Annotated in this window: 39 protein-coding genes and 1 pseudogene; 27 read left to right on the top strand and 13 right to left on the bottom strand. The window is 40.3% G+C overall.

The window, feature by feature from the left end; genetic code table 11:
* A pseudogene (locus FTU83_RS11490) lies at positions 1–117 on the top strand (transposase); the annotation flags it as partial.
* A 54-nt stretch (positions 118–171) separates the two neighbouring features.
* Here FTU83_RS11490 and FTU83_RS11485 read toward each other — a convergent pair.
* The 4 genes from FTU83_RS11485 to yccS all read right to left on the bottom strand — a co-directional run bounded on the left by FTU83_RS11485 (position 172) and on the right by yccS (position 6753).
* A complete protein-coding gene (locus tag FTU83_RS11485; protein ID WP_180106572.1) occupies positions 172–942 on the bottom strand; it encodes a YdcF family protein in 771 nt (256 codons plus the stop codon).
* Between the two features lie 105 nt (positions 943–1047).
* Positions 1048–3750: a sulfite reductase flavoprotein subunit alpha gene (locus tag FTU83_RS11480; RefSeq protein ID WP_180106570.1), complete on the bottom strand. Its 2703-nt coding sequence runs from the start codon at positions 3748–3750 to the stop codon at positions 1048–1050.
* Positions 3751–3938: 188 nt separating this feature from the next.
* Positions 3939–4499, bottom strand: a complete 561-nt coding sequence (locus FTU83_RS11475; RefSeq protein WP_078191438.1) for a YcxB family protein — start codon at positions 4497–4499, stop codon at positions 3939–3941.
* An 85-nt stretch (positions 4500–4584) separates the two neighbouring features.
* Complete coding sequence (gene yccS / locus FTU83_RS11470; RefSeq protein WP_180106568.1) at positions 4585–6753, bottom strand: YccS family putative transporter; 2169 nt, start codon at positions 6751–6753, stop codon at positions 4585–4587.
* Positions 6754–6888: 135 nt separating this feature from the next.
* Here yccS and FTU83_RS11465 point away from each other — a divergent pair, with 135 nt between their 5' ends.
* The 10 genes from FTU83_RS11465 to FTU83_RS11420 all read left to right on the top strand — a co-directional run bounded on the left by FTU83_RS11465 (position 6889) and on the right by FTU83_RS11420 (position 18917).
* Positions 6889–8091 (top strand): multidrug effflux MFS transporter, encoded by a 1203-nt coding sequence (locus tag FTU83_RS11465; RefSeq protein ID WP_180106566.1) that lies wholly within the window; start codon positions 6889–6891, stop codon positions 8089–8091.
* 645 nt (positions 8092–8736) lie between these two features.
* Positions 8737–10017, top strand: coding sequence for a DcaP family trimeric outer membrane transporter (locus FTU83_RS11460; protein WP_180106564.1), 1281 nt, complete (start codon positions 8737–8739; stop codon positions 10015–10017).
* A 633-nt stretch (positions 10018–10650) separates the two neighbouring features.
* Positions 10651–11892, top strand: coding sequence for a sodium/glutamate symporter (gene gltS / locus FTU83_RS11455; protein WP_168379287.1), 1242 nt, complete (start codon positions 10651–10653; stop codon positions 11890–11892).
* 59 nt (positions 11893–11951) lie between these two features.
* Positions 11952–13427 (top strand): sodium:alanine symporter family protein, encoded by a 1476-nt coding sequence (locus FTU83_RS11450; RefSeq protein WP_180025826.1) that lies wholly within the window; start codon positions 11952–11954, stop codon positions 13425–13427.
* Between the two features lie 242 nt (positions 13428–13669).
* Positions 13670–14662 (top strand): patatin-like phospholipase family protein, encoded by a 993-nt coding sequence (locus tag FTU83_RS11445; protein ID WP_180106562.1) that lies wholly within the window; start codon positions 13670–13672, stop codon positions 14660–14662.
* A gap of 386 nt (positions 14663–15048) precedes the next feature.
* On the top strand, positions 15049–15225 hold the full coding sequence (locus tag FTU83_RS11440; protein WP_171262670.1) for a hypothetical protein: 177 nt from the start codon (positions 15049–15051) through the stop codon (positions 15223–15225).
* Between the two features lie 281 nt (positions 15226–15506).
* Complete coding sequence (locus FTU83_RS11435; protein WP_078191431.1) at positions 15507–16028, top strand: acyl-CoA thioesterase; 522 nt, start codon at positions 15507–15509, stop codon at positions 16026–16028.
* Between the two features lie 197 nt (positions 16029–16225).
* Entirely contained in the window at positions 16226–16822 is a 597-nt protein-coding gene (locus FTU83_RS11430; RefSeq protein WP_180039723.1) for a TetR/AcrR family transcriptional regulator, read from the top strand.
* Entirely contained in the window at positions 16819–18024 is a 1206-nt protein-coding gene (locus FTU83_RS11425) for an MFS transporter (protein WP_180106560.1), read from the top strand. The genes FTU83_RS11430 and FTU83_RS11425 overlap by 4 nt, the downstream gene beginning before the upstream one ends.
* A complete protein-coding gene (locus FTU83_RS11420; RefSeq protein ID WP_078191428.1) occupies positions 18024–18917 on the top strand; it encodes a LysR substrate-binding domain-containing protein in 894 nt (297 codons plus the stop codon). Before FTU83_RS11425 ends, FTU83_RS11420 begins: the two co-directional genes overlap by 1 nt.
* 120 nt (positions 18918–19037) lie before the next feature.
* Here the strand turns inward: FTU83_RS11420 and FTU83_RS11415 are convergent, their stop codons facing one another.
* Positions 19038–19946, bottom strand: coding sequence for a DUF4349 domain-containing protein (locus FTU83_RS11415; RefSeq protein WP_180106558.1), 909 nt, complete (start codon positions 19944–19946; stop codon positions 19038–19040).
* A 215-nt stretch (positions 19947–20161) separates the two neighbouring features.
* Here FTU83_RS11415 and FTU83_RS11410 point away from each other — a divergent pair, with 215 nt between their 5' ends.
* Positions 20162–20770 carry a glutathione S-transferase family protein gene (locus FTU83_RS11410; protein WP_180106576.1) on the top strand — a complete coding sequence of 203 codons (609 nt, stop codon included), beginning with the start codon at positions 20162–20164 and terminating at the stop codon, positions 20768–20770.
* 176 nt (positions 20771–20946) lie between these two features.
* Here FTU83_RS11410 and FTU83_RS11405 read toward each other — a convergent pair whose 3' ends face one another.
* The 3 genes from FTU83_RS11405 to FTU83_RS11395 form a co-directional block, all read right to left on the bottom strand.
* Positions 20947–21627, bottom strand: a complete 681-nt coding sequence (locus FTU83_RS11405; protein WP_180106556.1) for a hypothetical protein — start codon at positions 21625–21627, stop codon at positions 20947–20949.
* A 121-nt stretch (positions 21628–21748) separates the two neighbouring features.
* On the bottom strand, positions 21749–23353 hold the full coding sequence (locus FTU83_RS11400; protein WP_180106554.1) for a bifunctional 3-(3-hydroxy-phenyl)propionate/3-hydroxycinnamic acid hydroxylase: 1605 nt from the start codon (positions 23351–23353) through the stop codon (positions 21749–21751).
* Positions 23354–23696: 343 nt separating this feature from the next.
* The gene (locus FTU83_RS11395) at positions 23697–23918 is read right to left on the bottom strand and encodes a hypothetical protein (RefSeq protein ID WP_180106552.1); all 222 of its coding nucleotides are present in this window, start codon (positions 23916–23918) and stop codon (positions 23697–23699) included.
* A gap of 569 nt (positions 23919–24487) precedes the next feature.
* Here FTU83_RS11395 and FTU83_RS11390 point away from each other — a divergent pair.
* The 5 genes from FTU83_RS11390 to FTU83_RS11370 all read left to right on the top strand — a co-directional run bounded on the left by FTU83_RS11390 (position 24488) and on the right by FTU83_RS11370 (position 29238).
* Positions 24488–25501, top strand: a complete 1014-nt coding sequence (locus FTU83_RS11390) for a GTP-binding protein (protein WP_180106550.1) — start codon at positions 24488–24490, stop codon at positions 25499–25501.
* Between the two features lie 65 nt (positions 25502–25566).
* Entirely contained in the window at positions 25567–26097 is a 531-nt protein-coding gene (locus FTU83_RS11385; RefSeq protein WP_180025820.1) for a YaeQ family protein, read from the top strand.
* A gap of 114 nt (positions 26098–26211) precedes the next feature.
* Positions 26212–26835: an MgtC/SapB family protein gene (locus FTU83_RS11380; RefSeq protein ID WP_180005309.1), complete on the top strand. Its 624-nt coding sequence runs from the start codon at positions 26212–26214 to the stop codon at positions 26833–26835.
* An 80-nt stretch (positions 26836–26915) separates the two neighbouring features.
* Positions 26916–27254 (top strand): FKBP-type peptidyl-prolyl cis-trans isomerase, encoded by a 339-nt coding sequence (locus tag FTU83_RS11375; RefSeq protein WP_180005310.1) that lies wholly within the window; start codon positions 26916–26918, stop codon positions 27252–27254.
* A 187-nt stretch (positions 27255–27441) separates the two neighbouring features.
* Positions 27442–29238: a diguanylate cyclase domain-containing protein gene (locus tag FTU83_RS11370; RefSeq protein WP_180106574.1), complete on the top strand. Its 1797-nt coding sequence runs from the start codon at positions 27442–27444 to the stop codon at positions 29236–29238.
* 102 nt (positions 29239–29340) lie between these two features.
* Here the strand turns inward: FTU83_RS11370 and FTU83_RS11365 are convergent, their stop codons facing one another.
* Positions 29341–29787: a GNAT family N-acetyltransferase gene (locus FTU83_RS11365; RefSeq protein ID WP_180106548.1), complete on the bottom strand. Its 447-nt coding sequence runs from the start codon at positions 29785–29787 to the stop codon at positions 29341–29343.
* Between the two features lie 435 nt (positions 29788–30222).
* Between FTU83_RS11365 and FTU83_RS11360 the strand changes: the two genes are divergently transcribed.
* On the top strand, positions 30223–30711 hold the full coding sequence (locus tag FTU83_RS11360) for a hypothetical protein (protein ID WP_168379275.1): 489 nt from the start codon (positions 30223–30225) through the stop codon (positions 30709–30711).
* Here FTU83_RS11360 and FTU83_RS11355 read toward each other — a convergent pair.
* Genes FTU83_RS11355 through FTU83_RS11345 form a run of 3 tightly spaced genes read right to left on the bottom strand, consistent with a single transcriptional unit; the run spans position 30693 to position 33037 of the window.
* On the bottom strand, positions 30693–31256 hold the full coding sequence (locus tag FTU83_RS11355; protein WP_180106546.1) for a TetR/AcrR family transcriptional regulator: 564 nt from the start codon (positions 31254–31256) through the stop codon (positions 30693–30695). The two genes, FTU83_RS11360 and FTU83_RS11355, sit on opposite strands and share 19 nt — an antisense overlap.
* Positions 31257–31306: 50 nt before the next feature.
* The gene (locus FTU83_RS11350; RefSeq protein WP_180106544.1) at positions 31307–32197 is read right to left on the bottom strand and encodes an alpha/beta fold hydrolase; all 891 of its coding nucleotides are present in this window, start codon (positions 32195–32197) and stop codon (positions 31307–31309) included.
* Between the two features lie 54 nt (positions 32198–32251).
* Positions 32252–33037, bottom strand: coding sequence for a crotonase/enoyl-CoA hydratase family protein (locus FTU83_RS11345; RefSeq protein ID WP_180106542.1), 786 nt, complete (start codon positions 33035–33037; stop codon positions 32252–32254).
* A 222-nt stretch (positions 33038–33259) separates the two neighbouring features.
* On the opposite strand from FTU83_RS11345, the gene pnuC reads away from it, so the two are divergent.
* The 4 genes from pnuC (at position 33260) to FTU83_RS11325 (ending at position 35466) form a co-directional block, all read left to right on the top strand.
* Complete coding sequence (gene pnuC, locus FTU83_RS11340) at positions 33260–33850, top strand: nicotinamide riboside transporter PnuC (RefSeq protein WP_180106540.1); 591 nt, start codon at positions 33260–33262, stop codon at positions 33848–33850.
* A gap of 263 nt (positions 33851–34113) precedes the next feature.
* Positions 34114–34413, top strand: a complete 300-nt coding sequence (locus tag FTU83_RS11335) for a hypothetical protein (RefSeq protein WP_180106538.1) — start codon at positions 34114–34116, stop codon at positions 34411–34413.
* Positions 34414–34634: 221 nt separating this feature from the next.
* On the top strand, positions 34635–34802 hold the full coding sequence (locus FTU83_RS11330) for a hypothetical protein (RefSeq protein ID WP_180106536.1): 168 nt from the start codon (positions 34635–34637) through the stop codon (positions 34800–34802).
* A gap of 166 nt (positions 34803–34968) precedes the next feature.
* Positions 34969–35466: a DUF2505 family protein gene (locus FTU83_RS11325; RefSeq protein WP_180005318.1), complete on the top strand. Its 498-nt coding sequence runs from the start codon at positions 34969–34971 to the stop codon at positions 35464–35466.
* A 53-nt stretch (positions 35467–35519) separates the two neighbouring features.
* Here FTU83_RS11325 and FTU83_RS11320 read toward each other — a convergent pair whose 3' ends face one another.
* Positions 35520–36800, bottom strand: coding sequence for an MFS transporter (locus FTU83_RS11320; RefSeq protein ID WP_168379268.1), 1281 nt, complete (start codon positions 36798–36800; stop codon positions 35520–35522).
* Between the two features lie 742 nt (positions 36801–37542).
* On the opposite strand from FTU83_RS11320, the gene def reads away from it, so the two are divergent.
* From def to FTU83_RS11295, 5 genes are all read left to right on the top strand, one after another.
* Positions 37543–38025: a peptide deformylase gene (def, locus tag FTU83_RS11315; protein ID WP_180106534.1), complete on the top strand. Its 483-nt coding sequence runs from the start codon at positions 37543–37545 to the stop codon at positions 38023–38025.
* Positions 38026–38218: 193 nt separating this feature from the next.
* Positions 38219–39430, top strand: a complete 1212-nt coding sequence (locus tag FTU83_RS11310) for a GGDEF domain-containing protein (protein WP_180106532.1) — start codon at positions 38219–38221, stop codon at positions 39428–39430.
* A gap of 17 nt (positions 39431–39447) precedes the next feature.
* Positions 39448–39900, top strand: a complete 453-nt coding sequence (locus FTU83_RS11305; protein WP_180106530.1) for a hypothetical protein — start codon at positions 39448–39450, stop codon at positions 39898–39900.
* A 64-nt stretch (positions 39901–39964) separates the two neighbouring features.
* Positions 39965–41242, top strand: coding sequence for a glutaminase (locus FTU83_RS11300; RefSeq protein ID WP_180106528.1), 1278 nt, complete (start codon positions 39965–39967; stop codon positions 41240–41242).
* A gap of 90 nt (positions 41243–41332) precedes the next feature.
* Positions 41333–42379: a molecular chaperone DnaJ gene (locus tag FTU83_RS11295; RefSeq protein ID WP_180106526.1), complete on the top strand. Its 1047-nt coding sequence runs from the start codon at positions 41333–41335 to the stop codon at positions 42377–42379.
* The last annotated feature ends 257 nt before the right edge of the window (positions 42380–42636 follow it).

Genomic DNA, 42636 nt, shown 5'->3' with positions numbered 1-42636 from the left:
TGGAAGCAGATGAAATATTATTGGCGAGATTTTCAAGTCATGACAGCTGATAAAATAGAGCAATGGGTGGAGAAAGTATCAAACCAATTCGGAAAAGAATACATGTTTACTTTTTAATGACAACTTACAGCATAAAAAAGCCCTTGTTTACTGATCAAACAAGGGCTTTTTTTAATATTCGTTAAGTACAAAACCGCTCAAAAAAGCAAAATATTCACGTAGCCAAGAGTTGTAGCGGATGTACAGCGGTGTAGGCGCTGCAATGGTATACACCTGTGTATAGCCTAACTTTCGTGCAATTGCTTTTGCACGTGGAAGGTGAAAGTCACTACTGGCAATTGCAATGGGGGCATCAAGAGAAATCTGATGTCGTTTTAAAATTATTTTACTGTTGATCAGATTGAGTTCTGTGCTGGTACTTCTGCTTTCTTCATATATGCGTGCGGCTGAAATGTCATAGTGTTGAAGTAAATAGCGCTTCATGACAGAAGATTCGGTCATTTTTTCATTAAAGCCTAAACCACCCGTCATGATCATAATAGTATTGGGCTGTTTCAAGGCATACGGTGCTGCGGCATCGAGACGCGCCTTTAAGGTCGGAGAGGGTTGACCATTTTCAATACCGCTACCCAAAACGATGATGGCTTGGACGGAAGTAAATGGCTTGGATTGCTGGCTATTGAAGTGTAAATACGCAAAAAACAGTAAAAGGCTCAATAGCCAAAGCCAAAACAACCACCATGCCGCACACCAGAGCCTTTTGAGTTTAGGGTATTGATCTAAAATATTGTGGATTTGGGTTGAAAATAGTCCGGATAAAATAAAAATACACCCAATGACTAAGGGTAAAAGGATGCCTAAATGAATTTTATCTAATGTAAGTAACCAAATGGCATCTACGCAGAGCAGCAAGCCTACACAAAGCAGTAGTATTCTTTTCATGCAAAAAATTAAAGCAGTATTCGTATTTGGCCTAAGTATAGCGTGAAAAAAAACCAGACACGAGGTCTGGTTTTTAGTTGGGACTATTTATGAGTAAACATCTTATTAGTAAACATCACGACGGTAACGCCCAGCTTGACGCAGTTCAGCCACGACATCTTCACCTAGTATATCAATCAGTGCGTGGTCAACGTCCGTTGCCATACCGTTGATACTACCGCAAACGTAGATCACGGCACCTTGTTCTACCCATGATTTTAATAAGGTCGCATGGTCACGTAGCTCATGATGCACATAGCGTTTCTCCGCTTGATCACGAGAGAAGGTGAGGTCTATGCGTTGAACTAAGCCTGTGTTTTGCCATGCTTCAATGATGTCTTGATAGAAGAAATCATGTGCGCGTTGACGCTCACCAAAAATCAGCCAGTTTTGCGTATAGTCTTGACGAACTCGTGCATGTAACAGGCTGAGTAAACCAGCAATACCGGTACCGTTACCAATACATATCACAGGACGATTATCTGCAATCAAATGGAATGATTCATTGGTACGAATACGCATTTGTAGTGTGCTATTGATCGCAGCATGTTGTGTTAACCAACCAGAGCCTAAACCAAGCTCACCATCCGCATTGGACTGCTGACGTACCACTAAGCGTAATACTTGCTGACTTGGAATACTGGCAATCGAGTATTCACGAGTTGGAAGCGGTGGAAGCTGTTCGAGCAAATGATCAAGATTGGCAAATGGTTCAACATCCGTATTTAGGTTACGATCCCATAATGCATCTTCAATGCGTTGCTGAGTAGAATCAACCACTTGCTGACTTTGAATTTGGTACTTTTGCATGAAGTTTGCAATACGTTCAGCACTATTACCTGGTTGAATCTCTGCAATATCACCCGCTTGCCAATTGGCTTCATGTTGCGGTTTTAACTCAATATTAAATGCAGGTGCACCTAAACTGTTCGGGTTGAGTAAATCACGTTTGGTCAATGTCCATGCATCAAAAGTTTTTTCAATTTGCATGTGCTGAAGTTCAAGTTTAGTCGCTTTGGCTAAAGCGCTATTCCATGCTTGAATGGCTTGGGTGTCGCCATTATTGACTTCAATCGTGTTAAACAGGGGCTTCGCAGCATTACTCTGCATCCAACGATGAATCGCATGACCAAAGCTACAGAAAGTATCAGGATATTCTTTAGAACCTAAAGCTAATACGGCAAACTGAACATGACTCAAATCGAGGCCTTGTGTCATCAGTTTATGTTCAAAGCTTGAAGCAAGGTCAGGTGCTTCGCCAGTGCCATAGGTACTTGCAACAAATAAAACCTGAGCGGCTTGCGTTAAGTCATCTGCTGAAAGTTGCTGAACAGCTTTCACTGTGACAGGCTGACGAGCCTCTTGTAAGCTTGTTGCTGTACGCCATGCCAATTGTTCAGACTGACCTGTTTGTGATGCATAGCAAATTAACCAAGGCTGTGCATTTGGGTCGATGGTAACTGGTGCTAAGCTTTGACGGGTTTGCTGTGTCAGTTTTTTCTGTTTACGACGTTTGAGATAGAGCATCCATCCTGTGACAAAGAACAGCGGCATCATGAGGGATGCAATAACCACAAAGAACTGATAAATCGGTCCGAAGAAACTACCGCGATGTACAGGCAACATGCTGGTCATGATTTTTTCATTTAGCTTTTTATCTTCGTATAACTCGATATCGGTAAGAGCATCCGTTTTGTAGTTATAAGTCGCTTTGTTGCGCGCACGTTCATGTTGAGGGACGGCATCCACAAAGTTAATTTCTAATTCACCATTGGCTTTTTTCGGAATATTAAAAGTGACACTTGAGTATTCACGACCAATATTTTGATTAAAGCCATTCCAACTTTGCGTAAGGGCAATATTCACTTGTTCTGGTTTTAGACCACGTTTTTCTCCGCGACCTTCAGCACCATGTTTATTTTCTTGAGCGCCGTGTTCAGAGGGACTCGACGTTGCAGGGTTTCTTTCAGAACGTGCTTGGTGTTCACCATGAGTTTGTTCTGCCTCAGTGGCTTGTTTTTCACCACCTTGCTTTGCACCCGCCTGTTCAGCAGGTTGTCCATTCGGTTTTGGACGTTCTTGTAACTGGGGCTGTGGACGTTCAACGCCCATGACTTTAAACATGCCATTACGCCACCAGTCATAAGACCAATACAAACCTGTACATGCCAAAATGAGATAGAAAATAATCACCCATGTGCCGACGACAGCATGTAGATCCCACAGGAAATTACGACCTTTGAGCTTTGGTTTAACTGCAAGCCATTGTTTAACAGAATGTCTCTTTGGCCAACGCAGATATAAACCACTCAATACAAAATAAATCAGCATCAGTGTACATGCGCCGGTAATTTGTTTACCAACAGGGCCAACAGTTAAATTACGGTGTAGTTGCTGTACAAACTGGAAGAATTTTTGACCTTTAATTTCAGGTAAAACTTCGGCTGTATAGGGGTTGACCATCATGTTATAGCCACGACGAGCACCTTCTTTGACAATATTCACGGTACTTGAGGCGGTAGCATCTGAGGTAATAGAGATGCTGTTAATTTTCATGTCAGGATCAGACTGACTAAAGTGCTGATAAAGCTCAGCAGGGGTTAGTTTAGGCTGTTGTTGAGCCTGAACCACATAACTGTCTTGATTGATTGATTTAAGTATTTGCTGTTCATAGGAATAAATGGCACCTGTAACCCCCATGAGCGAGAGTATTAAGCCGGCACTAATCCCCAAGAACCAGTGAATCTGGAAAAGGGTTTTCTTAAACATGATGGATTTAATATTGATAAAAGGTTGCTGAATTGCGACGAATTATAAACGATGATGTAGTAGAGAATGTGGAAAAAGTAAGTAATATTCATTCTCATTATTGTAATTATCAATGATTATTCGAAAATTAAACTGATAAAAAAACCTCCAAAAAGCGGAGGTTTTTTATACATAAATGTCTGTTTGGCTTAAATAGCTTTAGCAGGGCCTACAGTTTCATTTAAGTGTTTACGAATGGTCGAAAATGGAAACTTCTTGCTATCCATACGTTTAGGCAAGATGTATGCACCGTCTTGACCCTTCACTTTAAAGTTTAAAAGGATGAAGTCTTTAGTGTCATACCATTCATGAATGTCTTTCCAACCGACAGTCATCGTCCCCATGTTTGCGCCCATACGTTGCTGCATAGAGATCCCATGCGGCTGAACACCCATACGAATGCCTTTAATTTCTTGTACAGGGACTTCATTCAGTTTGCGTTTCGCATACCATTCGATACCGAATTTACGCACAAGGAAGTAAATCACAACACAGACAATAGCTACCCAGCAAAATACTGTTGAATAGTTCTTAATAAAGATGAGGCCCAAGAGTGCCAGTGCAAGAATTGCACCCATAATTAGCCATGCTTTTTTGCCAATTTTGAAGTTACTGCGAGACAGAACAAGTTGAGCATAACGTTGTTCTTCTTCAGAAATTTCATAAGCCACTGGCTCTAGCGTGTAGGCATATAAATTTTTTGCGGTCATAGTGAAAGTAACAGATTTAAAACTGTAAAAAGTTTAGCATTATTTATACCAATTCAGTGAGTATATTGTTCCAAAATCATCCAAATTATAGCGAAGCCAGTTCAGTCGATGCCTGATCATGCTCATGACTTAGATTTTGTTTCAATTGGCTAAATTGGTTCAACACGTTAAACATCAAAGAAAGCTGCTGTAGCACGATCAAGGATTTTTGATCTTCCTCACTGTTTTGTGACAAACGCTGACGGATTTCTTGCAACATATTTTGCGCCGTTAAGTCCGGTACTTCGTCTCGCAGTAATGCACCTTGAATGTCATCCGTGGCTTTATCCAGTAAATTTAAGACCTGTTGATCTTGAATTTTTTCACGATGCGCACCTAAGGCTGCGATATAACTAATAAAGGTATGATTGAGACACAAAAACTCAAAGGCCAAAGCTTTTTGAGTCGGATCGGTATCGGGTTCGGTGGCTAAAGTGGAAATCAGTGAAGCCACTTCTGCATCGGTATTATGGGCTGCACGACGGACCACACGATAATTCAACCCGTTATTACGACCAGATTTGTATTGTTCAACCACTTCGGCCAAATAATCACACTGCGCTTGAATCGAACGGCTGATGGTTCGAGGCAGGCGACGGAATTTCCAATCTGGGAAAATGAAACTCACACCAAACCATGCCAAGGCACAACCAATCAGTGTATCAATCATACGCGGCATAGCTGCGGCAAAACCCATGCCATCTAAGTTAAAGTTGATCAGCGCCAAAATCGTAATAAACGCAGTGGCTTGTGCATATTGCTTACTGCGTAATTCAAAAAACAGCACGCCACTTAAAATGAGCAGTAATAACTGACCTTCGACAGAAGGGACAAAATATAAAATTGAATAACCTAAAATAATCCCGACCAATGTGCCAATGATACGTAAATAGAGGCGGCGCTTGGTGGCGTTAAAGTTCGGCTGGCTGACAAACAGGGCAGTCAATAAAATCCAATAGCCATAACTGATATTGGTCACTTGGACAAAAATATAACCAATAAATAACACGGTCGATAAACGCACAGCATGACGGAACAGCACCGATTCAGGGCTCAAATGTTGTTTGAATCGAATGACGATGTCGTCCCAACCTTTTAAATCATCATCTTTTAAACGATTTTCAATCAGGGCTTGTCGGTCAATATAACGCTCGGTTTCGACATTACGTAATTGCGCATCGATGCCTTTTAGGTTTTGGTATAAAGCAAATAAAGAGTTGATCCAGACCTCATCGTATTTTTGCTCTTCACGCAGCTTTTCGAGTGACAGTTTTAGATTATGAAATGCATGCTTAAAACGTTGATTATGATGATAGGGTTTTCGCTGTAAGATGCTGATACTTAAATCTTTACAGGCTTTGCCTTGAATCGAAAGCACACGTTGAAAGCGAAATAAAATATCACTATGTTCAAAAATACGGGTCAATTTTTGATAATCAATATGCGCGGAATCGGCACGTTCATGAATGTCTTGCGCGACAAAATAATATTGTAGGCTACGACGTGTATCTTTTTGTCCACGGTCGCCTTTTAAACGCGTTAATAAGGCCGTTTTCATATCGTTGAAAATGCCAATTAATTTGCCATTTTCGAGCGACAGCTCAATCAAACTTTGCTGGTAACTTTCCGGTGTCATATCGACATCAAACAAGTTAGATTTTGCAAATAAGAAGTCACCTAGAGACGAATAGCTTTGCGCCAATTTGTCCTGAACTTGACGCACAGGAAACAGCAGAAAGCTCAAAGTCGAAAGCAGTCCGTACCACATCGCACCGATGACCAATAAACCTGCTTGTGTATACCAATTTTCAAAAAGTTCAACCCCAAGCATGGAATACACGGAGATCACCAAACAGCCATAAGAAATGGTGGCGTAGCGACGACCCAATGAACCCAAAAGAATCCAACCGATACAAGACACAATCAGGCCCAATGCAAATAAGATCGGATGCGGGAACAACAGATAAATGGATACCGCAGTAACAAAGAACCCAATATAAGTATAAATTTGATTGAGCACGCGGACTGAAAAGCGGTCATCGATATCACTTAGACCAGCGGCAACCACACCCAAGGTGAGGGGAATGGTCATCAATTGCTGATCTAAAAAATATGGGACAAAGGCTGTTCCTGCGAAGGCAATGACCATGCGCAAGTTATACATAAAGGTCGTGTTATAGGTTGCTTGTTTCAGTCGTGCGAGCCAGGCGTTCAAAATTTTTCCTTTGCTAAAGCGATGGGGCAGTAAGCAATGTGTATCGTGTGAATTTTCACATTGAAGCCAAGAAATAATACTATGTGCAGTGTAAACTTGTCTGCAAAACTTGCTTGCGATAAATGAATTATTCTTATGAAAAGCGTCGAATCACAAAAGGAATTTTCTCAACGCTGGATCGTCTTATTGGCGTTGCTGACTGCTTTGGGGCCACTTTCAATCGATATGTATTTGCCTGCTTTACCTCAAATGGCCGATGATTTTGGTGTCACAACCCAACAAGTGGCCAATAGTCTTCCTGCGTATTTCTTGGGTTTGGCGATTGGGCAGTTAATTTATGGGCCAGTCAGCGACCGTATTGGGCGTAAAACACCGCTATATTTCGGTTTGGTTTTATATATTTGTGCCAGTTTTCTGTGTGTCTTTGCCAATAGTGAATGGAGCTTGATCGCAGCTCGCGTTCTGCAAGCCTTGGGTGGTTGTGTCGGTGTGGTGATTGCCCGTGCGGCAATTCGTGATCGCTTAAGTATGCAAGCTTCTGCTCAAGCCTTTGCCAGTATGATGATCGTGACAACAATTGCACCGATCATTGCACCTACTTTAGGCGCATGGGTATTGCAGGTGTTTGAATGGCAATACATATTTGCGGTATTGGTACTTGTCGGTATTTTTTGTCTTTTCTGCGTACATTTTTTCTTTCAAGAAACCCTGCCTGTTGAGCGACGCTTAAAATTAAGTTTGAAACAAGTCTTAGGTTTATATGGTGCGATTTTACAGGACGAAACTTTCCGTAAACCGATGCTCACAGGCTGTTTTTCTGGCGCAATTTTATTTTGTTATATCAGTGGCTCATCTGCCATTTTAATGGATGGTTATGGTCTGAGCCAACAGCAATTTGCTTATGTATTTGGGGCGAATGCTTTAGGGATTATGGTGTTTTCAACCCTCAATAAGAAACTTGCAAATCGACTGGATGTTCGCCATCGTTTGCAATTGGGTAATGCACTCCAATTGTGTGGTGTGCTGATCTTATTGGCGGCAGGATTATTTTATCTTTCATCTATCATTGTTGTAATGTTGGGCATGTTCTTATGTGTTGCTTCAATCGGCTTCACTGGGCCAAATGCCATGGCATTGGCGATGTCTGAACAAGGCTCACGAGCTGGCACAGCCAGTGCAATCATGGGAAGTATGCAATTTGCCTGTGGTCTATTGGCCGGAGTGTTTTTGAACTTTTTAGTATGGTCAGCGCTGATCAATATGGCCCTGATTATGTTGCTATTTGTAGTTGTTGCAATGATTACTATGTGTAGTTTAAAAGCTTCAGCCATGGGTTGAACTGAATGCAGGTGATGACGTTTATAGCTAGTTTGACTTAAACGTCGGTCATCAACGTACGTGTCTTATTGATCAAATATCCGCGTCACTCATTATAAATGTTCATCATCCATAACTTTCAATGAGGGCGCTATTTTCCCATTATGAATTCTATTGCTGTTTACTCGAAACATATATCTAAGTAATCATGCATTTGAAAATAAAAAGAGAAACTGTAGATCGCTGTTGTCCCACCTTTATGAAATAGAGCAACTGATAAATAAGTATTATTTGCATTAAACACAGTGCTTTATGCTGGATCATTACATATCGAATGTCTCTATCGGCAATATGTCGGATTTTGTAGTTTTTATTACATACCCTTAAGGTATGAGTTTTTACTTTTGAGGTATGGGTGTTGAACTTTTTTGCCATCTGAATCGGCTAAGTCTGAATTTTAACTAAATATTTCAGTCTATTTTCAGTGATGGATTCAGCGTTTTTGCTTTTTGCTTTCAAGTATTTCGTTATTGGGGGCAACAAGTTGGGGCTTTAATGCGACTAAAGCACGGATATGCAGCTTGAAATTTGTCCGCTCAAATAGGCGAATAACAAAGCGCCCAGAGTTAGGGCATACAACAATGACAGGACAATAGAGAGCTTAGGATGAAAACTCAAACTGTATTCCACCCAATGAAAACCCTTGTTGTTGCCATGAGTTTGGCAACGGTCTCAATGGCTCATGCAGGCAGCAATACTTCTGAAATTGAACAATTACGTGCAGAAGTTGCAGAACTGAAAAGTTTGATTAAAGCGCAGCAGCAAGTTCAACAACAGCAACAAACAGAGATTCAGCAAGTTAAAGCGCGTCCTGTTGCACCACCACCGCCACCAGCTACTCCAGCTGCAAGCTTGAAATCTAAAACTGGTGCAGATGTAAGTCTTTATGGTTTTGTTCGTGGTGATGCGAACTACATCATCGAAGGTGCGGATAACGACTTCAACAACGTACATACCTCTAAAGAAGAAGCACGAGATAAACTTCGCGCAACTGCAAAAACCACACGTTTTGGTTTAGATTTTACAGCACCTGTCGGTGGTGATAATAAAGTGGGCGGTAAAATTGAAGTCGACTTTGCAGATGCAAGTGGTTCAAATGATGGACTTCGCTTACGTCACGGTTACTTAACCTTTAACAACTGGTTATTTGGTCAAACGACATCTAACTTTTTGTCTAGCCATGCACCAGAAATGATTGATTTCAATACAAACTTGGGTGGTGGTACTACACGTATTCCTCAAGTTCGTTATAACTACAAATTAGCTCCAGATACTCAATTATTTGTTTCTGCGGAAGAAGGGGATAGTAAAGGGACTGTTGCTGCAGATCCGACATATCGCCTTCCAAACTTAACTGCCAAAGTGACTCAAGTTTTTGCAGCAGGTAAAGGCACAGCTTCAGCTCGTGCATTGGTTGAAAACTACAAATCTAAAGCTGCGGATAATACAGAAACAGCTTGGGGTGTAGCAGCGGGTGCATCTTATGCAGTGACTGATCAATTGAAATTGAATGGTGATGTCTCGTATACGGAAGGCAACAGCAACTATTTATATGGTTCTAACTCGGCTTACTCTGTTGTAGATGGAAACATCGAGCAAAACAAATTCACTGCTGTACAAGTGGGTGCAACTTATAAGTTTAATGAAAAACTACGTTCAACTTTAGCTTATGGTGCACTATTTGCTGATGATGGCAGCGCGTATGCGAAACATATATCTAATGTAAATGCGAACGAAGAAGCACAGCAAGCTTGGATTAACTTTATTTACGCACCTGTAAAACCAGTTGAACTTGGCTTGGAATATGTAAACGGTAAACGCAAAAACTTTGCGGGTGAATCTTATAACGATGACCGAGTTGGTTTAATGGCAAAATATAGCTTCTAAGCTCAAATCATCGATCAGAATCGATCAAAAAAGCCTGACTCAGTTCAGGCTTTTTTGTTTAAAAAAGGGGATATATCAATGTAAATGAACCCAGAGCACTAAGCAGATGGATTCACTAAATCGCCTGTGTCATGATGTTGTACTGGTTAAAGCAGTCGTTGAACCACGTCCTACATGAGCATCATGTTCAAATCTTTAATATTTTATATAGATAAAAAATACGAATGCATTTAAATAAAAACAATTAGATATAACTTTAAATTATAGAAAAATTAACTTTTTGTAATAAAAAGTACTGAAATTTTATTATTCAGGCTGCATAATGTGCGACTTTTCAGAAATAGTGCGAAACAGTACAGACATACACAATGTTCTGTCATTAAATTTGCTTCATTTGAGGCTGTTTCTCAATTTAAAACTTTTAGCGATTTGTTAGTCATTTTGAGTTGATTTTTAAAGCTCAGACTTACTTATTTGAATCAGATGATGAATATTTTTCAAACTCTTTAGCTTGAGTCGTTTAATTGCATTATTGATTTGAAATTACAAAATGTAGTTGTATTTCAGACCATAAAGGCAGCTAATGCTGATAGAAGAGCTTTAAAAATATTCAAATAATTTTGGACAAATTATATGGAATTTAGTTTTAACGCGTTTTATACCTTAATCGCAGCGGTAATTGTGCTTTTGTTGGGACGATTTCTTGTTAATCGTATTGGATTTTTAGGTCGATACAACATTCCAGAGCCTGTTGCCGGTGGTTTAGTTGCCGCGATTATTTCTTTGGTGGTACACAGTCTTTGGGGCTATAGCATTACAACGAGTAGTGAATTACAAACGAGTTTCATGCTGATTTTCTTCGCTTCTATTGGCTTAAGTGCAAACTTTGCCAAATTAAAAGAGGGCGGAATCGGCTTGGTCATCTTTATCGTCGCTGTTGCTTCATTCATCATGGTGCAGAACCTCGTAGGTATCAGTCTTGCGACGGTGCTAGGTATTGACCCTCTGATTGGCTTGATTGCAGGTTCTATTACCCTTACTGGTGGTCATGGTACTGCAGGCGCATGGGGTGAAATTTTAGAAGTTCAACATGGCATTCAAGGTGCATTAGCCTTAGGTATGGCAAGTGCGACATTTGGTTTGATTATTGGCGGCATTATCGGTGGTCCACTGGCTAAGCTATTAATTAACCGCTATCAACTTGCAACGCCACGTACTCATGAACAAATTGAAAAAAGTGATAACACTCCTTTAGCAGATATTAATTCAACAGAATATGTGCCGTTTGAATATCCGCATCGAGTTCGTCTCATTACAGCAGATAATGCGATTACCACATTAGGTTTATTTGCAGGGTGTTTAGCATTTGCGGACTTCATGACCGATTTTAGTAAAGGTACTGTATTTGAATTACCGACATTTGTTTGGGCACTGGCTGGTGGTGTAATTTTACGAAATGTACTGGAAGGTATTTTCCGTGTACAAATTTTCGACCGCGCTATCGATGTATTTGGTAATGCATCTCTATCTTTGTATTTGGCGATGGCATTGTTGTCATTAAAGTTATGGCAATTGTCTGATCTCGCTGGCCCACTTGTAGTCATTTTGGGTGCACAAACGCTGACGATGGCTTTGTATGCTGCTTTTGTGACTTTCCGTGTCATGGGTAAAAACTACGATGCTGCTGTTTTATCAGCAGGTCACTGTGGTTTTGGTATGGGTGCAACCCCGACGGCTGTGGCAAATATGCAAGCGATTACAAATATGTATGGCCCTTCACATAAGGCATTCTTAATTGTGCCGCTATGTGGCGCATTCTTTGTTGATTTAATTAATGCGACGGTTATTCAATTAATTCTCAAATTTTTCGCTTAATTCTACAAAGGCTCTAATTTAGAGCCTTTGTTTTTGTATTCGCATTTTAGGTATTGATTATGGATGAACAATTAAATGCAACTCTCATGGGCTGGGTCAAAGTTTTTAATGATCCGCTTTGGGATTTCTTAGTCGTATTCTTAGTGGCGGTTGGTATTTTCTATACCTTAATCACTGGCGCAGTTCAGATTCGTCTATTTTTTCATAGTATTAAAGTGATGAAATCTAGCCGTAAAGAAGGCGATGATGAGCATGGGATTACACCATTCCAAGCCTTTGTGACGGGACTGGCAAGTCGTGTCGGCGTAGGTAATGTCGCAGGTGTTGCAATTGCGATTGCAATTGGTGGGCCAGGTGCAGTGTTTTGGATGTGGTTTACCGCATTTTTAGGCATGAGTTCAGCATTTGTGGAATCTTCACTTGCACAGCTCTTTAAAGTGCGTGATACGCAAAATCAGCAATTCCGTGGTGGACCAGCGTATTACATTACACAAGGTTTAAAGCAAAAGTGGTTGGGTGTGGTTTTTGCCATCGCGCTGATTTCAACCTATGGTTTTGTCTTTAATGCGGTGCAAGCCAATGCGATTACAGGTGCGACCTCACATGCGTGGGGCTGGGATAAAGCCAACATCATTTTAGACTTAGGTGGTTTCGGTTTTGAAATCTCTTGGGTGGGCTTATTCTTGGTGCTCATAACTGCGCTGATTATTTTTGGCGGGATTAAACGGATCGCCAAAGTTGCAGAAAGATTTGTGCCCTTTATGGCTTTGCTTTATCTCGCAGTTGCTTTCTATGTTGCATTTGCTAACTTTGCGATTCTCCCAGATATTTTCCAGTTAATTTTCAGTAAAGCCTTTGAATTTGATGCAGCAGCAGGTGGTTTTTTCGGTGCTATGGTTTCTATGGCAATGATGCAAGGGATTAAACGTGGTTTATTCTCCAATGAAGCCGGTATGGGTTCTGCACCCAATGCTGCGGCAGCATCAGACGTTAAACACCCAGTCAATCAAGGCTTAGTTCAAATGCTCGGTGTATTTGTCGACACATTTGTGGTGTGTACCTGTACGGCCATCATTATTTTGGCGTCCGGTTTGTATGAAAATGCAGGCTTTGAAGGCGTTGCTTTGACGCAAATGGCGCTTGAAAGCCAGATTGGCGCATGGGGAGATGACTTCCTTGCTATTATCTTGTTCTTATTCGCTTATTCTTCAGTAATCGGTAACTATGCTTATGCTGAAGGTAATGTGCAGTTTATCAATAACAATCCTAAGGTCATGTTTGTATTCCGCGTATTCGTCCTCATGATGGTGTACTTTGGTTCAATCATGAGTGTGCCTCTGATTTGGAACTTAGCGGATCTCTTCATGGGCGTGATGGCGAGTATTAACCTCTTTGCAATTTTATTGCTGACTCCATTCTTATTGATGTTGATGAAAGACTACACCTCACAGTTAAAACGTGGTGTAAAAGAGCCAGTGTTTAAGATGGATGAACATCCAAAATATAAGGATCGTGTTAATTCCGATATTTGGTAAAGTCAAAAATTAACTTTAAAAAGCTCCGTTGTCGGGGCTTTTTTTGCTAGATAAGAGCTTAAATCCTGATGTGGAAATTCTGCTAGACATTGAAATTTTGACAGCCAATGACTTTCTAGGTTGTATGTCAATATAATGTGCATCGGTCAGAGGCATTAACGAATAATAACAGTGACGTGAATGCGGACTGATTAGACTACTTTTTCTCTTCAAATCTCGAGTTGCATTTGGAATATCTCTCAATGAAAAGCATAACTGTTTTGATGACTGCATTAGCAATCAGCCTTGTGGGTTGTCAAAGTGTGGGCTCAAAAACGATCAGCGCTGAAACAACCTCACAAATTCGGACTTATACAGCAGCACCTGCACAGGTGGCGAATAACCGCATTGACTTTAAAAAAGTGAAAAAGCAGGAAAAGCGTCCGATTGTTGCTTTGGTTTTAGGGAGTGGTGGGGCACGTGGTTATGCGCACATTGGCGCCATTCAGATACTTGAACAGCAGGGAATACACCCTGATTTCATTGTCGGAACCAGTGCGGGTAGCATTGTGGGTTCAATCTATGCTTCAGGTAAAAGTGCCAATGAGTTAAGAGATATCGCCTTAAATATGAAAGCCAATGATGTTCGAGAAATACGTTTGGACAAAAAAGGCTTTTTTGACGGTAAAAAAGTTGAAGATTATATCAATGAGCAAGTTGATGACGTGCCTTTAGAGTTGCTAAAAACCCCAATGTATGTGGTGGCAACCGAGTTAAAGGATGGCAAAAAAGTCGTGTTCAACTATGGCAATACGGGGCAGGCTGTTCGTGCTTCGGTGTCGATTCCAAGTATGTTCATTCCCACGATTATTGAAGACACAGAATATGTTGATGGCGGATTGGTCAGCCCTGTTCCTGTGGATGTTGCACGCGATTTAGGGGCAGATATTATTATTGCAGTAGATATTTTGGCACGACCTATTCATACCGAAACGTCTAATGTTTGGGGCTTGTTTAACCAAAATATCAATATTATGCAAAATCGTTTAGCTCAAGAAGAACTCAAGCGAGCAGACATTGTGATTCAACCTGATTTACGTGAAAAAGCACATATATTTGATGTGAAAGGGCGTGAAGCGACGATGCTTGCAGGTGAAGAGGCAACCTTAGAAAAACTTGGAGAGATTTCTCGGGTTTATGCTGAACATCAATATAGCAAGGGACATCATATTCCTTATTTAGCAGCCAAAGACTAGGTTGGTACGATCCGTAAATTGACATGCATCCTGTTCACCTAGCAGGGTGCATTTTTATTTCAGCTAAGCATTTTAATTTTTGCTCTCAGCTCTTCCCATGCTCAATAGTATCTAGTAATCATTAATATATTGGATGTTGATTGGTTTTAGGTCTTAATCAAAAGATTTGCCAAATATAAAAATCGTAATAATAAGAAAATATACAGTTAATTATTTGAAATTAATTAAGAAAATCATATTAATTGGTTTTACGTAGATTTTAAGAGTATATACCTATATTAGCGTTTTTATTCATGTGTTTACGTTTACCAATACTGTTGAAGTGTTTAGAATATCATCAGGTTATTAATACTTAAAACCAATAAATATTTTAAAGGTGGCTGTAGATGAAAACGCTTGATGTAGGACAAAAAGTAAAGCTTGCGATGATGGAAGAGAGCGTGTTTATTGTCACTCATGTGCATGTAGATAATTCTTACACGCTAGAAAGTACCAATGATGGTGGACAAAAAACCAGCTATGACAACGTATCTTTCGAGATGTTAAAAGTCTTAGAAGATTAAGTTTAATGCCGTGCTATGTTGAATCGATGGAGCAACGCGTTTTAATGAATATGTTTTAAATATAAAACACAGCATAGCTTGGATTAAAAAATTGATAGATAGCGCGATAAATACTTGTTTATCGGGTGTATATCGTTATCGATATATATTTTACTGAATGATGGTATGATCACTATAAATAATAATGATGGTTTTTTTGCCGATTTGAACATTTAATCTTGATTAAAATCTATATAATAATCACATTAATCATTGTTATATCACGAGTCTAGAGAAACAAGATGTCCCCATTAGATCAAATTGCGAATGCACTAGACGACCAGTCAGAATTATCGATGTCAGTTTTAATGACTCCTGACATGGCGAATTTTTCGGGTAATGTGCATGGTGGAACGATTCTAAAATTGTTAGACCAAGTCGCGTATGCTTGTGCAAGTCGCTATTCTGGTAGCTACGTGGTGACACTATCAGTTGATAAAGTAAATTTTAAAGAACCAATTCACGTGGGTGAGTTAGTGACTTTCCTTGCAAGTGTGAACCATGTAGGTCGTACTTCTATGGAAATTGGTATTCGTGTTGAAGCGCAGAACATTCAAAAACGTACAGTGCGTCATACCAATAGTTGCTATTTCACAATGGTTGCTGTTGATGATCAAGGTAAACCAAAACAAATTCCGGCATTGAATCTAGATAATGACTGGAAACGTTGTCGTTTCGAAGCTGCGGAACATCGTAAAGTGGCACGTTTACAGGAAAATCATCATCCTTCTTGCAGTATTTATAAAAAGTCGACACAAAGCTAATCGCTTTGGTGGCTGAATATTTGAAAAGATCGCTTTGGCGATCTTTTTTTTATTCTGAAATTCGTCTGGAGAGTGCAGTTGGGATTTGAATTCCGAGTATGCGACTAAAGTTTATTCTTCACAGCTCAGTTAATGATAGTCATTCAGTCCAATACTGTTTAATATAAAACGATACGTAGCGTTTCGTTTTTTAAATTATGAGTGAAACTGAAAAAACTTCTCGGCGTAAGCAATGTATCTTACAGGCAGTCACAGATGCTTTAGCGGAAAGTGATTATCGAAGCATGACCATTGAAGATATTGCGGCTCGTGCAGGCGTGGGAAAATCGACGATTTACCGTTGGTGGAAGCATAAGTCCGATCTGGTTTTCGATGCTTTTAAAGCGCACACCGCGTCGGTGTTTGAACTCGATTTATCACAAAGTTTAGAGTTCAATCTAAATCAACAATTGCTCAAACTATCACGGGCTTTAAATCAGTACGTGGGTCGAGCATTGCTGGTTGTATTGGCGGAGCATCGTGAAGCAGCGGGTGAGTTTTTTAAACAGTATTTGTTACCTCGACGAGAAGCAACACGTGAGCTGATCCAATTGGCCATTCAACGAGGCGAAATTCGCGCGGATTATCCTTTCGAACTCATGTTGGACATGTTGTACGGCCCGATTCATTATCAGATTATTTTCTTTAATACCCAGCCAGATGAAGACTATATCAAGCGACTGGTGCAGTTGGCGCTAAACCCGATTTTTACGCAGTCCCAAGCCACGCGTAGCAGCGAGACAATGATCTCATGACTACTCAACATCAGGCATCGCTATGGAACAAGTCTTTCGTTTTTTGTCTGTGTAATAACTTGTTTTTATTTAGCTATTACTTTGCGCTGCTGACCATATTGCCCATTTATATTATGAAAGAATTGGGTGGTTCGATTCAGCAAGCGGGTATGGCTTTAACGCTGTTTTTGGTGTCATCCATTGCGATTCGTCCCTTTTCCGGCATGATCATTGAGCGTTTTGGTAAAGCCAATTCTGTACGTATTTCAGGCTTTATCTTTGTCGTTTTTGCGCTGAGTTATTTGTGGATTGACAGCATGTGGTCGTTGTTGGTCATTCGTTTTTTACATGGTTTTTGGTTCAGTATATTAACCACGGTCAATGTTCCCATCGTAAATGATTACATCCCAGATCATCGAAAGGGCGAAGGCATGGGCTACTTTGTCATGTCGACCAACTTAGGAGTGGTGATCGGGCCATTTTTAGCGCTGAGTATGATTCAATTCAGCAGTTTTAGTACCTTATTTGCAGTATTAGCCTTATTGGTTGCAGTGGGCTATATTTTTACGTGGTTGGTTCAAATACAAGAACACGTACAGCATAAATCAAGTGATCAAGCGAGCCAATCCGCAGCCATCCAATGGCGTGATGTGATAGAAACACGGGTACTTGCCATCAGTTTTGTGGCATTGCTGACCGCATTTGCATATTCGAGTGTGATGAGTTTTATCACCGCTTATGCTGAACTGAAGCATTTACTTGCTTATACCACTATCTTTTTTATTGTCTTTGCCGTATCGATGTTGATCGTCCGTCCTTGGGTTGGCAAAGTTTATGATCGCAAAGGCCCGAGCGCAGTCATCTATCCATCCTTTATTTGCTTTGCCCTTGGTTTGGTGATTGTTAGTTTTCTCACGAATCAATGGCTGCTTTGGATATCGGCAGTTTTTATGGGCATCGGCTACGGTTCAGTGTTCCCATGCCTGCAAACGGTCGCGATTCAAACGGTAGAAAAAGCCCGAATGGGACATGCAATATCCACCTTTTTTGCCTTGTTTGATATTGGCCTTGCTGTCGGTTCGGTCATTATGGGTGTGCTGATTGCATACTTTGGATTTCAGGCAACCTATTTATTTTGTGCAGTGATGGTGCTGTTCACTTTGTGGATGTATCGTCTATTCGTGGCAAACCAATTTAAACGCAGTGCTTTAGGAGCTGAATAATGGAATTACGACATCTACGATATTTTGTTGCGGTTGCCGAAGAGCTAAATTTTACTAAGGCTGCGCAGCGGATGTGTACAGTGCAACCTTCTTTAAGTCAGCAAATTAAAGACTTAGAACAGGAAGTTGGGGTGCAATTATTGATGCGAACCAACCGAAAAGTTGAGCTGACTGCAGAAGGTCAGGCCTTTTTAAAAGAAGCGCGTTTGAGTTTAGAGCATGCTGAAAAAGCCATGATAGATGCGCGTCAAATTGCGCAGCTCAGTAAAGAACAACTGAATATCGGCTTTGTTCCTGTGGCTGAAATGAAGGTCTTTCCTTATATCATGCCAAATATCCGTGCTCAGTTTCCTGAGTTGAAAATTCATTTTCATAGTTTAATGGATGTCGATCAGATCAGTGCAGTGCGTAAAGGGGAGATTGATATTGCCTTTACCCGTTATGTCGAAGAAAGCCCTGATATAGAATCTGTTCAGATTTTTACTGAGCCTTTGGCGCTGATTGTACCAAAAAATTCGCCTGTGGCAGAACAGCGGCATATCAGCATTAAAAACATGAATAATCAGGATTTTATTATTAGCGATGAACATTCATCACCTGAGCTATACCGAATTATTCAGGATTTCTTTAAGCAAAATAAACTGAATGTGAACTTGGTACAGCATTCGACCAATATTTTGTTAAATGTCAATTTGGTCGGTATGGGCGTGGGGTGGAGTTTGGTACCGTCTTATGTCATTCCATTGCTCGGTGATAAAATATTGGTTAAAAGTACGGTTGAACCTTTGCCGACCATTGGTTTGTATGCGAGCTATCGAAAAGATCGTAAAAATGATGCAATCGAATTGATTTTAAAAGTCTTAAAAGAGCAGTTCTATATGGGCTTTTTCTAAGCCTTTAAATATTGCCCTAAGATTTAAATGAAAAAATCCCGAATTAAGCGCTTCGGGATTTTTTTAGTTATCGTATTTTTAATCATAGATTAAATGAAGAATGGAGCTTGTTCAGCTCATTCATTTAAACCATTTTTGTAAATAGGGTTTCATCACACGGTAGGCAATCAAACCGATAATAATAATCAGATAGAGTGGCCAAATCGTAATGAGAATAACCAACAGGCTCAATACAAATTGCCAACCTTTTTGAATACCATACCACGCTCTTTGCCAGAAACTATCGCCATTTAACTGCGCAACAGCATCAAGATTAATATCGATATGTTTACGGACAGTGGCAGGTTGAGTAAATCCAATCACAATCGTGCTATAGCGGACACGATCTTGAACTTCTAAGCGGGTCAGTCGTGAGATTTCATTGACTTGCGCAGCTGCAACATGGTCGGGCACGACCTGTGTTTGTGACATTTTTTCTTCGAGTAGTTTTAGCTCATAGCGTTTTGCCGAATATTGCTGACGGTTCAAAAAATGCATTAGTGGTAACAGTTGATTGACGAAATGTGCAGCTTTTTCACTTGGCACACGAATGATCATTTCCGCTTGCGGATTTACTTTTTCGAAGATTTTAATTTTGCCGTCAGCAATCGGGTAGGATTGACTCTCTTGCACCATAAAGTCGATATTTTTCTGTTCAATAAAGCCGCCTAAACTTAGCGTCAGTTTTTCAATTTCTAAGGCCGTTTTAACGACATCTTTCGACTCAAAACTGACATTGGCTTCTCGTACCATTTTACGTGAGGCTTCGGCTGGGTTGACCTGCTCATTTAAAATAGTTTCAGGTTTTTGTGTTGTTGCAGGCGTGGTAGACGGCTCATTGGAAGTGCTTTCCGCTGCTTGATCTTGCTGTGTACTGACTTGAGCAGGTTGTGCATCTGCGCTGGCTTCAGTTGCCATTTCTTCGGTTTTCTTGGAACAGCCTGAAATTAAAATCACCGTTAACATGGCAATTAAATATTTATTTTTCATCGATGTAGAGCTCAATTGTTTGATTATCAGAAAGTCAGAGTAAATACTTTTTGCTTTAAATATAAATTCAAATTTAGCGTAATTATTAGTCGGGCGTATTGTATCGGAAAGTGTTTAAAGCACGGATGAACGCAACATAATTCTACATAAAGCCGCGTATAGTAATAGACAGAACAACAAGGATGAAAATAAGGATATCTACAATGAACCCAGCAATGAAACTCTACAGCAATCCACGCTCACGCAGTAATACCATTCTGCCTTTATTGAAAGAATTAGACATCGAGTCAGAAGTTGAGATTATTGAAGTGCCATATGAAGAGATGCACCAAGCGGCATATCTCAAGATTAATCCCATGGGCAAAGTTCCCTGCTTGGTCGATGGTACTGCCGTGATCAGTGAAACTGCAGCCATCTTTAGTTGTTTAGCCGATAAATTTAGTGAAAAAGGTTTAGCTCCCGCCTTAGATGACCCAAAACGTGGTGAATATTTGAAATGGATGTTTTTCTGTCATGGTCCGCTGACTGAATACATGGACATGAAAAATGTCGGCATTAGCACTGAGTTGATGGATGAGAAACGTGGCAGTTTGAGTTTTGGTAATGAAAAAATACTTTTAGATTTTATTAAAACAGGGCTTGCGCAGGCCCAGCCATATCTGTTGGGGGATAAAATTAGCGCAGCAGATTTATATTTGGCTTATTGGATGGTGTATGCCATTTCATTCAAAATATTGCCATATTTAGAGGAATTTAAACCTTTTATTCAGCAGATTCAGCAACGTGAATCGGTAAAAGATGTGCATTGGTTTCAGTCGGTTTAACTTGGATGCTTATTTGATTGTTGGCTGAACTTGGTATTGCTATATGTCTATTCATATAACTCTTTCTTTGAGAACTAAAAAGAAAGAGTTTTAAATATCAATCACTAAGATGATAAAGCGATTTTAATTATTGCCATAAATAATGTATGGCATATATTGCGCTAAATTAAATAGACTCAATCGTTGTTGGTTCTATTTAAAAAATCATGGGCTTCATCATCAGATAGAGGTGGGCCTAAATCTCTTTCAAGTTTGGCATATATTTCGAGTAGCCTTTTTTGTTGAGGATCCATATCTAATGCACGATGCTGCTGATATGTTAATTGATCATTAATCCAATAATAATGCTGAACCGCAGCCCCTGCGAAACTGGTTTTCAAATGGAGTTTGTAATAACCAGAAAATTTATGTTTCTTGGTATCTAGACAGAGATACGCGAAGGTAGACCAACCACTTTCGGGAAATTTAAGGCGAGCTCGGCAGGGCTTCTTTTCTAGTGTAAATGTGGGTGAATAGACTTGGCCTTTTAGAATGATATTTTTATCTTGACCAAAATATTGGGCTTGTAATGCAAATAAAGCAAGAATCACTGTGGTGAGAAAAAAGCTGGCAATGACTGAATAAAAAAATGAAATGTATAAATGGAAGGACAAAAAATTAGATTCTTCGTTTTTGTTCACATCTTTTTCTAAGCGTAATAAATAGCAATTCAAAGAAATAAGAAAACAGAGGCAAAAAACGAAAATAGATAACCAACTATTGGCATGAAAATGATGTATCTCTACGAAAATGAGTGAACAGATAAAAATAAAGCCCAACAAACTATAAATGAATAATTTCTGAAATCTTTTTTGCATTTTGCGAAGCTTATAATTATGTATTGAACGATTATAGCATCTGATGTTTATAGTGATTATAGAAAAAATCACCATGCTTTATGCATGGTGATTTTTAATTCTTGCAGATCTATTTGGATTATTAAGCATGCAATTTTGCAAACAATTGTTGGCTCACGCTGTCTAAAGTTTGTGGAATTGCAATCGCTGCAACAAAACGGTCTGGGCGAAGAATCGTAATAGATTCAGTGGTTTTACCAAACCAACCACGAATATCAGTACCAATATCACCAATCGTGATCACATTGTCGTACTTGGTGCGATTTTCATTGCTAAGTTGAACAGCAGGCAATACTTGGATAAATTTAACGCCCAATTTTTGCCATTTTTTCATGGTCGCATCTGACAGACCCCATTTTGGATCGACGCCCCAAGCAATGATTGCAAAGTCGTTACCGATGACTTCATCAAGTAGGACTTTTTCACCAGATTCAAGTTGAACATATGGTTGAATGAACATTTTACCCACAGGTGAATCTTTAACACCGTTATTGATCAATGCACCATCGTTGTACTTCGGCATTGGCTTGAAGCGCATTTCCAATAGATATTGTTTGATCGGTTTGATGTAATTGAGTGCATAGGCGATACCATCACGCACGAAACCTTGCCATTTTTTTGGTGGCGCAAGGACATGACCCGCCATTACAGAAAGATCAATCATCGCTTTTGCATGATCTTTACGTTCAACTTGGTATGTATCTAAAAGCGCTGGGCCAGCTTTGCCTTGTACAACCATTGCAACTTTCCACGCAAGGTTGAACGCATCACGCATACCACTGTTATACCCTTGACCTTGCCATACTGGCATGATGTGCGCAGCATCACCTGCAAGTAAAATACGGTCTACACGGAATTTATCTGCAATACGGGCATTGTGGGTATAAACGCGCTGACGAATCACTTCAATACCATCGGTCGTTGGAAGTACTTTCGACAATAGTTTGGCAATGTTTTCAGGTTTGCTTAATTCTTCTTGAGTTTCACCAGGCATCACCATAAATTCGAAACGACGAATACCGTGTGGAAGTGCAGCAGATACATAAGGACGCACAGGGTCACAGCATAGGTAAATGTGTGGCGTTGCAAGTGGGTCATTATTGATGTCGATCACGATCCATTGGTTCGGTGCAGTTTTACCATCGAAGCCGATGTTGAGGGTACGACGTACCACAGAGTTACCACCATCACAAGCAATCAAATACTGCGCTTGAATTATTTCAGCTTCACCGTCTTTATTTTGAATATTGAGCGTTACACCATTGGCATCTTGGCTAAAATCAGACAATTGACGAGAGAATAAAACATTTGTGGTTTCGTACTGTTTTAAACCTTGTAGCAGTACATTATCGACTTGCGGTTGAATAAAGGCATTACGACGTGAGAAACCAAATTCACGAGTGAGCGGTTGAATGTCTGCGAAACAACGACCTTTAGGGGTTAAGAAACGCATCGCGTGGTTCGGTGTCGTATGCGGTAACACTTGGTCCACTAAACCTAATGATTGGATGGTACGTAATGATTCATCATCAATACCAATCGCACGTGGGTAGTCAATCAGGCTGTCCAGTTGTTCAATCACAGTGACATTGACGCCTTGCTTACTTAAGTAGTTTGCAATGGTTAAGCCGACAGGACCTGCGCCCAGAATGGCAACTTCCGTTGTGTAATTTGCTTTATTGCTCATGCGTAAACATCCAATCACTTCACATATGCCACTATTAAGTTCTAAACAGAGACTTTCAACAAGCTAGGCATAAGTCGAAACGATGAATCGAATTGTCGTGTTTTTTGCAGGGTTTTATTTTAAGTGGATGATATATATTTATTTATATGAAAATCATCAATCATTTTGAATGATTTATCGATCATTAAAATCTATCAATTAGTAGCTTTGAGCATAAAAAAGCCGAACCATTTTTCAATGATCCGGCGACTTTAATTCATTTAGCACAACATTCTATTAGTGAGGGATAAATGTTGAGCAGCAGACTAAATGAATTTAGCGTGTGGAGTACGCTATCCGTCTATTACTGAGCAGGTTGAGCTAGTGCAGAACCTTCAGCATTGGCTTCTGAAGCAGGTTGAGCAGCAGTACCTTCAGCAGCAGTTGTTTCAGTCGCTGGCTGTTCTTGAGTGCTAACCACTACTTTTTCTTGTTCAGGTGCTTCTTGTTTATCTTTGCTCGCAGCAAAACTTGTTGCAGCTGCAGCAGCTAGAGTAGAAGCAAGTAAAATTTGAGTTAATTTCATTTTGAGCATCCTTATATATTTTAGTAAGTCCTGAAAAGATCATCACGTCCATCAGGAGAGAACTCATGCTAAATCGAGAAAACCGAGTGATCAATGCGAGCAACAAAGTGAAACAGACTGGTTAACTGGATGAATACATAACCGTCCATCCTGTGTTTTAAATGTAAAAAAAATATCGGAATCTTCATTTAACTTTGCAAGAAAAAATGACCAAATCGACTTCATGATTCATTCATTGTTTACATGATGATTACATCGAAGTCGTAATTAAGCTGAATCCAGAATTTTCACTAAAATCCAAATGTAAGGATTCTTTTCGATATGGCTATTTTTTTAAATATAAGAGTTAACTTTGCCAATAAAATGTGACCAGATATGTCATGCATTCATGCAAATGGAATAAATAGGCTGTTTAACAGCCAGATCATCATTCAATGCCTCGGATACTAGGCTGATCTATGCTTTAGGAAAATGAAGACGGAGAAATGAAGACTAGGCTTGCAGCATTTTTTTGAAATCATTATGGTAAAGGCCATCAATCATTGGCTATTTATTTGAGTGACTCACTTTTGAAATTAGTTTCTACCCACGGTGCGATTCCGGTTCATATTATTTCTGGCTTTTTAGGTGCGGGTAAAACCACAATTTTACAGCAGTTATTAAAGCAAAAGCCAGCGGGCGAAACTTGGGCCGTACTGATGAATGAGTTTGGGCAAATCGGGGTCGATCAACAGATGTTGCCGCAAGATCAGGGCTTTGCGGTGAAGGAATTATTGGGTGGATGTCTATGTTGTAGCAGCCAACTGCTGATGCAAATTGCGTTGTCACGGTTATTGTCAGAGGTGAAACCCGACCGACTGTTTATCGAGCCAACAGGTTTGGGGCATCCTGGACAACTTTTGGAGCAATTGACTGAGCCACATTGGCATCCGCATTTAGCCATGCGGGCATTGGTGACCGTGGTTGATGGCTCACGCTTACATGATCAAGATTGGACATCGCAAAACCTGTATGCCGATCAACTCAAAGTGGCACAAATCGTGGTGGTGTCTCATGTCGATTGTATGAGTGATGCCGATCAAGCTGGTTTGGAACGACTCAAACAAGCGTATTTACCGTATCAGCAGCAATGGATCAATGTTGTCAAAGGTGATTTAAAACTGACACGTATTGATCTTGCCTATGTGGGAAGTCCGCGTAAAATTCAGCCTTTATTGGCGATGCAAAAGCAAATGCCGGTTGATGTACCCACAGAAATTAAACAGTTGCCTTATCATTATGTTGAATCCGCTCAGGGCTATAGTGTCGCAGGTTGGAAACTCCCAAAACGTTGGATTTTCGACTTTTTTGAGTTGTTAGATTTACTCTGTGAGCAGCAAGATTGGCTACGAATCAAAGGTATTTTTCAGACAGACCAAGGGTGGAAAACCTTTAACTTTAATCCTGATCAGTTTAATTATCAGTCGAGCGAGGAAAGTATCGATAATCGTGTCGAAATTATTTACCAAACTGAACGTGAATGGCTCGAATTTGAAGATCGCTTAATGCAGTGTCGTATCGATGCCGATAAAGCGGAGAAATAAGTAAATCAACGCAGCAAAAGCTTGCTAAATCTTATATGCTAAGCGCCAAATTTGAGGACTTTACCATGGCGCTAAAAGCTACAATTTATAAAGCAGATTTGAACATTGCCAATATGGATGTACACCAATATGGTGATTATCAATTGACGATGGCTTTGCATCCTTCTGAAACGATTGAACGTTTGATGGTACGTGTCTTGGCATATGCACGCTATGCAGATGAAGCATTAGAATTTACCAAAGATCTTTTCGAAACAGACGAACCAGCGCTGTGGGAAAAAGATTTAACAGGTCAATTGGTGAAATGGATTGAAGTCGGTTGCCCTGACGAAGACAAAGTCAAAAAAGCCAGTGCTCGTTGCTCACACGTTGCTGTGATTACCTATGGTTCTTCAGTAGACGAATGGTATAAACGCAACAGCAAACTGAAAACCCTGAAGAATGTTGAAATTTGGCAATTATCTGAAGCGAGTACAGCTGCCATTCAAGAGTTATGCGAACGAACCATGTCTTTACAATTAAACGTAATGGATGGCGAATGGACTTTGATTGGTGATAAAGCTCAAGCGGTGATTGAATGGACACAATTGCAATAAGCGCATGATTTGATTTAACGCATCCTGATGGATGTGAGTTTAGGCTTGCATCCTGACTATAAAATTCGGTATATCTACAAACAATGAGAAAATTTTAAAGATGGGGAGCAGCCGATGTACCCTGATTTTTATTTGTTATTTGTGGCGCTTATGATTGGCGCTGTCATTGGTGCGGAACGTGAGTACCGAAGTAAGTCGGCAGGTCTGCGCACCATGATTATGGTCAGTTTAAGTTCATGTTTATTTACTATCTTATCGTTACGTATCGGCGTTGATAGTCATGATCGAATTGCGGCCAATATTTTGACTGGCCTCGGCTTTTTGGGTGCGGGGGTAATTTTTAAAGATGAAAATCGAATTTCAGGCATTACCACAGCAACTACCATTTGGATGACCGCTGCCTTAGGCATGGCTGCGGGAGCGGGCTATGTCATGCTGAGCTTGATTGGTACGGTGATTGTGCTGATCGTTTTAATTGTTTTGATTTATATTCAAGCGTGGATTGAAGCGAAAAACCAAGCACGGAGTTATCGTATCGTTTGTCACTTTCGACAACAAACGCTGGATGACTATGAAGAGCTGTTTAAAACCTATCAAATGCAAGTGGTTCGTAGTGTGCGACATAAAACTGAACATAAAATCAGTGGGCGTTGGATCTTAATTGGCTCTGCGACAAACCATAGAAAATTAACTCAAGATCTAATGAATGATCAGGATATTCTGGAGCTCAATTTTTAACAGCGTATTTACTACGGCATCCAAAGTAATCCTGTTTATAATAGGGTTTTATTTTGATTGCGGCATTTGAGGTTGAGAGCATGAGCAAAGAATTAGAAATTATTGACTTAGTGGTAGGCGAAGGTAAAGAAGCGGTTAAAGGCGCTTTGATTACAACACACTATACAGGCTGGTTAGAAGACGGCACTAAATTCGATTCATCACTGGATCGTGGTAATTATTTTGAAACGGTAATTGGTACAGGCCGTGTGATTAAAGGTTGGGATCAGGGCATCATGGGGATGAAAGTCGGTGGTAAACGTAAGTTAATCGTGCCATCACATTTGGCTTATGGTGAGCGTAAAATGGGCAATGTGATTCCTGCCAATTCAAATCTTATTTTTGAGATTGAATTGTATGATGTAAAAACGCGCGATTAATACAGCGACTGTTTTAGATCAGTGACATGGACGTTATTGATCAATTGGATAAAATAGTAGTTGTTATTTTTGTCTTTTACCGTAGATTAGAATAATTGCTCGAGTATAAACGCAGGAATCAAAGCCGTTGTCTTTACAGTTGCCTTGCACCAGATTGTTCTGGGTTCTTACCTTTATTATTTTTACATTGGCACTCACTGTATCGACTGCTCAAGCACAGTATGAAACTGCTCCTAAATCGTTTTATTTAAAACATCAAAACGAAGTTAACCAAATCTACTTCACGGAATACACCAGTAGCCTCTTACAAGGCAAATGGTTGTTTTATCCAAATCAATTTTTAACGTCTCCGAGTTCGGTTCTAGTCGGTCAAACGGTCTATCTGCCTGCATCATTTAAAGACATCACAGGGGACAGTAAAGGTTTTGGGACATTTACTGGACATTTCCAAATCCCTAAACAATTTATTGGTCGACGTATCGCGGTATTGATTCCAAATCAGTACGGTGCGTATCGGGTATTTTTAAATGGTGATGTGATCGTTCGTTTGGGCGAGGTGGGGCGTACTGAAGCAGAACAAAAAACGGAGAATGCACCGCGAATTGCCTATTTTGTGGCACAAGATGAATATTTCACTTTAACCATTCAGGCTTCAAGTTTTAACAGTATGCATGGCGGGTTTGAAAACCCAATGCGTATTGGTATCGCCAAGACAGTAAACCGCCAATTCCAACAACAAATGATGAGTATTGGGATGGTGTCGGGCGCCGTCTTGGGTGTGGGACTATTTACGATCCTATTTTCTGTTTTCCGAGGTTTACGCGGTCGCAATAGCCGAAGTAACTTGGTGTTTGGCTTATTTATTGTCTTTTTAGCACTCCATAATTTATTTTCAGCACCTTATGCCTATACCACTTTTACCGATATCAATTGGTTGTGGGGCACGCGATTAGAATACTTATTTACCTATTTGGCATCGATTTTCTTTTTAAGTTATATCCACTTGCTCAGTCGTCGCTATTTATTTACCTTAAATTATCAGATCGCGATTTTGCTGTTGTCGTTGAATATTTCAGTGACTTTTGTTTCGACGCCTGAAATTTTTCAACCTTTGGCAACTTACAGTTTTGCCTATGTGATCGTTGTTCTAAGTAATTTTGCTTATGGTTTTTACGTAACACTGAAAAAGAAAGAACCGTATTCAAAATTAAATTTAATCGCGGTTATTTTCCTGTGCATTACCTTTTTAAACGACTTTTTGCTGATGATGAATTTGATTGATTCAGTCAATTTATCGTTCATTTCAACCAGTTTGTATGCCTTGTTGATCATGTTTCAGCAATCGCACCATTATGCACAGCAGTCGATGCATACGGAACAGTTGAATAATAGTTTGCTTGAGCTAAACAGTTCACTCGATCAGAAAGTCAAAGAGCGCACCTTACAGCTCCATGAGCTGAATAAAAAATTAGAGCTACAAATTCGTATTGATGCCTTAACGGGGGCATTCAACCGCCGTGCACTGAATGCTGAAATTCAACGCTTATATTCGGAGGTCCGTTTTCATAGTCACCGAACATTGGTCTTTGCGATGTTAGATGTCGATTATTTTAAAAATTATAATGACCACTATGGACATCTTAAAGGCGATGAGGTGTTACAGCAGATCGTGAAAACCATGCAAAACACCCTGCCAAGTTCAGCCTATGTAGCTCGCTACGGTGGAGAAGAGTTTGCCATATTGATGCATGATGTTCCGTATGCGATTGCCCAAGAGCAATTACAATTGGTACTCGAAGCCATGCGTGATGAACAGCTTGAACATGTTAATCGGGGTGATGATAAAAATTACGTCACACTGAGTTTGGGTATGGCATGGATGGATAAGCAAAATGACTTCGACAGTATCGAAGCCTTAATGAAGCATGCAGACCATTATTTATATATGGCCAAACAGGCAGGACGCGATCAACTCAAACCTTAAGCGGTATTGCAGGTGCGTAAAGTTCTATAGCTAATGTCCATTGCAAATGCATATATCGATTCATCTACTTTGATTTTATCCTGTTTGATTTTACATCTGCCATTAACACAATTGTTTGACCAGTTTGAGCGGAATATCGGTAGGCTCAAAATCCTGATGTGCGACAAAGCCATATTTTTGGTAAAAGGCGAGTGCCGTATGGGTACTTTCTAGACTGATTTCGGTAATATTCTTTTTCCTGACGCAGTGCATCATGTTCAACAATAATGCCTTACCAATGCCTTGGTACTGACGTTCAGGGCAGATATAATTCAGTAAAATTTGTCCCTGATCACTGACTAAAATAAAGCCGACGACTCGATTGTCACTAACGTAGACCCAGCTATCGTTATAAAGCATCCACATTAAAATATTCGATTGATTTGCCTCCTCAAGCCAAGTTTGAATCACACTTTCATTACGTTGATGGTCCTGGATACATGAACGAATGCTGTTGTGAATCACGTGAATAATTTCGGGTATGTCCTGGATTTGTGCTTCGCGTATCATAATTTTTTCTTTTTATAAAAAACTCCAACAGCCTGCCATTTCAGAAGATATCGCCCTGTGCTTAAAGAGGCTTATTGTTGCGTTTTATGTTTTTTTGCTGCCATTGCGCCGTTGGGTTGGGTTTTTATTTCAAAATTGTTGCAAAATTTACAAATGTATATTTATAAATTAATCATTAAATATGGATAAATAACCACATAAATGCATCTAACTATACTGTTTTTAAAGTAATAATAGATCTTTTAGAAATGTATACATACTCAATGATTTCAGCAGGTGTAATAGTTTGAAATAAATTAGCAAAGAAAATAGGCCAAATTTCAGCTTTAAAATAATTTTGTATGAATTTTAAACGTTATTGTGCGTTATATTAGTCCATAAAAATATTCGATGATTCAAGATGTGCATGCGCGTCATCGGCAGTAGGTTGTTATTATGGTTAATTTTCTCATTGTGATATGTATTCTGATCGCGTTGTCTGCAGCGGGCATTGTGGTCAAAAAAATCCTAAAAACAGAAAAATATCGTCAAAAATATACGCGCTACCAAGCACCAGAAAAATCGAACAGTATCTCTTTAGCATCGAATGATGATGCTATACGCCAAGTCGATCAGGTCATTGAAGTTGATGAATATGAACAGCAACTTTTTGATGATATTGCGGAAATTTTCTTTCAACAACAATACAAATTAGATTCGCTACAGGCAGCCGAGCAGTTACAAGAAGTCTTTTTACGTCGCATGCCAGTGAATTGTAAAACTCAAATTCGCCAATTAGATTTGAATGAATGGTCGATTTATTGGAATTTTTACAATCAATCACTCGAGTATTATTTAGGCCGATACGGTGAGTTTTATACACATGTCGACCGTTTTGGCGAAGAACATAAAATTGAATATCGCTATCAAGACTCCGCAAGTTGAAGCAAAATGCGATCTTGGACTAAATCGAGATAACTCAAATCATCGGTTATTCGGGCCATTAAAATAGCGCCTTCATAATCCGCCAAGCTGACTTTGGCAAGTTGAGCGGCGTGTTCGATGGTCATGCATCGCTTAAAAAACACTTCAAAGGCGAGTTGCCACTCGTGAAAGATGGACTGCAATTTTGCAAAAATCTCGGTAGGCAAATGTTGCCGTTCCATACTTAATATCCCGACTAAACAGCCTAATCCACCTTGGCTAAAAAACTGGATGGCCAATTGATGAATTTGCGAGAATGCCTGTTGAGGTGATGCAGTGGATTGCTGTAATTGCTGAAAAATACTGTGCTGTAACTTTACATGTGTCAGGTTTAAAATTTCCATCAGCAAAGCGTCTTTATTCGGATAGTCATAATAAAACGCAGCTTTTGAGAGTCCACAGGCTTCAGCCAATTTCCCCATACTGCAGCCTATATAGCCATAGCGTTTAAAGGCGTGTGCTGACTGTAGTAATAGATGTTCTGAGGTATTTTTCCGTGGACGCATGTATCTCTCTATCCGAATAATTCAATGTGCTATGTATGAAGTAAATTGGTCTAGGCGACTAATAGCTCGTTAAACCTTCCAATCACTTCCTGCCATAAGAGTTCAGCACCTTTGCGGAAATAACCCATATGACCAATCTGTTTTAGACCATAATCTTCCGCTTCAATATTGATATAGTGCATTGACGCTTGCGCATAATGTTGCATAAAAGCATGTCGTGAATTGGGTAATGCCCAGTCATCATCAAGTGCAGCGACCGCATAAATCGGCGTTTGAACTGCAGCATATTGTTGAGATAGCTCACTCAGCTCAGGGTCGGCAAAGAAATAGGTTGGGTTTTTACACCAACGGCGCCATTGTTTATAGACATCGACAGGAAGGTCAGCGCCCATATTGAGTTTGCTCCAAGGCAAATACCCTTTGATGGCAACCATCGGCGGAAAAACGATATTCCACATAACATGAACTTTCATTTTTTCTTTAAAGGGCATATAGCCATGCCAACCTGCGCCAGTGCCAAAACAATACATGGCACGTATCTGATCATGATTTGGGGTGAGGCCTAGGGCTTGGCCGCCATAGGAGTGTCCCACTAGAAAAGTTTCCTGACCGTGTTGTTGCATATAAGCTATGGCACCAGAAAGGTCATAACGTCCCCAGTCAAGATAAGACATCTTAAAGCCTTTAAGTTTTGACGGTGCAGAACGTCCTATACCACGATAATCAAAAGTCAGTACTTGATAACCGAGTCCTGCGGCATACTCGGCAAAACGACGGTAAAATTGTTGAGGTACACCTGTCGCACTTGAAATAATAATATTGGCCTTAGCGGCAGTATTAGGCCGATATTCAACGCCTGAAAGCGTATAACCATCAGTTGCAGGGAAACTCACGGGTGTACTATGTATTTCTTGCGCTGCTGGTTCTAAATCCGTTGACATAATTTTTCTCTTGATAGGCAGGACGTAAAGGGTTTACTCAGTTTAAATAAAGGGTTATTTGCCCTGAAAATTGGCTGCGCGACGTTGTAGCATGGCCATCAAACCTTCTTGTACATCTTGTGTTTTTAGTAGTGGTTGTAAATGCTGATCTAATTGAGCAAATGCAGCATCGGCTCCCAAATGCACCCCTTGCTGTGCTGCAGCGAGTGTTGCCTGAACCGCTAGTGGTGCGGCCTGCGCAATTTGTTCCGCAAGTTCAATGGCACGAGATAAGGGTGCTTGGTCAGTGATTTCAGTCACCAAGTTCATGTCATATGCCGTTTGCGCATTGAAACGTTCACCCGTGAGTAAGTAACGCATGGCTTTATTCCAACCCGCTGCTTGCACAAAGCGAACTGTTGCACCACCAAAAGGAAGAATGCCACGTTGCACTTCCATTTGAGCAAACTCGGTCTGACGCTGTGCGATCACGACATCGGCATTCAGCATGAGTTCAATACCCGCTGTAAAACAGAACCCTTTTACCGCGACCACAACTGGTTTTTTTCGTTGTCGTGAGTTGGTTCCCCACGGATTAATTTGCTGATCAGGAAAATTAAACAGTCCACTGCCAAGTTTGGGTTGTAATTCGACCAGATCTAGACCTGCAGTAAAATGATCGCCATGAGCAAAAATTACCGCACAGCGTAAATTTGGATCATCTTCATACTCAGTGAGCGCCAGTGAAAGGTCATGAATTAAATGACTGTCAAACGCATTTCGTTTATCTGCACGGTCCAAACCGATTAAATAAAGATGACCACGAATTTCTCGACTTACACGACCTTGTTGTTCTGACATTTGGATGATTCCTTCTGATTATTCTTTATGCATAGCTAAGTTTTTAAACGATTGTTAGAAAACTGTCAAAACTGATGGGTTCAAAACATCAAAATCATCGTCTGGTGGATGAGTGGTTTGATTTAAAATTTACAGAGTTGATATGAAATAGTGTGGGATATAGCTTGCCTTTGGGCTGATTTTTTCCATAATAGCTGCAGCTTTTTTAAGGCCCAATCAACCATGTCGAAATTAGAAATAGTTGCAGTTATTATTAGCTTAATCGGGGTGAGTTTAACCATTAAGCGAAATATGTGGTGTTGGTGGTTTAACTTTGCAGCTTTTTTGCTGTATGCCTACCTGTTTTATACCTACAAACTTTATGGCGAAACCATTTTGCAGTTTTTCTTTGTAGTGGTGAACTTCTACGGTTTTTATCATTGGTTGAAGGGCAAACAACAAGACCACGACATTCGTATTGAACCGATTGCGACCAAAATTGTGATCTTTCAAATGCTCTTAGCTGCGGTGGGCGGTTTGATTTTTGGTTTAAGCCTGCACTATTTTACCGATGCAGCCGTACCAATTTTGGATGCACAATTGGCCGCGTTTAGCTTACTCGCAACGTATTGGACCAGCCGGAAACATATTGCTACTTGGGTGCTTTGGGTATTTGTCGATATTATCTATGTGGGTATGTTTATATACAAAGACCTGTATCTCACCGCGGCGTTGTATGCCGGTTTTGTGGGCTTGGCGGCGTTTGGTTGGTGGCAATGGACACAAGTCAAAAATAAACAGCAGCAACAGGCGATGAAAGCTTTATCCATTTAGCCCACAGATGTTTTTTTCATTCCCAATTTGACAATTTATAAAAATATATTTACTTTGTAACCATAAAGGGCATTTCATAATCGGGCTTCACCCCGATGAGAAGTGCCTTTTTTATGCCTTAAGAAATGTGGCTGTGTTCATTTGAGTCTAAGACATGTCATAAAATCCTCTGTGAATTTATAAGCAAAATTGGGTGTCTGCGAAGCTTGATTTTAATAGCTGATGATCCGATCCCGATGAATAAGTAAAGAGTGTGCAGAGTCATGATTATCGACTTTCAACTTGAGCAGCAACTGCGTTTTGACCGACAAGCTACGGTTCTACTGCAGCAAAAGGCGAGCTTTTTTCAGTTTGAGCAAATAGCAGATGTGTATAACGCTGAATGGCTCAATGCATTTCCACAAGGGACGCAATGTAGCATCAGCGGTTTGGATGATGGTGCAGATGAATACGGCATCCAAATCAGTTATAAACACCAAAGCGTCTTGATCGATTATTCACAAGCAATCAAATTGGTACACCGTGATCGGGATGGTGTGGTGCATAGCATGCTTTTAAATTAATAAAATTTTTAAAATCAGCTCTTTAAAGATTCGTTTTAAAAAAGAAAAAAATAAGCGTAAGAAGAAATGAAAAGATATGGAACGTTATTAAAGCAATGACGCAACTTGACCCAAAAGATTCAACATTTAAAATTTTTAATCAGCTATGTATTGAACTTTTTCATCATTATGGCTCGCACTGCACGTCTTTTGAACCCAGCGCTTTGATACATGCAAAACCAATGCAACAGCTTCCTGAACAAGCCAGCTTTGATATTTTTAGCCTCGGCTTCGGTCATTGGTACGCAAAGTTGTCCTATGCAGGGATGTATTTAAAAATTGATGCGGGCTGGGAATTTCAGCTCGAGTTCAAAGATCAGCATGGGCAAATCTATCAAAAAGTCCTTTAAGTCAAAGCCCGATTGACTTGCAGTATGGCAATTCTGTTTTTCTAGCTTGGTTTCAGGTCAATGACAGCCATAACGCTTTCCGATTTAATCCAAAACACAGTTATAGCAACTGTAGACTGGGCGAAATAAAACAATAAAACCTATATTGACCTGAAGGATTACGAGAATGGCACATCAATTTACCGTCAATGCCACTATTCATGGCGTTTCAATTGAAGATTTTAAACGACTAGCCGCAGATATCAGCTTGCATGAAGCGGTGTGCAAACGCATACCGGGTGAAAATCTAGAAATTTTAGAATCAAAAAAAACAGGTGATATGTATACCTTAAAACGTGCCTATAACTTGGATGTAAATATTCCAGATATTGCCAAGAAGTTTTTAAAAGATGCGTTTCGTCTGAAACGTACGGATATTAGTAATTTGGCGGCGTTAACGTCAGATGTCAAACTAGATCCGAACCTACCGCTCGAAGCCAGTTGCAAACGAAGTGTCAGTGGCGATGCGACACAAGTGAGTTTCAATTTGGACTGGACGGTGAAAGTCAAAGTTCCACTTATTGGTGGATTACTTGAAAAACATGCAGAAGGTGAAATTCGTCGTTTTAGTCAGCTTGAGATTGAAATTGTAGAAGATGAATTGCGTAAAAATTTAAAAGCCTGAATTGATTTGAAAGCGAGTTAAAAAAAGCGGTCATTGACCGCTTTTTTATTATTTTAGTGAGATGTTTTTTCAAAACGTTGACCATAAAGCATCGCAGTAAAGAAGGTCACCAAACAGACGGTCCAAATATAATACATGGCGCCAATGTTGCTGTATAAACTCAACCATTGAACCAATGGTAAGGTGATACCACCCGCGATGGCATAGGCCAAATTGTATGAAAATGAAATGCCCGAGAAACGAATCTGTGCAGGGAACATTTTCACCATACTATAAGACACCATACCAACCGTACCTGATGCCAAACCGAGCAGCATATAGAGCGCAAACACGGTCGATGCTGCCACATGGCCCAAGCTGTTATAGAACACGCCCGCGATTATTGCGACAAGGAGTGAACCGAACAGCATCACTTTACCCGCACCGAAGCGATCTGCCAAAAGACCTGCCAAGATACAACCGACCATTTGCATCACAATAGCGGCACTTTGCATTTTAAAGGCATCGGCACGTTCAAAACCAAAGGCGCCCGTGAGTAAATTTGGCATCGCTAAAATCAATACAACAACGCAGCCAGTTAAGAACCATGTAAACAGCATACCAATCACAACGCCTGTTTTGTGCTGTTGCAGTACTTGTTTCACTGGAAGCTCTTTAGCCAATTGTTTCTTTTCTTGCATGGCTTTAAATACAGGCGTTTCTTTTAAATAACTGCGGAGATAGAGCGCAACAAAGCCAAAGATCCCGCCTAAAATAAATGGAATCCGCCATGCCCAATCATGGATTTCTGACTCTGTAAATTGTAATGAAATAAACAAAGACATCAGTGCGCCCAATAGGATACCCAAAGATAAGCCGGCAGTGAGTAGGCCGTTGGCGATACCAATTTTTTGCTCAGGCACATGCTCTGAAACAAAAGTCCATGCCGCAGGGATTTCACCACCAATCGCGATGCCTTGAATCACGCGCATCAGTAGGAGCAGGAGTGGTGCTGCATAGCCAATACTTTCAAAAGTTGGCATCACACCGATCATCAGCGTAGGCAAAGCCATGAGTAAAATAGACAAACTAAATAAACGCTTACGACCAATCAAATCGCCAAAATGCGCCATCACCACACCACCCAACGGGCGGAAAAAATATCCGGCTGCAAAAATACCATAGGTATTCAGCATCGCCCAAAATGGACTGAGTCCAGTGGGGAAAAACAATTCCGAAATAATTTTGGCGTAAAACACATAAATGACGAAGTCATAAAACTCGAGAGCTCCACCGAGTGATGACAGTCCGAGGGTGCGTTTATCTTGACGAGTCAGGCGTGGCTGAGCTTCCATGCAAATATTTTCCAGCAGCAAATAGCATTTGAGGATTTTAGTGATTCAAATTTTTATTGAATAATCAAACTTTGTTGCCTTATTAAAAACTTATAGTTATGAAAATATCGTGAATTAAGAACAAAATAATATAGATAAAGTCGCATTAACTTAAAGAATGATTGGTGATGGATGGCGTTAAATCTTGGAATATAAATGATAAATATCAATAGTATAGGGCGGTGTGATCTGCTATTTTACTTTGTGCTCTATATAAACCATAAAAGATTCAAAGCCATAGCATGCCGTTGTTTTATACTCAGAACCGATAATAATGCATATTGCATGGTTGTTTTTTTTTAAATAACTGATGTTACGCAGTAACATCAGAAGCGTAATTTGATTCAAATGAAAGAATGATAAGCGGTAACGTCATCCGCAAGTGTTTGAGACAGGACTCCTTCTAATCAAAAATGTTTTTGCGATACTTTGAATAATTTGATACTAGTGAACGAGTTTTGTCGGTGAGGTGCATTGCACCGCAAGATGGTTTCCTTGCGAAGCTTTGCTTCTCATTTTGCCTAATGAGAAACATTGTTTCGTAAGAGTACCTCCAGCCGAAGGCTAATCCCTTTATTTAAATCCTAGATGTAAGACTTCGTCGAATAAACTTAAATATCATTTTAAAAATGCGTAATTACTTTTACGTGCGTAACATCAGTTAAATAATTTAAGCTTGCTAGACTTAAAAAAGGATAAATACATGAGTCATATTGCTGCTGTTGCACAACGTGGTGAAGCAATTTTGACGCTCACTGCCGCAGAGGTGCAAGCATCTGAAATAGGTTCTGCATGGTTAACTGCACTAAGTGAAACACTTCATGCCACTATGCTTAAGCGTCAAGGCGTAGGCATTGCCGCACCGCAAATTTATGTTTCTAAGCGGGTAATTATCGTGGCTTCACGTGCAAATTTACGCTATCCCGATGCGCCTGAAATGGAGGCGATCGTGATGGTCAATCCAGTGATTACATCTCGATCTACGACCACGGTTTTGGGTGAAGAAGGCTGCTTAAGTGTGCCGAATGCACGAGGACAAGTCCCGAGAGCCGAGCAAATTCACGTGCGATATTTGACCCTTCAAGGTGAAGTCAAAGAGAACACCCTGAATGGCTTTCCCGCACGGATCGTACAACATGAGGTCGATCATCTGAACGGAATCTTATTCACCGAGTGTTTAGAATAATCAACCGTGCTATTTCAAAAATATAAAAGTGACCAATTGAGTTATAAAAAAATAGCGGAAAAGTAATTTGAATAGTGATGCAAGTGAAGTTTAAAGGTTTCAAATGTTGCACTTTTAACTGTGAAAATAGACTTTCTTTTTGAAGCTAAAACCTTGTATAACTAGCGAAATAATAAAATAAAAAAGTAGATTAATGGGGAAGAAATGGGGCAATGCTGTCCGTACGAAATGGGGCGTACAATGGCGTAAATTGAAGCATCTTTTGTTTGAGTCGGACTATCTCATCATCAATTGGTCTGACTATGATAAAGGGCGTTTACTCCTCATCTTTGGCATGCTGAGTCAAGTTAGTGTGTTGAAGTGGTGCATCATGAATTTTTATTATTCGACCAATCGGATTTGGTTTAATCCGAGTGAACTCAAGTTCAGGATCATGGTCGCTTGTATTGTTCTACTCAGTTATGGCGTATTGGCCGTACTCAGCATTTATTTCAAAAAATATTTAAAATTCAGACTATTTTTTAGTTATTTTGCGCCCGTCCTTTTTGGGATCGGTATGATCTATGGTGGCTATATGATCGGGATCTATAGTCCTGCCACCATGGCGGGGACGGTCAATCTGCTGATGGTCGGTTTAGTTTTTTATCGTCCTGCGATTATGCTCAGTATCACATTTCCGATCACACTGTTTATTGGTTACATTTGTTATCAAACCTCGATTGAGCATCTAGAATATGCACCGATTTTCAGCCCAGCTTTAAAACAGAGTGAGTTTTACGACAATGCCTTTTGGCTGATGAGTATGGCGGAGTTGTATTTACCCATATTGTTCGTCAGTGCGGTATTTTTTCAGATTTTGCTTTTACAGTGGCGACACCGTGAACAAAAGATGGAAGTCCTCAGCCGTGTCGATGGGCTGACCAATGTGTTTAACCGACGTTATGTTAGTCATGAACTTGATACACTCAGCAAACAGACACGGCCTGAATTTGCAGTGGTTTTACTTGATCTCGACCATTTTAAATTGATCAATGACCAATATGGACATGATGCAGGAGATGCCGTTTTACAACGTGTTGCTCAAATTTTAAATGACAATACCCGTGTGCAAGATGTGGTTGGGCGTTATGGCGGTGAAGAATTTATTTTAATTTTAAAAAATCAGAGTTTAGAGCAGGCGATAGAGGTCGCTGAACGCTGTCGATTGGCCATTTCTGAAGCTGAAACCATGATAGCCAACCATCAAATGTTGAAGATTAGTGCAAGTTTCGGTGTAGCAACAGCGATCGAGGAGACACCGTCTGCTGTGGTCACGCGTATGGCCGATCAAGCGCTGTACATGGCAAAGCAACAAGGACGTAACCAAGTGCGTAGCTTTCGTGAGTTAAACTTAGTAGACGATTAAAAACTTAAAAGATAGCGATGCAGCAATTACAATTTCAGCTCGGATTAGAGCAGCTCGACTTTCAGACCGAGCAACAGAATATTCATTTTGATCATGGCTTAGCGTCTTTGGTACAAAAATGTGTCCGACATCAGCGCTTCGATGCTTTGGCAATTGAATATTTGATCTATGAAATTGAAGAAATTTTAGAACGATTACAGCTATATTATCAGACGCAGCGCTGTGCTCAGTCGAATGACTCGATGCTGCATATATTGGCGCAGACCTTTTTTGAACATGCGACCCGCATTGAACGACAAAGCTTAGAACATGGCTTTAATGAAATGATTGAACATACTGAATATTATCAAAATCTATTTGGTGAACAGGCAATCATTCAACTCAGTTATTTCGTTTTTATTCGAGAAATGATGCACCATTTAAACCTACAGCACATACAAGTTTTAGCTCAGAATGCGTCTTCACCATAAGGACTTATACAGATGCAGCTCAATTTGTTATAAATAAACAAGCACACAACAAAAAATAGCCCTTATGAAAACGCCTGTTCCAGATTATTTACAGCATGTCCTCAATGCCTGCGATGCCAATCAGCACGGAGCTTTGGCAGATTATATTCCTGAGTTAGCTAACGCCAATCCGAATAAACTGGCTTTGGCACTGTCTACCGTAGACGGCACGATTTATTCCACGGGTGATGACGAAGTCGAGTTCACCATTCAGTCGATGTCTAAACCTTTTGCTTATGCTTTAGCGATTCGTCATCTTGGCTTAGACAGCGTTTTACAAAAGGTCGGTGTCGAGCCATCGGGAGAGGCGTTTAATCAAATTGCGCTCGATCCACAAAGCAATACCCCCAAAAACCCGATGATCAATTCGGGGGCAATCACCACACATTCATTATTACCGCATGACGAACACAGCACTCGAGCTGAAATGCTCCGTGAATTTTTAAGTGAACTGGCAGGGCGTGAGTTAAGTTTTGATGAAGCAGTTTACCAATCTGAAGTGAAGACGGCTTTTCGAAATTTGTCGATCGGTTACATGCTGCGCACAGTCGGTGTACTTGAAGAAGACCCTGAAGATGTGGTGAACGGCTATATTCGTCAGTGTGCAATATTAGTGACGATTAAAGATTTGGCAAAGATGGCCAGTGTACTTGCCAATGGTGGCGTGCAAGCTGCCACAGGAAAACGGTTGCTGTCACGTTCGGTGGTGCGCCAAGTGTTGAGTGTGATGATGACTTGTGGCATGTATGATGCTGCGGGTGATTGGCTGACAACGGTTGGTATTCCTGCCAAAAGTGGTGTGGCCGGTGGCATCATGGGGGCTTTGCCGGGGCAGGTTGGGCTAGCGGTCTTTAGTCCGAAACTCGATACACATGGGAATAGTGTTCGAGGCGTCGAAATATTTGAACGACTGTCTAAGGACATGGGACTACATGTCATGGAGGGAACGCCTTCGGCGCAAACGATCGTCCAAAGTCGCTATAGCTGCGGGATAGATCATTCGTTGGTGGTGTATGAACTGCGCGGCGTATTACAATTTACTGAGTCGGAAATGTTGCTGCGAATATTAGAGGATGAACCTGTTGCGACTAACCATATCGTTTTAGATCTGACCAATATTTCTTTGATACACGATGTTGGTGTCCGAATGCTCTTTGAAGGTGTAGATCGTTTAATTGCGGATGGTCATCGCGTGGCAGTGATCGACTCAGAGCATCTCTTGGAACAAAGTCGAAGTCATGCAGGACATGAGGTGGTTGTTCGAGAAGAGCTGAGTCAATATTTACAACGGTTTGAGCGTTAATGGATAAAAGTCCATTGTTGATTTATACAACGTGCTCATAAGTTTAGTGCTTAGATCGGCTATAATTTTCTTTTTGCGTTAAATTTGCTTATGTCTTTTGAGTTAAAAGTCAGTTTACTCCCGAGTGCTGAAGCTTTATCCCCACAGCATAAAAAGCTGAACAAACTGATTGAGCAAATCGAACAGCAAAAGCAAGACTTACAGCTTTGGCAAAATGCGCAAAGTGAAATTCAGAGTTATATTCAGTTAAAACTTGTGCCGATCTACCGTGATTTGCATGCAGTGTACTACCGTCAGCTCACACAGCTTTGGCTGCATCTACAACAAGAAGACTTTGCCAAAGCAGATTTAGCACAGCTGGATGCAAAATTGACGAAACTGTCTAAGCAGCTTAAAAAATCCAACTACTTAAATACTGCCGAACTTGAAAAGGTTGCAGAGGTTGATGTTTTTTATCAGCATCAGCATCAGCATGCACATAACCAAAAGCTAAATAAAAAAGTTAAGTCAGCCCAAACTGAACAGAGCAAAGTAAAAGGTCATGTTGCAATAGAACAAGAAACACCAGAACAACATGAGTCTTATGATGACTGGGACAGCGAACAATATCAACGTGAGAAAGAAGAGCATCAGCGTAAACGTCTAGCGCAAAAACGTGAGCAAGCTGAAAAGTTAGTGAATCAATCACTGAAAACCGTGTATTTAAAAATCACCGCCATGATTCACCCTGACCGTGAACCTGATGAAACTAAAAAAGCTGAAAAAACTGAATTGCTTCAAGTGGTGAACCAAGCTCATGAAGCGCAGGATTTGTTTTATTTATTAAAGCTGCAATTACAGCTTGAAACTAATAAGGGCAAAAGCCCTAAAGCTTTAACGGATGAACATTTAAAGTTTTATAAAATGGCGCTTGAGGCTCAAAGCCAACGTCTAGCCAGTCAAATTGATGACATCAAGGATAGCTTTCACTGGAGTGAAAAACCGAAGCCGAAAAATATGCAGGTGAAAGATGTGTTTAAGGTGATTGATGGCGATGTTTCGGTATTGAAAGAACAAGTGAAGTGGGAAAAAGAACGGCTGAAATATATGGAGAAGGTGAAAGGGTTGGAGGTGTTGCTGGAGAATGGGGTGCTTTGATACTTTTTTCATTAAAAGCATGTTTCCCTCATCCCCCTTGCGAAGCAGTGCTTCTCATCCCATAGGGAGAAGGAGCTGCATCTAATTAAATACCGTCTATTGGCTTAATAATGAATATTCCCTCTCCTTATAGGCATAGGTATCTACACATTTTTTATAAATTGAATGCGATCTGAGCAATCGCATTCAGCTCATCAGACGAATACTCTGACAACAACTGAAGAGTGTTCAATAGTATTGAAAGCCCTGCCAGTATG

It is taken from the genome of Acinetobacter sp. YH12152, from assembly GCF_013418285.1.
GTDB classification, from domain to species: domain Bacteria; phylum Pseudomonadota; class Gammaproteobacteria; order Pseudomonadales; family Moraxellaceae; genus Acinetobacter; species Acinetobacter amyesii.
This window is presented reverse-complemented; position numbering and strand designations above follow the sequence as displayed.

What these genes read in the sequence shown, in the direction of transcription:
- FTU83_RS11485 (WP_180106572.1), bottom strand. Translation starts at nt 942, where the DNA reads ATGAAAAGAATACTACTGCTTTGTGTAGGCTTGCTGCTCTGCGTAGAT.
- FTU83_RS11480 (WP_180106570.1), bottom strand. Translation starts at nt 3,750, where the DNA reads ATGTTTAAGAAAACCCTTTTCCAGATTCACTGGTTCTTGGGGATTAGT.
- FTU83_RS11475 (WP_078191438.1), bottom strand. Translation starts at nt 4,499, where the DNA reads ATGACCGCAAAAAATTTATATGCCTACACGCTAGAGCCAGTGGCTTAT.
- FTU83_RS11465 (WP_180106566.1), top strand. Translation starts at nt 6,889, where the DNA reads ATGAAAAGCGTCGAATCACAAAAGGAATTTTCTCAACGCTGGATCGTC.
- FTU83_RS11460 (WP_180106564.1), top strand. Translation starts at nt 8,737, where the DNA reads ATGAAAACTCAAACTGTATTCCACCCAATGAAAACCCTTGTTGTTGCC.
- gltS (WP_168379287.1), top strand. Translation starts at nt 10,651, where the DNA reads ATGGAATTTAGTTTTAACGCGTTTTATACCTTAATCGCAGCGGTAATT.
- FTU83_RS11450 (WP_180025826.1), top strand. Translation starts at nt 11,952, where the DNA reads ATGGATGAACAATTAAATGCAACTCTCATGGGCTGGGTCAAAGTTTTT.
- FTU83_RS11445 (WP_180106562.1), top strand. Translation starts at nt 13,670, where the DNA reads ATGAAAAGCATAACTGTTTTGATGACTGCATTAGCAATCAGCCTTGTG.
- FTU83_RS11440 (WP_171262670.1), top strand. Translation starts at nt 15,049, where the DNA reads ATGAAAACGCTTGATGTAGGACAAAAAGTAAAGCTTGCGATGATGGAA.
- FTU83_RS11435 (WP_078191431.1), top strand. Translation starts at nt 15,507, where the DNA reads ATGTCCCCATTAGATCAAATTGCGAATGCACTAGACGACCAGTCAGAA.
- FTU83_RS11430 (WP_180039723.1), top strand. Translation starts at nt 16,226, where the DNA reads ATGAGTGAAACTGAAAAAACTTCTCGGCGTAAGCAATGTATCTTACAG.
- FTU83_RS11425 (WP_180106560.1), top strand. Translation starts at nt 16,819, where the DNA reads ATGACTACTCAACATCAGGCATCGCTATGGAACAAGTCTTTCGTTTTT.
- FTU83_RS11420 (WP_078191428.1), top strand. Translation starts at nt 18,024, where the DNA reads ATGGAATTACGACATCTACGATATTTTGTTGCGGTTGCCGAAGAGCTA.
- FTU83_RS11415 (WP_180106558.1), bottom strand. Translation starts at nt 19,946, where the DNA reads ATGAAAAATAAATATTTAATTGCCATGTTAACGGTGATTTTAATTTCA.
- FTU83_RS11410 (WP_180106576.1), top strand. Translation starts at nt 20,162, where the DNA reads ATGAAACTCTACAGCAATCCACGCTCACGCAGTAATACCATTCTGCCT.
- FTU83_RS11405 (WP_180106556.1), bottom strand. Translation starts at nt 21,627, where the DNA reads ATGCAAAAAAGATTTCAGAAATTATTCATTTATAGTTTGTTGGGCTTT.
- FTU83_RS11400 (WP_180106554.1), bottom strand. Translation starts at nt 23,353, where the DNA reads ATGAGCAATAAAGCAAATTACACAACGGAAGTTGCCATTCTGGGCGCA.
- FTU83_RS11395 (WP_180106552.1), bottom strand. Translation starts at nt 23,918, where the DNA reads ATGAAATTAACTCAAATTTTACTTGCTTCTACTCTAGCTGCTGCAGCT.
- FTU83_RS11385 (WP_180025820.1), top strand. Translation starts at nt 25,567, where the DNA reads ATGGCGCTAAAAGCTACAATTTATAAAGCAGATTTGAACATTGCCAAT.
- FTU83_RS11380 (WP_180005309.1), top strand. Translation starts at nt 26,212, where the DNA reads ATGTACCCTGATTTTTATTTGTTATTTGTGGCGCTTATGATTGGCGCT.
- FTU83_RS11375 (WP_180005310.1), top strand. Translation starts at nt 26,916, where the DNA reads ATGAGCAAAGAATTAGAAATTATTGACTTAGTGGTAGGCGAAGGTAAA.
- FTU83_RS11365 (WP_180106548.1), bottom strand. Translation starts at nt 29,787, where the DNA reads ATGATACGCGAAGCACAAATCCAGGACATACCCGAAATTATTCACGTG.
- FTU83_RS11360 (WP_168379275.1), top strand. Translation starts at nt 30,223, where the DNA reads ATGGTTAATTTTCTCATTGTGATATGTATTCTGATCGCGTTGTCTGCA.
- FTU83_RS11355 (WP_180106546.1), bottom strand. Translation starts at nt 31,256, where the DNA reads ATGCGTCCACGGAAAAATACCTCAGAACATCTATTACTACAGTCAGCA.
- FTU83_RS11350 (WP_180106544.1), bottom strand. Translation starts at nt 32,197, where the DNA reads ATGTCAACGGATTTAGAACCAGCAGCGCAAGAAATACATAGTACACCC.
- FTU83_RS11345 (WP_180106542.1), bottom strand. Translation starts at nt 33,037, where the DNA reads ATGTCAGAACAACAAGGTCGTGTAAGTCGAGAAATTCGTGGTCATCTT.
- pnuC (WP_180106540.1), top strand. Translation starts at nt 33,260, where the DNA reads ATGTCGAAATTAGAAATAGTTGCAGTTATTATTAGCTTAATCGGGGTG.
- FTU83_RS11335 (WP_180106538.1), top strand. Translation starts at nt 34,114, where the DNA reads ATGATTATCGACTTTCAACTTGAGCAGCAACTGCGTTTTGACCGACAA.
- FTU83_RS11330 (WP_180106536.1), top strand. Translation starts at nt 34,635, where the DNA reads ATGCAACAGCTTCCTGAACAAGCCAGCTTTGATATTTTTAGCCTCGGC.
- FTU83_RS11325 (WP_180005318.1), top strand. Translation starts at nt 34,969, where the DNA reads ATGGCACATCAATTTACCGTCAATGCCACTATTCATGGCGTTTCAATT.
- FTU83_RS11320 (WP_168379268.1), bottom strand. Translation starts at nt 36,800, where the DNA reads ATGGAAGCTCAGCCACGCCTGACTCGTCAAGATAAACGCACCCTCGGA.
- def (WP_180106534.1), top strand. Translation starts at nt 37,543, where the DNA reads ATGAGTCATATTGCTGCTGTTGCACAACGTGGTGAAGCAATTTTGACG.
- FTU83_RS11310 (WP_180106532.1), top strand. Translation starts at nt 38,219, where the DNA reads ATGGGGAAGAAATGGGGCAATGCTGTCCGTACGAAATGGGGCGTACAA.
- FTU83_RS11305 (WP_180106530.1), top strand. Translation starts at nt 39,448, where the DNA reads ATGCAGCAATTACAATTTCAGCTCGGATTAGAGCAGCTCGACTTTCAG.
- FTU83_RS11300 (WP_180106528.1), top strand. Translation starts at nt 39,965, where the DNA reads ATGAAAACGCCTGTTCCAGATTATTTACAGCATGTCCTCAATGCCTGC.
- FTU83_RS11295 (WP_180106526.1), top strand. Translation starts at nt 41,333, where the DNA reads ATGTCTTTTGAGTTAAAAGTCAGTTTACTCCCGAGTGCTGAAGCTTTA.